Genomic DNA, 57,671 nt, shown 5'->3' with positions numbered 1-57,671 from the left:
GCGGGGCTGGTGGTGTTGGCGTTCGGGGTGCTGCTGCTCGCGCTGGGACTCAGGCGTCGCCCGCTTGAGTCATCGCCTGCCGGATCTGCTTGGGGAGCATGAACCGGACGTCCTCGCGCAGGACCTCGAATTCCGACACGTCGGTCGTGCCGCGGGCGCGGAAGAAGTCCACCAGCGCGGTGACGAGCTCCTCCGGCGCGGACGCGCCGGACGAGATCCCGACCACGCGGGCGCCCTCGAGCCACTCCTCCTGGACCTGATCGGCGCCGTCGATCAGGTAGGACGCCGTGCCGAGGTCGCGCGCGACGTCGACCAAGCGGTTCGAGTTCGAGGAGTTCTTGGAGCCGATCACGAGCACCAGGTCGCACTGCTCGGCCATCTGCCGCACGGCGGCCTGGCGGTTCGTCGTCGCGTAACAGATGTCGTCGGTGCGCGGGCCCGTGATATGCGGGAAGCGCTCGCGCAGGCGGGCGATGATCGTGCGCGTCTCGTCGACCGCGAGCGTGGTCTGGGAGATGTAGGCGAGCTTGCGCTCGTCCTCGACCTCCAGCGTGTCCACGTCAGCCTCGGACTCGATCAGCACGATGTGGTCGGGCGCCTCGCCCATCGTGCCCTCGACCTCCTCGTGGCCGGCATGACCGATCAACACGATCGTGTAGCCCTCGGCGGCGAACTTGAGCGCCTCGCGGTGGACCTTGGTCACCAGCGGGCACGTCGCGTCGATCGTCACGAGATTGCGGCGCTCGGCGTCCGCGTGCACCGCGGGTGAGACGCCGTGGGCGGAGAAGACGGTGATCGCGCCCTCGGGGATCGTGTCCTCGAGCTCGTCGACGAAGACCGCCCCGCGCTCGCGCAGCGTCTCGACGACGTGCTTGTTGTGCACGATCTCCTTGCGGACGTACACCGGAGCGCCGTGGAGCTCCAGCGCGCGCTCGACGGTCTGGACGGCGCGATCGACGCCGGCGCAGTAGCCGCGCGGCGCCGCCAACAGCAGTTTCTCTGGCGCGTGCACTGCCTCCGATGGTAGAAGCGGTTCATGCTCGAGCACGCCTTTCGTCACGCCGAGGCGTTTCTGGCCTCGCTCCCCGACCGCCCGGTCGGGCCGCCGGTCGACCCGGACGCGCTGCGCGCCGCGCTCGGGCGCGAGCTGCCCGACGAGGGCGTTCCCGCCGAGCAGGTGATCGACGACCTCGTCGCCGGCGCGGACCCCGGCATCGTGGCCAGCGCCGGCCCGCGCTACTTCGGGTTCGTCACCGGCGGCGCGCTGCCCGCCGCGCTGGCGGCGGACTGGCTCGCCTCGGCGTGGGACCAGAACGCGCACATGTGGGTCGGCTCGCCCGCCGCAGCCGTGGTCGAGGAGGTCGTCGAGGAGTGGGTGCTCTCGCTGCTCGGGCTGCCCGCGAGCGCGAGCGTCGGGCTCGTGACGGGCGCGCAGATGGCCAACGTCACCTGCCTCGCGGTCGCCCGCGACGCGGTGCTCAAGCGCGCCGGGTGGGACGCCGCCGGCCAGGGGCTGATCGGCGCGCCGCCGATCACCGTGATCGCGGGACAGGAGGCGCACGCGACGGTCTTCAGCGCGCTGCGGATGATCGGCCTCGGCCGCGACGCCGCGCACCTGGTCGCCACTGACGACCAGGGCGCGATGGACCCCGACGCGCTCGCCCGCGCGCTCAAGGACGCCGGCCCCGCGATCGTGTGCGCGCAGGCGGGCAACGTGAACACCGGCGCGTTCGACCCGCTGGAGCCGATCGAGTACCTCTGCGAGCAGTCGGGCGCGTGGCTGCACGTCGACGGCGCGTTCGGGCTCTGGGCCGCGGCGTCGCCCCGGTACGCGCATCTCACCCGCGGCCTCGAGCGCGCGGACTCCTGGGCCACCGACGCCCACAAGTGGCTCAACGTCCCCTACGACGGCGGCCTGGCGATCGTCAAGGACCGCGCCGCGCACCGCGCCGCGCTGCGCCTCAGCGCCGCCTACCTCGTCGCGGGCGAGCAGCGCGACAACTACGACTACACGCCCGAGGCCTCCAGGCGCGCCCGCGGCTTCACGGTCTACGCCGCGCTGCGCTCGCTCGGCCGCACCGGGGTGGCCGAGCTGGTCGAGCGCAACTGCGCGCAGGCGACCCGCTTCGCCGAGCGCTTGCGCGCCGGCGGCGCGGAGGTCCTCAACGACGTCGTGCTCAACCAGGTGCTCGTCGCCGCGCCGCCGAGCGCGGTCGCGCGCATCCAGGCGGACGGGACGTGCTGGGTGGGCGGGACCGTCTGGGGCGGCCGCGAGGCGATCCGCATCTCGACCTCCAATTGGGCGACCACCGACGAGGATGTGGACCGATCTGCGCGGGCGATTCTCACCGCGATCACATCCCCTTGACGACCTGATGCTCTAGATCCGGGAGAAGTCTGCGGCGATGCAGACGCTCCCCAGATTCATCGCGGCCGCCGCAGTGGCCGCCGCGCTGGTCGCCCCGTCCGCGGCGGCCGCGGCCTCAGATCAGCTCAACCTCACCGACAGCACCGAGCGGATCGGCCCGGGCGTGACGCTCCGGCACCTCGTGACGCTCTCCGACATCGGCTGGACCGACGCGCAGGTCATGACCGTCGACCTCCAGGCACAGGGCGTGAAGGCCGACCTGCTGACCGCGGGCGCCGTCGCGCGCGGCTCGGCCCTGTCCGAGCAGGTCCGCGCGGCGGGCGCCGTCGCCGGCGTGAACGCCGACTTCTTTGACATCAACAACTCCAACGCCGCGATCGGGCCCGAGGTCCAGGGCGGCCTCGTGCGCAAGTCGGGCTTCGGCTCGACGCAGGTCGCGGGCGTGACGAACGGGCGCCTCGGGCGGCTCGCCAAGCTCACGCTCGACGCGACCGCGACGCTGCCCAGCGGTCCGCGCGTGGTCAAGAGCCTCAACGACCCGACCGACGCCGGCGCCAACGCGATCATCGCCTACACGCCGCTGTGGGGTACGTACTCGCGCGCCCGCGGGGTCAGCGGCTCGACCGACCTCGCCGAGGCGATCGTCACCGACGGCAAGGTCAGCGCCGTCAACCTCACCGGCGCCGGCGCGGGTCAGCTGCCGGAGGGCAGCTTCGCGCTCGTCGGCCGTGAGCAGGGCGCCACGGCGCTGCGCGCGCTGAAGGTCGGCGACGCCGTCACGTTGTCCTACGCGCTCAAGAGCGACATCGCCGACACGCTCGACTTCGCCGTCGGCGGCCGCCAGATCCTGGTCAAGGACGGCGTCCCGCAGCCGGAGTCGATCGTCGGCACCGACGGCCAGGCGCCGCGCACGTCGATCGGCTTCAAGGACGGCGGCAAGACGATGCTGCTGGTCACCGCCGACGGCCGCCAGTCGCTCGTGCTCGGCCCGACCCGCGCGCAGATGGGCGTGCTGATGGCCGACCTCGGCGCCGAGACGGCGCTGAACCTCGACGGCGGCGGATCGACCACGATGATCGCCCGCCCGCTCGGCAACCCGCTCGCGACGGTCCGCAACGTCCCGTCCGACGGCTCCGAGCGCAGCGATCCCAACGGCGTCGGCGTCTTCATCGCCCCCGGCGACGGCGCCGTCCACGGCCTCGACGTCGCCCCGGCCGACGCTCGCGTCTTCCCCGGTCTGCACCGCACGCTGAGCGCAGCGGGCCTGGACGATCGCGACGCGCCGGTCCCCACCGGCACGGTCGCGTGGAGCAGCGACAAGGCCACGATGAGCGGCGCCACGCTGCGCGCGCCGGACACCGCCGGCACCGTGAAGGTGCGCGCGCAGGCCGGTGCCGCGGACGCCTCGACGAGTGTTCGCGTGCTCGGCGCGCCGCGGGTGCTCGAGCCCAGCACCGCGCGGCTGAGCTTCGCCGAGCCGGACTCGGCGGCCGGCACGCTGCGGATCAGCGGCCGCGACGCCGACGGCTTCGCGACCACGATCGACCCGTCCGACCTCCAGCTCGACTACGACCACGCGGTGCTCGAGATCACCCCCTCGGGCGACGGCCTGAAGATCGATCCCGCCGCCAACGGCGCGACGATCCTCACCGTCAAGGCCGCCGGCTTGACCGCGAAGGTCCCGGTCACGGTGGGTGCCCAGACCGTCCTGATCAACGGCTTCGACACCGACGGCGTCTGGAAGTTCCGTCACGACCGCTCCCCCACCGGCAAGATCACGGTCGTCGACGACGGCCACACCGGCAAGGGCATGAAGGTCGACTACGACTTCACCGAGTCCACCGCCACCCGCTCCGCCGGCGCGGTGCTCAACACGCAGATCACGCTCCCCGGCCAGCCGCTGCGCGCGTCGGTCTGGGTCAAGGGCGACGGCCAGGGCCAGTGGGTGACGATCTCGCTGCGCGACGCGGCCAACAAGACGATCGACCTGCGCCCCGGGTACGCGACCGGCACCGGGTGGACGAAGTTCAGCGCCAGCCTGCCCGCGAGCGGGGTCCAGTACCCGGTGCGGGTGGACAACGTGCGCCTGATCGAGACCGCCGCGGCGCGGCTCTACAAGGGCTCGTTCATCCTCGACGACCTCGAGGTCGACGTGCCGAGCGAGATCGCCACGCCCGCGCCGGACGCGTTGGTCCCGGACCGCCTGATCAGCGCCGACGGTTCGCTGGGCGGGGCCGACTGGACGTTCGCGGCGCTGTCCGACGTGCAGTTCACGGCGGCCGCACCGGAGCTGGCGAAGGTCGGGATCGCGGCGCTGGCGCGCATCCGCGCGCAGCACCCGGACTTCGTCGTCCTCAACGGCGACATCGTCGACACGGGCTTCCCGGCCGACATCGCGCTGGCCAAGCAGACGCTCGAGGCGGGTGGGTGCGCGCTCGTGGGCGACGGCGCCCCGCCGGCACCGTCCGGCGACACCGTGCCCTGCCTCTACGTCCCCGGCAACCACGAGTCCTACGGGACGGACAACCTCGACGCTTGGAAGGCCGTCTTCGGCGCGCCGTACCGGACGTTCGACCACAAGGGCGTGCGCTTCGTGCTGCTCAACAGCACCCGCGGCACGCTGCGCGGCTCCGACTGGGGCCAGCTCCCGATGCTGCAGGACGCGCTCGATGCCGCGCAGCAGGACCCGAGCGTCAAGCAGGTCATGGTCTTCGCCCACCACCCGACCAACGACCCCGACCCGGGTGACGCGTCGCAGCTCGGCGACCGCAAGGAGGGCGCGCTGATCGAGTCGCTGCTCAGCGGCTTCAGCGCGAAGTCCGGCAAGCGCGCCGCGATGGTCGGCTCGCACGCACAGATCGTCAACGTCGACCGTGTCGAGGGCGTGCCGTACATGGTGCTCCCGTCCTCGGGCAAGTCGCCCTACGGCACGCCGGATCGCGGCGGCTTCACCGGGTGGGTGCGCTACGGCATCCATGGCTCGGACGAGCCGCGGGCGGACGTCCGCGCCTTCGCGCAGTCGATCGCCCTCACCGGGCCGGATGCGCTCGCGGCAGGCTCGACCGCCGTGCTCGGCGGCGAGCTGGTGCAGCCCAACGGCGTCGCCGCCGGCACCCGCAAGGTCCCGCTGCGCTACCCGATGTCCGTGCGCTGGTCGGGCGACAGCGCGCTCGCCGTCGGCGGCAGCGTCGACGAGGCGCGCCGCGCCGGCAAGGTCGCGGTGCTCGATCCCTCCACGCGCGAGCTGACCGCGGTGCGCGCCGGAACGGTGACCGTCGCCGCCGAGGCCGACTCGATGCGCGAGGGCGATGACCTCTCGCCGATCCGCGCGGAGAAGACGATCGTGGTCGCCCCGTTCGTCGCGCCGCCGGTTCCCGGCAGCGTCGGCGGCACGGTTCCCGCGACGCTCGCCCTGACACTGGGGGCGCCTGCAAGCTTCGGCGCCTTCACGCCGGGCGTCGAGAAGGAGTACACGGCGACCACGACCGCGACGGTCATCTCGACCGCGGCCGACGCGACGCTCTCCGTGGACGGTGGAAGCCTCGCCAACGGCGCCTTCACGCTGCGCACGCCGCTGGAGGGCACGGGCGTCCTGAAGACGTGGGACGCCCCGGCGAGCAACGCGATCGTGCCGATCACGTTCCGCCAGAAGATCTCGGCGACCGAGCCGCTGCGCACCGGCAGCTACTCCAGGACGCTGACCTTCACGCTCGCGACTACCGCGCCCTGAGGAACTCCAGCACGGCCTCGCCGCTCTTGTCCAAGCTCGCCTTGGACACGGCGGTGAGGTCGTCGCAGGGCTTGTGCCAGCAGGGGAAGTTGAAGTCGATCAGATCGATCGCGGGGACGCCGGCCTGCAGGAACGGCGTGTGGTCGTCCTCGACGGTGCCCTGCTGGGTGTCGGGGAACGCCGAGTCGCTGCCCACCCGCTCGGCGGCCTCGCGCAGATCCGCCCACATCGACGCGTCCGAGCTCTGCTCATACGGGATCGCCAGGTTCTTGTTGGCGACGAAGTCGAGCAGGACGAGCTCCTTGATCCGCTTGGCGTACTTCTTGGCGAACGCCTTGGAGCCGCGCACGCCGGTGCCGAGGAAGTCGTTGTCGTCGGTGGCCTCCTCGCCGTCGAAGGCGACGAACCAGATCGGAGAGGCGTTCTTGGGGCGCTTCATCGTCTTCATCACCCGCGCGATCTCGAGCATCTGCGCGGTGCCGCCGGCGCCGTCGTTGGCGCCCACGAAGTCCGGGATGTCCTTCGTGTCGTAGTGGGCGGAGAGCACGATCGGCTTGCCCTTCCCGGGGATCTTGCCGACCACGTTCTGCAGGCCGCCCGCGACGGGCTCGATGTGGCTGTTGGGCAGGTGCGCCTTGATGTAGGCGGCGAGCTCCTTGGACTTCGCGCTGCCCGCGGGCCGCGGGCCGAGGTTGACCTGGTACTCGAGCGTCTTCCAGGCGCGGTCGCCGTCGAAGCGGTTGACCTTCGTGGCCGCGGTCGCCTCGGGCGTTGCCACGACCTGTTCGGCGGTCGGCGCGGAGGTCTGCGCGGCGGGCTGGGGATCGCTCGAGCCCCCGCAGGCACCGAGCACGAAGACGCAGGCGATGGCGGCCAGCATCCGGCTAGTCATTCGCGCTGACGGCGGCGAGCAACTCGGCGAAGCGCGCGCGGGCGTCTTCGCGGCGGGTGGGGACGTGCTCGGACGGCACGTCGTGGGCCTCGTAGCCGCGCAGGATCTGGCGGGCGACCGACTGCCGGTGCACCTCGTCGGCGCCGTCGTAGAGGCGCGCGGCGCGCGCATAGCGGTACATCGCTTCCAAGGGTAGATCGGTCGAGTACCCAAGTGCCCCATGAATCTGCAGCGCGCGGTCGACGACGTCGAAGAGCACGTTGGCGCCGAAGAACTTGATCAGCGAGATGTCGGTGCGGGCCGCGGCGGCGCCCTCGTTGTCCATCCGCCAGGCGGCGTGCAGCGTCATCAGCCGCGCCGCCTGCATCTGCGCCGCGGAGTCCGCGATCCAGTTCTGGATCGTCTGCTTGTCGGAGAGCTGGGAGCCGAACGCGTAGCGCGACAGCGCGCGCTCGCAGAGCATGTCGAACGCGCGCTTGGACACGCCGAGCCAGCGCATGCAGTGATGGATGCGGCCCGGGCCGAGCCGGTGCTGGGCGATCAGGAACCCTTCGCCCTCGCCGCCGAGCAGCGCGTCGGCGGGGATGCGGACGTTCTCGTAGACGATCTCGGCGTGCCCGCCGTAGCGGCCGAAGTGCTCGGCCGGATGCTCCATCGTCGCGATGTCGCGGACGATGTTCACGCCCGGCGTGTCGGCGTCGACGATGAACATCGACGCGCGCTGGTGCGGCCGCGCGTCGGGATCTGAGACGGCCATCACGATCAGGAAGTCGGCGACGCTGCCGTTGGTCGAGAACCACTTGTGGCCGTTGATGACCCAGTGGTCGCCGTCCTTGACCGCGCGGGTCTGCAGAAGCGTCGGATCGCTGCCCGCGGTCTCGGGCTCGGTCATGGAGAACGCTGACCGCAGGTCGCCCGCCAGCAGCGGGTGCAGATAGCGCTCCTTCTGATCCGGCGAGCCCGCGAGCGCGAGGATCTCGCTGTTGCCCGAGTCCGGCGCCGCGTTGCCGAACACGGCGGGCGCGTAGGGCGACGTGCCCAGGATCTCGTGCATCAGGCCGAGCTTGACCTGCCCGAACCCCTGGCCGCCGAGCTCAGGCGGCAGGTGCGCGGCCCACAGCCCGCGCGCCTTCACCTGGTCCTGCAGCGGCTTGATCGCGCGCCGGAAGCCCTCCTCGCCGAGCTCCTCGAAGACGGTCTCGATCGGCCACACCTCGCGCTTGACGAGGTCGCGCATCCAGTCCAGTTGCTCCTGGAACTCGGGGTCCGTGGAGAAGTCCCATGCCATTTGTCGATCATCGCACGGCTCGCTCAACGACCCACAGGATCAGCCCGAAGAGGAGAAGACCACCAGCCCACAGGACGAGCTTCGGATCTTCGACGACCTGCTGGACGGCGAGCCCCGCACAGGTGGCGGCGCCGAGCCACGGGAGCGCGGTCCAGGCCTTGAAGTGGTCGTGCTCGACGGGCTGGCGGCGCAGCACCAGCAGCGCCACATTGACGAAGATGAACACGAGGAGGAGCAGGAGGACGGTCGTATCCGCGAGGGTTTCGAGGTCGCCGAGCGTCACCAGCACCGCGGCTACCGCGGTGCTGAAGAGGATCGCCACCCATGGCGTTCGGCGGCCCTCGTGGACACGGCCGAGGACACGCGGCACGACCCCCTCGTTGGCCATCCCGTACAGCAGCCGCGAGGCCATCACGAGGTTCAGCAGGCAGCCGTTGACGAGGGCGAAGAGCGCGATCGCGCTGAAGAACTTGGAGTCGACGGCGAGTGGGCCCTGGGTGACGACCTCCAGCAACGGCCCGTCGGAGCCGGCGAGCGTGTCGGCGGGCACCGTCATGCCGGCGATGATCGCCACGACGAGATAGACGGCGCCGGCGATGCCGAGGCCCATGAACAGCGTGCGCGGGAACGCGTGGGTGGAGTCCTTGGTCTCCTCGGCGACGTTGACCGCGTCCTCGAAGCCGATCAGCGCGTAGAACGCGATCGAGGCGCCCGCGACGACGAGCAGCGCGGGCGTGGTGTCTGAGTCCTTGAACTCGAACGCGCGGGCGGCGTCGCCGCCGCCGTCGAACAGGAACGCGGCGCCGATCACGACGACCAGGAACAGGCCGCCGAGCTCGATGAGCGTGCAGCCAAGGTTGAACCCGGCGGACTCCTTGATGCCGCGGAAGTTGATCAGCGAGACGCCGGCGATCACCGCCAGCCCGACGAGGACGGTCGGCAGCTCGACGAACTCGCTCAGGTAGTCGCCGCCGAAGGCCGTGGCCAGTGCGGCGGCGCTGCTCACGCCGCTGCACATCACCGCGAACGCGACGATGAACGTCAGCAGCGGCCGTTTGAACGCCTTGTGGACGTAGAGCGCGGCGCCCGCGGCCTGCGGGTACTTGGCGACCAGCTCGGCGTAGGAGGCGGCCGTGAAGGCCGCGATCACGCCGGCCAGCGCGAAGCCGGTCCAGAGGGCTCCGCCCACCTCGCCCGCGACCTCGCCGGTGCGGGCGTAGATGCCGCCGCCGAGGATGTCACCGACGATGAAGAGCAGCAGCATCTTCTTGGTCAGCGTCGGGCTGAGCTTGCTCTCGCGCGGCGTGGTCGGCAGGGCTTCAGCGTGTGCGGCCATTCCCACGCCGGACCCATCGGAATCTCATGTCAAGCCGAGGGCGGCTGCTGCCGATATGGCCTGCATCATGTCGCGCGCGCTTTCTCTTCTTGCCGCTCTTGCAAGCCCCGTCTTCATGTGTGCCGCCATCGCCGGATGGCTGTTCGAGGTCTGGCCGGCCAACCCGCTCACGCTCGGCGTAGCCGGGCTGCTGGTCGTCGGCGGGCCGATCCTCGGCATCGTCCACGTCGCCACCGCCGGTGGCCACGAGGACGAGGACGAGGAAGAGGTCGTCGAGGAGGAGACGGTCGTGATGGCCCCGCCCGTGCTCGTCCGGCGCCCGATCCCCGAGCCCCTGCTGATGACGGAGAAGGCCGCGGCGGCCGCGCGGTTCGCCTCCTGGCGCGACACGCCGAACGCGGCGATCGAGCAGCGCGAACGCGCTCGCCGCGCCTCGCAATACATCCGAAGCTAGTGTCGTGCGGCGGTGCTGGTCGCCGCCGCATGTCTCGGAGTCGTCGCCGGCGCGATGCTGCAGGCCGCGACCGGCTTCGGTTTCTCGCTGCTCGCCGCGCCCCTGCTGTTCGCCGCGATCGACCCCGAACCGGCGGTCGTGTTGCTCCTTGTTCTAGGACTCGAGGTCAACGTGCTGACCTTGGCCGGCGAGCGACGACGCCCGCGACCGTTGCCGCGGACGACCGCGCTGCTGCTGGCCTGGGCGACGCCCGGTGCGCTGGCCGGGGTGGCCGTGCTGCGCGCGCTGCCGCCGGGGGCGCTGCAGGTCGCGGTGACGCTCGGGGTCGTCGGCACGCTCGCCGCGCGGCGGGTGACGACGGCGCACGTGCCGGCGTGGGCGGCGGGGCTCGCGGCGGGAGCGCTCACCACCACGACGTCGACGAACGGACCGCCGCTGCTCCTGCACCTGTTGGGCCGCGGCGTGACGCCCACGCAGGTGCGCGACACGCTCACGGTGTGCTTCGTCGGGCTCGCCGGGCTGGGTGCGCTGGCGCTGTTCGGCACCGGTGATCCCGCGCTGCCCGACGCCGGGCTCACGCTCGGTCTGCTGCCGGCCGTGGCCGCCGGTCACCTCGTCGGGCGGCGCGCGTTCAGGCGACTATCAGAAAGCGGGCGCTATGAGCTTGTCCTAACGGTCGCATTGGTCGCCGCCGTGGGCGTCGGCCTCATCGGCGCATTGGTGTAGACCCGTTACGCTTCGGCCGGAATGGCGCAGTCTCACGGAGACCGGCTTTCAGCCGTCGACGCCTCGTTTCTGGCGCAGGAGCGAGCGAACAGCCACATGCACGTCGGGGCGGTCCTGATCTTCGAGGGCCCGGCTCCGGCGTATGACGACTTCCTCAACCACATCCGGTCGCGGCTGCACCTCGTACCGCGCTACCGGCACAAGCTCGCGTTCCCGCCGCTTGAGACCGGCCGGCCGATCTGGGTCGACGATCGCAACTTCAACCTCGAGTACCACGTGCGCCACACGGCGTTGCCGCAGCCGGGGTCCGAGGAGCAGTTGCGGGCGCTCGCCGCGCGCATCCACTCGCAGCGGCTGGACCGCGCGAAGCCGCTGTGGGAGACGTGGCTCGTGCAGGGCCTGGAGCGCGGGCGCTTCGCGCTGATCTCCAAGTCGCACCACGCGCTCGTCGACGGGATCTCGGGCGTCGACCTGATGACCGTGCTCTTCGACGCGACGCCGATCCCGCAGGTCGCACCGCACGAGGGCGAGCCGTGGACCGCGGCGCGTGAGCCGGGGCCGCTGCAGCTCGCCGCGCGCGGCGTGAAGGGCCTCGCGCGCCTGCCCTTCGAGCTGGCCGGCGGGGCGCTGTCGGCGGCCACCCATCCGGCCGAGTCGCTCGACGTCGTCAAGGAGGCGCTGGAGGGCATCGGCGAGGTCGCGTGGGCGGGGCTGAACCCCGCGCCGGAGACGCCGTTGAACGTGCCGATCGGGCCGCACCGGCGGCTGTCGTTCGTGCGCAACGACCTCAACGACCTCAAGCTCGTCAAGAACACGCTGGGCGGGACCGTCAACGACGTCGTGCTGACCGTCGTGGCGGGCGGGCTGCGGCGCTGGTTGCGGGCGCGCGGCGTGCGTACCGAGGGCCTGGAACTGCGCGCGCTCGTGCCGGTCTCGGTGCGCGCGAAGGACCAGCATCACGAGCTCGGCAACCGGATCGTGGTGATGCGCGGGCCGCTGCCGGTCTACGTCGAGGACCCGGTCGCGCGGCTACGCGTGGTCCGGCAGGCGATGGACGGCCTGAAGGAGTCCAAGCAGGCCGTTGGGGCCGAGGTCATCACCGGGCTGGAAGCGCTGGCGCCGCCGACGATCCTCGCCCAGGCGTCACGGCTGCAGTTCTCCACGCGGCTGTTCAACCTGCTCGTGACCAACGTCCCGGGACCGCAGTTCCCGCTGTACGTGCTCGGGCGCGAGCTCGAGGACCTGTTCCCGGTCGCGTTCCTCCCCGAGAACCAGTCGCTGGCCGTCGCGATCATGTCCTACAACGGCCGGATGGACTTCGGCCTGCTCGGCGACTACGACGCGCTGCCTGACCTCGAGGAGCTGGGCGACGCGTTGAAGGACTCGCTCGAGGAACTGGTCGTCGCGGCGGGCGGGCGCAAGCCCAAGCGCCGGCGCGCGCGCAAGCTCGAACCCGCCTGATAACACGACGCGCCGGCGGCGCTCATAAGTTGCCGCCCGATGAGAGTCCGAACCTTCCTCGGCGCGCTGCTCGGCACCGCGCTGCTGACCCCCGCGGCGGCGCACGCGCAGCCCGCGCCGCTCGCGCAGACCGAGTTCACTGCCGCCTACGCCGGCGAGGCCAAGCTCGTCCTCAACGCCTCAGCGCCGGGCGCCGACTGGGGCGTCGCGGGCAAGGAGTCCGCGCTGCTGACGGTCTCCGTCGACGGCAAGCCGGTCACCGACGTCGTCACGTTCTTCGGCGCGGTGCCGCTGGACTACGACGTCGCGATCGGGCGCGTCAGCGCCGGCAAGCACGACATCACGGTCACGCTCGACGCCGAGAAGTCGCCGGTGCAGAACGCGGTGGTCACCAGCCTGAAGCCGTCGCTCGCCGCCGAGGGTGACCTCGTCGCCCGGTACGCGCCGATCCTCTACGGCCGCAACCTGCCGACGATCCCCGGCACGTACGAGAACGTCAACACCGACGTGCCGATCATCTCGTACCACACGACCGCCGTCGACGCCCAGGGCAACCGGACGATCGAATACACGATGGTCTGGTCCAACGAGGACGGCGGCACCAACACGCCGTCGCTGATGGCGCGCTGGGGCCGGACGACCGACATCGAGTGGCTCTACCGCGTCGTCGTCGACCCGCAGGGCAATCGCATCAGCGACGCCTACCAGTCCTCCGGCCATGGCACCGTCGCGTTCGACGGCATCCGCGAGGCCGATCACCCGCTCCTGCAGGTCGTCACGAGCAACAACAACATGGCCGCGGTGACCGACCTCGCGACGTCGTCCGGGTACCGCTTCTTCCTCGACACCGTCGACGAACTGCCCGCCGATCGCTCCCGTGAGGTCATGATGGACGCCCACCCGTGGACGTACCAGGTGATGGCGAAGGAGATGGCGCGCGAGGGCAAGATCGAGGCCGTCGCCAACCCGGACACGCAGGCGATGTCCGACCAGCGCAACTACCTCTACACCGACGTCAAGAAGAAGACGTCCTACCCGGTCGCGCCGCGCGCCGGCAGCTTCGCGGGCGTCGCGCTGGCCGCGAAGGTGGGCGACAAGTGGTACACGTCGCACCACGGCAGCACCAGCATCTCGATCGAGCGTGACGACCCGGCCGCGACCACGATCGAGCTCCCGGCCGGCACGACCGCGCACGACATCACCGCGCTGAAGGCGCTGTCCGTCAAGAACGGCACCGTCGGCGACTACAGCATCGACGTCCTGGCGATCCGCCGCGGCTTCCTGCTCGACGCCGACTACCTGCCGACGCCGTCGTTCCTCACCTGGTCCGGCAAGGAGACCCTGACGCAGGCGCGGACCGAGGCACTCTTGTGGTCGCGCACGAGCGCGGACGGGGGCGCCGGCGGCACCGTCCCGGCGACGCTCTCGCTGTCGATGGGCGCCGCCGCGTCCTTCGGCGCGTTCACGCCCGGCGTGGACAAGACCTACACGGCCTCGACGATCGCCGACGTCACCTCGACGGCGGGCGACGCCGCGCTGACGGTCAGCGAGCCCGGCCGTTTGGCCAACGGCACGTTCACGCTGCCCGAGCCGCTGCAGGTCGCGTTCTCGAAGTCCGCCTGGACCGGCCCGGTCTCCCACGACTCCGTCGCTGTGAACTTCAGCCAGCACATCGGCGCCACCGACGCGCTGCGCACGGGCGCCTACGCGAAGACGCTGACCTTCACTTTGTCGACGCAGACGCCCTAGTTGATGGGCGGCCGGCGGATCAGCGCCGGCAGCTTGAAGACGTCCTCGAACTCTTCGTGGAAGTTCGGGGACAGCGAGCCGGAGATCGGCGGGATCATCCATGACCACTCGGCTTCGACCGGGCAGCCCTTCTTCTCCTCGGACTTCGACCACTTGTGGAACTTCTGGGCCGCCGTGTGGTGGTCATCCATGCGGATGCCGGCCTTGTCGTAGGAGTACAGGACCGCGGCCGTGAGCTCGATCACGGCCCGGTCCTTCCACAGCGAGCGCACGTCGGTCGTGTCGATCCCGAGCGCCTCGGCGATCTCGGGCAGCAGGTTGTAGCGGTACGTGTCCGAGAAGTCGCGGGCGCTGATCTCAGGGGCCAGGTACCAGCCGGTGAACGGCGCGAGCGGGTAGTTGATGCCGCCGATCGAGAGCACGTTGTCGCAGATCGACGGGAAGCCCCACCAGCGCAGGCCCAGCTCGGCGAGGCCCTCGATCGTCGGATGCTCGATCTCGACCTCGTGGGCGAGGCCCTCAGGGATCTCGTGCACGGTGATCGTGCCGTCGCCGGTCTCGACGACCAGCGGCAGGACGTCGAAGCGACCCTCCTGCACGGGGTTCCAGCCGTTGGCCTTGGCGACGTCGGTCAGGTCGACCGTGTTCGGGTCGCCCACGATCGTCCCGTCCGCCTGGCGGTGGCCGGCGTAGGAGATCAGCTGGCTGTTGCGCACGATCGCGGCCTTCTGGCCCGGCCGCTCCGGCGCGAAGATGGTGATCGAGGGCTTGATCCGGCCCTTGTTGTGCACGAACTCGGTGTGATCCAGGCACCCGTCGGCGATCGCCTCGGCGTCGGTCACGTCGCGGAAGTCGCGCACCGTGAGCCCGCGCCAGTAGAGCTTGCCGATGCAGCGGGTGTTGTGGCGCCAAGCGAGGCGCGCACCGACCGTCAACTCCTCCTCCGTGTGGACGTAGGTGCCGGTCGCGGCGATCTCCGCGATCACGTCCTGGACGCGCAGCCGCCACTCGGCGTCCGTCAGCGTCATGTACTCCTTGTACTGCTCGAAGAACTCGCGAACCTCTTTCGGATTCGGCGCGCCTTCGACGTCGACGAAGGTCGGAGCGGCGGTCTCGGCGGAGGAGGCAAGATCAGCGACCCAATGCACCGGGCAGCCGGTGACCGCGGGGGTCTCGGTGGTGACGGCCGGAGCCGATGCGAGGTTCGTGGACACGATCCAGATATTCGGTCCGCAACCGCACAGCTTTAGCCCACTCGACGATCGACCTATCGGGGTCCGCGTACCTGGCTTCGTGAGCGCCGTGATCGGAAAGTAAGCCTCAGGCGTACTTTTCGATCACGGCAGCGCGCGGTGCCGGCGAAGGCCGCGCCGTTGCTACCGCCGACTGGCGAACTCCTAGTAACCGAGAGCGAACTTGGCGTCCTCGGACATCTTGTCCGGGGTCCACGCCGGGGTGAAGACCATGTTCGGGATCACCTGCTCGACGCCGGGGAGCTCGCCGACGAACTCCTGCATCTGCTCGGAGACCTGCGGGCCGATCGGACAGGCGGGGGTCGTGAGCGTGAAGGTCACGTTCACTGTGCCGCCGTCGATCTCGACCCCGTAGACCAGGCCAAGCTCGACGAAATCCAGGCCCAGCTCGGGGTCGATGACGTTGGAGAGCGCCTCGAGGACGTCGTCTTGATCGATCATCGTCACACGAGTGTAGGAAAGTCAGCGGTTGTGACCCTGTACGAACCGGGCGGTTCGTTGTACCGTCCGCGGATCGTTTCCTTCGACGCACAGCTGGCCATCCTCCGAATCGAGGGGGATGAGGACCGGACGACGAGCGGCCGCCGCCGCCGTCCGTTCTCCGCGGCCCTGACCGCCACGCGTGACGTGATCGTGGATCTGTCCGGGCTGACGTTCGCGGACCCGTCGCTGATGATCGACCTGGCGTGCCTCGCGCAGCGGCTGCGCGCACGCGGGGTGACGCTGTGGCTGGCGCACCCGCAGCCGAACATCCGCACGCTGATCGAGACCGTGGGCCTGCATCGCTTGCCGGCCGTACGCATCGACGGCGCAAAGCCGGCCTTCACGTAAGCGTCATATCGTGCCGAGCAGCCGATGCCGCTGCTTCTGATCCTCCTCTTCATCATCGTCCCCATCGCCGAGCTGGCGGTGCTCATCCAGGTGGGCCAGCTGATCGGCGTGTGGTGGACGATCGCGCTGCTGATCGCCGACGCGCTGCTCGGCTCGTATCTCCTGCGCACGCAGACCCGCTCCGCCTGGCGCCGCTTCAACGAGGCACTGGAGGGTGGCCGGATCCCGCACCGCGAGGTGATCGACGGCGTGCTGGTGATCTTCGGCGGCGTGCTGCTGCTCACGCCGGGCTTCATCACCGACATCTTCGGGCTCCTGTTCCTCTTCCCGCCCACGCGGGTCCTCCTGCGCGCGCTGCTGGTGCGCCGCGGCGCGCTGAAGCTGATGGGCTCGATGCCGGGCACCGCGACGCCGCCCAACGGGCGCTTCCGCCACCCCGACGACGTCGAGGGAACCGCGGTCGACATCGACCCCGACCGGCTGGACCCGCCGCGATGAGCGCGGCGTCGCTGGAGGCGCCGCGCCCCCTTCGCAAGCCGGGGGACACGGACGCCGTCACGTTCTCGTGGGCGGACACGTCGGTGGGGCTGTTCGGGCTCGCGCGCGTCGCGTCCGGCCTCGCGGCGGACGACAACGAGTCCTCGAGCGCGCTCGCGATCGCCTTCGCCGGGCGGGAGACGCTCGGCGCGATCGCCGAGGCCGGCGCCACGCCGCCCCCTGAGCTCACCGTCGAGACCGTCGAGCCGCTCGAGCGCTGGATCGTCCGTGGCTCCGGGGAGCTCGAGTTCGAGCTCACCTTCGAGGCGCTGACGCCCCCGGCGGAGTACGGCGGGCGCCAGGCCGTCGTCAAGGCGGGTGGGATGGAGGGCTACGAGCAGCTCTGCCGCGTTCGCGGGACGATGGGCGACCGCCCCGTCGACGGGCTCGGCCAGCGCGGGCACTCGTGGGGCAACCCGGACTGGGACAAGATCGTGCTGACGCGCGCGGTGAGCGCGTGGTTCGCGGACGGCACCGGCTCGGTGCTCGCCGCGGTGCGCTCGACCAAGGCATCCTCACACGCCGACGAAGGCTTGTGGGCGGCGCTGCTGGACGCCGATAAGACGCTGTCCGTCGAGGAGCCACGGCTGTCGACGACCACCGACGAGGCCGGCCGCCAGATCCGCGCGGGCCTCGAGTTCTGGGTCGACAAGGACGACGACTACCCGACGCGCGGACTCGGCGAGGTCGTCACCGGGTCGACCGTCCAGCTCGGCGCGCTGCGGCTGGACGTCGCGTTCTTCGTCTGGCACATCGAAGGACGCACCGCGGTCGGGCGCTACGACGTCATCCGCCACGCGTGATCAAGGCCGTCGTCAGCGACTTCGGCGGGGTCGTCACGCTGCCGTTGATGGACGCGTTCAAGCGCGCGCACACGGAGATCGGCATCCCGATCGAGGCGCTCGCCAAGGCGATGGCGCTCGTCGCGTCGCGGGCGGACGAACCGCCGCTGTGGACGCTCGAGCGCGGCCAGATGAGCGAGCCGGACTTCATCGCGGTGATCGCCGGAGGCCTGAGCGAGGTGCTCGGCCGCCCGGTCGACCTCGACGGCTACGGCGCCCGCCTGATGGCCTCCCTGGAGCCGAACGAGCCCCTGCTCGATCACTACCGGGCGTTGCGCGCCCGCGGCGTGCGGCTCGCGATCCTCACCAACAACGTGCGCGAGTGGCACGACGCGTGGCGACGGAAGATCCCGGTGGTCGACGAGCTCTTCGAGCTGATCGTGGACTCCGGGTTCGAAGGCACCCGCAAGCCCGAGCCGCAGATCTACGAGCTCACGCTGTCCCGGCTCGGCCTGAACGCCGACGCTTGCGCGTTCGTGGACGACGTCGAGGTCAACGTGACCGCCGCCCGCCAGCTGGGCATGCACGGCATCCACTTCCGCGAGACCTCCCAGGTCATCGCGGAGCTCGACGCGCTCTTCGCCTAGTTCTCCCCGCCGAGGCGGTCCCAGACGTAGAGCTCGAGGCATTCGGCCAGGAGCTCCGTCGCCCGTTCCCGGGACAGCCAGGGCAGCACGCTCTCCAGCGCCTGCTCCTCGGCGACACCCGCATTGAAGGCATCCTCGCCGCGCAGACCGGCGGCGATCTTCAGCGCCTCGCGCCGGTTCTCGCCCAGTGACTTGAACGCGCCGACGAGGAACTCCTTGTTCGCCACCGGCATGCCGACCTCCATCGAGGCGTGCCATGCGGCGAGCATCGAGAGGTCGTGCTCGTCGAGGTCCGCCACGGCTTTGGCGTAGTGCGACGCCAGCTCGGACTCCGGGATCTCGTCGACCCAGGCGCGCACCAGCTCGCCGAGCAGCTGTCGGCGGGCCTCCCGGCCGACCGATTCCGCGATCACGCGGATGGCGTCCTGCGGCTCAATGAAGCACAGTGGCATGACGGGGCTCACGGTACGGGGTGCGTCGGACGGCACAATGGGTCCGTGTCCGGCCGCTACGAGTCCTGGTTTCTCAGCGCACGGGACACGGAGCCCGGACGCCAGCCGAGAGCGCTCTGGATCAGGCACACCGCGCACCGCCCCGCGGGCGCCGCGCAGACGTCGGGAGCGCTCTGGTGCACGGTCTTCGACCCCGGCGCGGGCGCGCCCGCAGCCGTCAAACAGTCGCTCCCCGCGGGCCCGGCGAGCAACGCGGGCGCGAGCGGCTTCCGCGGCGAGGCGCGGGCGCGCGGGCGCATGTCCGAGTGGGACCTCACCGTCTCCGGCGAGGCCACGCCGCTGCGCCATCTGCGGCCGCGCACGCTGTACCGGCTCCCGGTCCCGCGCACCAAGCTCGAAGCGCCCGTGCCCGACGGAACCACCTCGGGCCGGCTCGTCTTCGACGGCGCCGAGCTCGACGTCGTCGCGTGGCGGGCAACGGTGGGCCACAACTGGGGCGCCGAGCATGCCGAGCGCTGGGTCTGGCTGCACGCGGCCGGCTTCGAGGACGAGCCCGAGGCGTGGCTGGAGCTCGCGATCGCCCGCATCCGCGTGGGCGGCGCGCTGAGCCCGTGGATCGCCAACGGCGCGGTGTCGATCGGCGGCCGGCGGCACCGGCTCGGCGGGCTCGGCCACGTCACCGGGGTGCGCGTGATCGCCGCCCCGGGTCGCCTGGAGGCGATGGTCCCCGGCCAGCGGGTGGCGATCCGCGTCGCCGTCCATGCCGACCTGGACCAGACGGTCGGCTTCAAGTACGCGGGCGTGACGGACGACGCCGTCCACGGCGAGCGCGAGGTCCTGCACGCGGGGATCGCCGAGGTCCGGCTCGGCGTCCGCCGCCCCGGGCGCAGCTCCGCCGAGCTGCTGACCAAGTGCGGCGGGGCGTACGAGCTCGGCGGCCGCCGCTTCACGCACGGCGTCCACCTCCAGCCCTACCCGGACCCGTGACCGTCAGCGCTTGAGCGTGACCTGCGCCGAGCGCGACACGGGCGCCGCCCCGGCGTAGTTCCCCGTCGCCTTGATGCGCGCGCGGTAGGTGCGGGTCTTCGGGCCCTTGAGCAGGGCCTTCTTCGCCTTGGTCTTGAGCTTGAGTGTCAGGTTGGACTTGCCGGCCTTGACGCCCTTGACGGTGAGCGAGCCGGCCGTCAGGTTCCGGCCCAGGCCGAGCTTCTTGGCGGTCGGGCGGTCGACCGTCAGCTTCGCGGTCACGTCGCAGATCGCGGCGCAGGTGACCTTGAACTTCACCGTGGTGCGGCCGTGCGCGGGGAAGGAGAACGCCGGCGGGGCGACGGTCGCGGGAGGGGTGGGGACGGGCGTCGGGGTCGGCGCCGGCGGCGGCTGCACGTCCGGGACGACCTGCGCGCCGTGCACCCCGAACTCCGAGAGGTCGACGAACGTACCGCCGCCCTGGGAGCTGCGCAGCGTGACGCGCACGTGGCGGACGCCGTCGGCGGCCGCGGGGATCGCGTTCAGGCGGTGGCGGTCGGCGTCGGCGAAGCGGCCCGACGCGGCGACGGCCCAGGGCCCGCCGGCCGACGCCGTCGAGGTCTCGATCAGGTAGCTTGCCGCGGCCGATGCGGCCCCGTCCCCGCACGCCTCGGCCGGATCGACGACGAACTCGTTGACGTCGACCTGGGCGGGCAGCGAGACGACCATCGACTTCCCGCCGGGCTTGGCCTCGGTGGACCAGCCGCTGCCCTGCGACTGATCGATCGCGGCGTCCGGCCCGCAGCCTTGGTCGGCGTAGTCGTCGCTCCCGGGCCCGGCGATGGCCGTCGCGCCGCCCGGGAAGGCCGCCCAATTGCGCCGGAGCGCCGCTCCGGCGACGGCGGTCGAGCCCGCCGGCACGCTCACCGGCTGGGCGACGCTGTCATATCCGGGGGCCGCGATCAGCAGGCTGGGGAATATACGGGCTGGAACGCTCTCGATCGCGTAGTTGCCGGCGCCGTCGGTCGTGCCGGCGAGCCGATCCGGGCCGGCGGCGAGGCCGCTGATCGCCACCGACGCGCCGCCGAGGCCGGCGCCGCTCGCGCTGTCGACGACGGTGCCGGCGATCCGGCCGCGCGGATCGGCGCCCGTGGGCGGGAGCGAGAAGTCCTGGCTCACGGCGTTGGTGACGGTGTCCGTCGAGGCGTAGTAGCCCATGCCGCGGGCCGCGAAGACGGACCAGATCGCGGCCCGCCGGCCGCCACCGGCCGCCTGGTCGGCGAGCAGGATCGCGTTGCGCTCGTCCAGGAAGGACGGCTCCGGCGGCGAGAGCCGCATGCCGTCGGTGATCAGCCGGCGCGCGTCGACCGAGCCGACCGCGCCGCGCAGGTCCCACAGCGTCTCGGCCCAGATCTCGCCGTCCGCGTGCACCTCCATTCCGCCCGCGATCTTCCCGAAGTCGCCGTACGTGTACCCGCCCGAGCCGGCGGCGCCGACCCCCGGGCAGGTAACGGCGACGACGTTGACCGGGCAGTCCAGGCCCTGCGTGCGCAGCGTGCGCGGCGACGCGTCGACGTAGGCGCCCATGTCCACGTCGCCGGCGGCGGCGCTGTCCAGGCCGGGGAACTGGGAGACGAGGAAGTCCTTCGCGTACCAGTCGCTCCAGCCCTCCCCCATCGCGCCCGCCTGCGGCGAGTAGAGCGCGCCGTGCCCGGCGGCGTCGGTGACGAGCCGATTCGAGAGCCCGTGCGTGTACTCGTGGTAGACGATCGAGGCGTCGTCGCCGCCGTTGACCGTCCGGTAGCCCGGGTCGCGCCACAGGTACATCTGCATCACCGGCGGCGTGCCGTCCGGGGGCGTGAACATGTTCGCGTTGTTGCTGTGCAGGGCGTCAGGGAGCCCGCCCGGCGGGTTGGCGCCGTCGTCGGTCTCCAGCTGCAGCGGGTCGCTTCCGGCGTCAAAGCTCCCGGACAGCGTCCCGAAATTCACGGGAGAAGCGGCGAGCCAATCGTGGAAGCGGTTGGCGAAATAGAACGCCTGGACCATGTTCTGGCGCCGATTGGTGTTCCAGCTGCCGCCGATGTTGTGGTTCCAGGTGCACTTGTTGGCGGCGGGGCAGCTGCCGCCGGCGGGTGAGAACCCGGTCTGGGGAAGCGTGAACGGCGGCGCGCCGATCTCCTCGGCGGCGTCGGCGAAGTCGTCGTCGTCGACGTCCGAGTAGGCGTGCACGTTGGGACCGAGCAGCTTCTGCGCGCCCGCGGCGAGCCACCCGTGCTGCTCGAGATTGACGGTGTTCGCCGTCCCGCCCAGCGCCGCCGTGGGCGTGTTCTCCCAGACGGTCGCGTTCGTGTCGGACTTGACCATGTTCACGCGCCGGCGGACCTTGCCACTGCGGGCGTCGACGAACGCGTCCCAGACCTCGGCAGAAGAGGACCGGTAGGTCACCCGCCAGACGAGCCGGCGCTGGTCGAGCGCGAGCTCGGCCGCCGTCCCGTCGCTGTAGGTCGTCGCGCGCGTCGCGCCTCTGGCGGCCTTGCTCTGCACCGTCGCGCGGAAGCTGCCGGTGGCGGCCTGCACGGCGCGCACCGCCTCGCCGGCGGTGACGGTCGGCGTCGTGTCGGCGTCCAGGGCGTGCTCCGGCGCGCCGATCACGTTGAGCACGCTGCCGTCGGGAGCGAGGTTGACCCGCACCTCGCCGTCGGCGGCGGGGATGCCGTCGACCGCCTGCCGGAAGCGCACGGTGGTGACGTTGCCGCCCTCGCTCACCGTGGGGGCCGCGAGCGCGGCGACGTCGGCGGCGTCGAGGCCGAGCGCGCCGCGGTGGTCGCGCACGTAGCGCATGGCGACGTCCTCCGGGGCGGCGGAGGCGGCGGCCGGAAAGGCGAGGATCGCGAGCGCGACGGCGGCGAAGGTGCGGCGGCGGGTCAACGGCGAATGGTCACACGGCGGCGTTCGACGACGCTACCGGACCGCACGGTCAGCGTGGCTTTGATCGCCGCGCCCGTCTTGAAGTGCGCCCGCGTGCCGAGCTTGACCGTGAACGTCGTCGCCCCTGCCTTGAGGGTGCGCTTGAGCGAGCCGGCGGTGCGCGACTTGCCGAGCGCGAGCCGGCGGGCGGTCGAGGCGTCGACGGTCAGCGTCGCGGTGACGGCGCAGCCGCGCGGGCAGGTCGCCTTGACGCGGATCGCGCGCTTGCCGGACGCGCCGAGGGAGAACTTGGGGTGCGCGGCGGGCGTCGCGGTGGGTGTGGGGAGCGCGGTCGGGGTGGGCTCGGCGGTGGGTGCGACCGTCGCCGCGGAGGTGACCGGGGTGGGTTCGGCGGTCGCCGTCGCGGTCGCCGTGGCCGTCGCCGTCGCCGTCGCCGTCGCGGTTGCCGAGGGCGTGGCGGTCGCGGTACCCGTCGGCGTCGCCGTCGCAGTTCCCGTCGGCGTCGCGGTGGCCGTCGCGGTCGGCGTCGGGGTCACGACCGCCCCACCCGAGTAGACCGCGAACTCGGTCATGTCCATGTACGACGACGTCCCGCGCGTGTTCACGATCGTCACCCGCACGTAGCGGACGTTCGTGCCCGCACCCGCCGCCACGCCGACGACGTTGAGCTGATGGCGCTCGGCGTTGGTGAAGGTGCGCGTCGCCGCCACCGTCCAGCTCGAAGCGTCCGCCGACGTCTCGATCCGCACGTCCTTGGCCGCGGCGCTCGAGAGGTCCCCGCAGCCCTCGCCCGGATCGACCTCGAAGTGATCGACCGTGATCGTCGCCGGCAACGTCACGACCATCGCCTTGCCGGCCGCCGACGTGGGCGTCGACCACGCCGTCCCCGGATGCTGGTCGATCGCCGCGAGCGACCCGCAGCCCTGAGCGGCGAGCTCGTCCCCGCCGGTCGCCATCGCCCCGCCCGACTGCGCGGCCCAGTTGCGCCGCAGCGTCACGTCCAACGTGGTCGTCGCGTCCGCCGCGACGGTCGCCGGCAACAGCACGCGGTCATATCCCGGAGCCGAGACGGTCACGTTGGCGTAGGCGCGCGCGGGCACACCCACCAGCGTGTAACGCCCGTCGGCACCCGCCACCGCGACCAACGGTCCGAGCGTGACCTTCGCACCCGCCAGCGGCGTACCCGCCGGATCGATCACACGCCCGGCGAGCGTCCCGCGCGGGTCGTTGAGACCCGGAGGCGGCGAGAAGTCCTCGACGGGTGCGATGTCGTCGGAGCTCGTCGTCGACGCGTAATAGCCCATCCCGCGCTTCGCGAACACCGTCCAGATCGCGTTCGCGAACGTCCCGCCCGCGGCCTCGTCGGCGGCGAGGATCGCGTTGCGCTCGTCCAGGAAGGACGGCTCGGCGGGTGACAGCCGCATCGCCTGCGTGATCAGCCGCTCGGCGTCGCTTGAGCCGATCGCGGTCCGCAGGTCCCACAGCGTCTCGGCCCAGATCTCCCCGTCGGCGTGCACCTCGGGCCCGCCGCCGTAGACCTTCCCGAAGTCGCCGTACGTGTAGCCGCCGGGGCCGGCCTGGCCCGCGCCCGGGCACGCGGGGGCCGTCGCGCCGACCGGGCAGTCGAGCCCCTGCGAGCGGATCGAGTTCGGGATGAGGTCGGTGTAGGTGCCCATGTGCACGTCGCCGTTGACCGCAGGATCGTCGAGCCCCGGGTACTGGTTGACGAGGAAGTCCTTGGCGTACCAGTCGCTCCACGCCTCGCCCATCGCGCCCGCCTGCGCCGAGTTCAGCGCGCCCGCCCCACCCGCGTCGCGGATCAACCGGTTCGAGAGCCCGTGCGTGTACTCGTGGTAGAGGATCGACGCGTCGTCGCCGCCGTTGACCGCTCGATAGCTCGGCCCGCGCCACAGGTACATCTGCATGATCGGCGACGTGCCGTCGGGCGGCGTGTACATGTTCGCGTTGTTGACGTGGTTGCTGTCCGGCCCCGTCGCGGCGCCGTCGTCGGTCTCCAGCCGCAGCCGGTCCCCGTTCTCGAAGGCGCGATCGGTGAAGTTGATCGGCGGCGCCGCGAGGTGATCGTGGAAGCGGTTGGCGAGATAGAACGCCTGGACGGCGTTCTGCGACCGGTTCACGGTCCAGCTCGAGCTCAGCCCCGGGTCCCACGAGCACTGCTTGGCGTCGGTGCAGCCGCTGACGGTCGTGACCTTGGTCAAGTCGTACGGTCCCGGCACGACTTCCGTGCCCGACCCGATGTCGCTGGTATCGGCGTACGCGTGGACGTTCGGCCCGAGCAGCTGCGTCGTGCTCGTCAGCCACGGCGTGAGGTCGACGCTCGTGGCCGTCCCGCCGAAGGCCGAGCCCGGGTAGTTCTCCCACACCTTCGCCGGCGCCGCCGACTTGACCAGGTTCGCGCGCTTGAGGATCTTGCCGCCGGCGGCGTCGACGAACATGTCCCACACCTCGTCCGAGGACGCGCGGTAGGTCACGCGCCACGTGAGGCGATCGTGCAGCAGCGCCAGCGCGGCGCTGGTCCCGTCGGCGAACTTCGTCGCCCGCGTCGCACCGACAGGGCCGCTGGCGCGGGGCAGCGAGCGATACGCGCGGACGTCGTCCTGCACCGCGCGCACGGCCCCGCCGGCGCTCAGGGCCGGGGTCGTGTTCGCCGACAGCCCCGAGGCGGGCGAGCCGAGGACGGACAGCACGCGGCCGTCGCGGGTGACGTTCACGCGCAGCTCGCTGTCGGCGGCGGGGATGCCGTCGACGGCCTGGCGCCAGCGCAGCATCGTCACGCCGCCCACGGTCGTCGAGGTCGGCGCCTGCAATGTGTCCAGGTCGCGCTCGGAGAGTCCGAGCGAGGACAGGTGCGCGCGGACGTAGCGCAGGGCGATCGTCTCCGCGTCGCCGCTCGCCGGCGCCGTCAGCGTCCCGCCCAGGCGCTGCAGCACCTGCTCGGCGCGTGCGGAAGCGGGCAGCGCGAAGGCGGCGAGGAGCGCGAGCGCAAGGATGACCCGGGTCCGAGCGATCCGCCGAATCTAGTCGGGATCCGTAAGAACTTGCCCTAGCTGTGTAGCCAGTCGTCGCTCCATGACGTCGATGTACGCGTCCATGGCGGCGTCGACGGCCTCGCGATTGCCGGTGGCGAGGAGGTCGAGCAGCAGGCCGCGGCTGACCGCGACGCCCAGCCGCGCGTGGGCGAATGACTCCTCGCGTGAGAGCCCGTAGGCCATGAAGCTCTGCGCGGCGGGCTCCAGCCACGCGTCGACGATCCCGTCGAGCAGCTCGACCGTTCCCGGCCGCCCCTGGAGCGCCTGGCCGTAGAGCTCGAAGAAGAGCCGCTCGTTCGGCCACAGCGACGGGTCGGAGATGTGCCGCCACCACTGCCGCATGACGTCGCCACCGCTCGCGCCCGGCTCGGGGAGCACCTCGGCGAGCGCCGCCCGCTGGCGTTCCTCGACGGTGCGGATGACCTCCACCCAGAGCCCTTCGCGGCCGCCGAAGTGGTGGATCAGCATCCGGTGGCTGGTGCCGATCGCGGCGGCCAGCTCACGCAGGCTGAGATCGCTCACGCCGCGTGCTGCGATGTGCTCGATCGCCGCCTCGAGCAAGCGCCCCTTTGGGTCCTTGCCAGCCATCGCTCAGAAGTGTACCGTGTGGTACATCATGACTCCTCCCCAGCCTGTCACGGTCTTCATCGACGTTCCCCAACCCCGCGACGCCGTCTACGACTACCTCGACGTGATGGCCAACCACGAGGCCTTCACCGACCACATGCTCACGAACTGGCGCGTGTCCGGTCCCCCGACCGGCATCGGCTCCAAGGCCAACGTGACCACCAAGGCCGGCGGCATGACCGACGAGGCCGAGATCGAGGTCTTCGAAGTCGAGCCGGGCCGCATGATCCGCGAGCGCAGCATCGCCGCGAAGGGCAAGCGGATCGCCCACGGCACGTACACGCTCAGCGATCTTCCCGACGGCGGTACCCACATCGAGTTCGAGTTCGCGCTGCAGAAGGTGCCGGCGATGGAGCGGCCGTTGCTGCCGCTGATGCGCAAGCTGCTGCGCACCGGCAACGAGAAGGCGATGCAGCGCCTGGCCGCTCTCCTGGAGAGCGGCCAGACGGCAAAGGCCGCTTAGAGGTACTTGCGGATCTCGGCGAGCGCCGGGCGCGGCTGGCCGTTGGCCACCAGTCCGGCGTCGAACCGCGGCGTGACGGCGCCGAACCACGTGTACACGTACAGGCGCTTGATCTTCTTGTTCTTCTTGGCCAGCGTGAACATGTACTTCGTCGCCTTCAGCTGGCACGACGAGGCCTTCGAGCAGCCCTTGTAGGTCTTCTTGGACCAGAACGAGCCGAAGTTGTAGAGGCCGCCGGTCTCGGTCAGCCAGTACTCCTTGCACCCGAGGGCGTTCATCAGCGCCGTGGTGCCGGTCGAGCGGAAACGGTTGACGTCGGAGTAGTTGTGGATGCCGCAGATCGTGCGCGGAACCTTCAGCGCCTTGCGGAAGTCCGCGATGTACTTGGCCGTCTTGGTGAACTTCGGGTTCTTGGCCGCGGGATCGTCAGCCTGGTCGAGGACGTCCGCCACGACGATCTTGCACGTCTTGCAGAGCTTGGCCACCGTGTTGGTGAACTTCGCCGCCGAGGCGGGGCTGCGCGACGTCGGCTGCGTGAAGTGGTTGATCTCGTTCCACGGCGAGACGACCTTCACCGTCGGGAAGTTCTTGAAGAACGCCTTCATCGCGGTCTCGTAGGCCTTCTGGCTCGGGAGCTTGCAGATGCCCTTGCTGAAGTTCTTCTTCTGGTCGCACTTCGAGGAGTCGCCGCGCGTGTGCTGGAAGGAGACCAGCGGCTCGACGCCCGACGCCGTCGCCCCGGCGATGTACGCCTGCAGGCGGGTGAACTCGGCGCTGCCCGGCTGGAGCGCGACGTCATAGCCCACGATCACCCGAGCCTGCTTGAAGCCCACCCCCTGGAAGAGCGGGTCGGCGAACATCGAAGCTTCGTTCTCGGAGATTCCGACCGTGAAGGCGGCCGAGGCGGTGGACGGCAGCGCCAGCGCGAGCGCGCAGGCGACAAGAATTGTGAAACGGGAACGCATCGCGCAGCCAGGCTAGCGGCTCACCCGGGCGGACTTTCCGGCGCCGCGCCTGCGCTCGCGTCGCACCTCGAAGAGGTAGTCGTCGTAGTCGACCTGCATCGTGTGGCGCTTGCTCGCGACGTAGCGGCGACGGATCGCCGCGCGCTCGCGCGCGATGTCTTCGAGCACCTCGCGCCGACCCGGGAGCACGTACCGACCGGTCAGGTGATCGCAGATCCACTCCGATTGCGCCTCGGCGAGCGGCATCGTCGCGCCGAGCGGCTGCAGCAGCGCGAGGAAGTAGAGGCCCGGCAGGTCGGGGTGGAAGACGCGCTTGTAGAGCGGCAGCTCGTTGTCGGGCGCGGCGACGACGCTCGGGTCGAAGAACGGGAAGCTGACCTTGTAGCCGGTGCCGTAGATCACCACGTCGGCGCGCTCCTCGCTGCCGTCGGCGAAGACCACGGTCTCTTCGGTAAGGCGCGCGATGTTGGGCTTGGGCGTGATGTCGCCGTGGGTGAGGCTGGTGAGGATCGAGTCCGAGATCGTCGGGTGCGCCTCGAGCACGCGGTGGTCGGGCTTGGGCAGGCCGTAGCGCTCCATGTCTCCGATCGCCGCGCGCAGCGTCGTCGCCATGAAGCGCTGGCGAATCTTCAGCGGGACGCGCGGGGCGGTGACGAACTGGTCGAGCGGGCGGCCGAAGACGTACTTGGGCACGATCCAGGCACCGCGGCGGGCGGCGAGGAAGACGCGCTCGGCGACCTGCGTGGCCTCGACCGCGATGTCCATCGCCGAGTTGCCCATCCCGAGCACCACCACCCGCTTGCCCGTGAGCAGCTCGGGGTCGTCGCCCGTGTAGTGGTGCGAGTGCATCTGGACGCCGTTGAAGTCGTCCGCCCCCGGGAACGCCGGCTCGGGCCAGCGTGGGTCCCAGTGGTGGCCGTTGGCGATCAGCAGCGCGCGATATTCCCGCTCCTCACCGGTGTCGAGCGTCACCCGCCAGCCGCCGGCTTGGGGCTGCGCCCGCTCGACCCCGGTCTCGAACGTGATCCGCTCGCGCAGGCCGAAGTGGTCGACGTAGGCGTCGAAGTACGCGGCGACCTGCGTGTGGTGCGGGAAGTCCGGATAGTCGGACGGCATCGGGAAGTCCGAGTACGCCATCCGGTCGCGCGAGGTGTTGATGTGCAGCGACCAGTAAGCCGACGACATCCCGTTGGTGTTGCGGAAGACCCAGTTGCCGCCCACGCGGTCGGACTTCTCGAAGCAGTCGAACGGGATCCCGCGTTGCGCGAGCGCTTTGACCGCCGCGATCCCCGAGGATCCGGCCCCGATCACGCAGACGGGAAGTGACACCGTCCGTCAGATTACGGTTTCTCATCTCCGCCCTCGCCGGATTGGGCTACGGGCGACGTTAGAGTGCGGCGCCGATGAACCCCGAGGACGCAGAAGTCAAGGCCGCGGGCGGCGTGGTCCGCCGTGAGGACGGCAACATCGCGATCGTGCATCGTCCGCGCTATGACGACTGGTCGCTGCCGAAGGGCAAGCTCGACCCCGGCGAGAGCTGGGAGGACTGCGCGCTGCGCGAGGTGTGGGAGGAGACCGGGCTGCGCTGCGAGCTGGGCGAGGAGCTCTCGCCGACGTTCTACGACGACCGCAAGGGCCGCCCGAAGGCCGTTCGCTACTGGCTGATGGAGCCGACCGAGGACGGCGACGCGTTCGAGCCCAACGAGGAGGTCGACGAGATCCGCTGGCTCCCGCCCTCCGAAGCCACCGAGCTGCTGACCTACGAACACGACATCGACCTTGCCCAGGAGGTCTCCGACCTATGAATCGCGATCGTTTCCCGGCGCTGCGCGAGGGCTGGGCACGCCTCGACGGGCCCGCGGGCTCGCAGGTGGTCGACAGCGCCATCGAGGCGATGGCGGACTGGATGCGCTCGGGCTCCAACGCCAACCACGGCGGCCAGTTCAAGCAGGCGCACGAGACCGACGAGCTGGTCGAGTCCACGCGCGTGGCGTGCGCGACACTGCTGGGCGGCTCGCCCGAGGGCGTCGTCTTCGGGCCGTCGTTCACCGCGCTGACGATGCGCTTCGCCGCGACCGTCCTGCGGTCTTTGTCGGCCGGGGACGAGGTCGTCTGCACCCGCCTCGATCACGACTCCAACGTGCGCCCGTGGGTGATCGCGGCCGAGCGGGCGGGTGCGACGGTGCGCTTCGCCGAGCCGGTCGAGGGGACGCTCGAGCTGCCGGCGTCGGCGGTCGAGGCGGTGCTTTCCGAGCGCACGAAGTGGGTGGCCGTGACCGCCGCGTCCAACGCCATTGGCACGGTGCCGGATCTGGTCGGGATCGTCGCCGCCGCGCACGCCGTCGGCGCGCGGGTCTACGTCGACGCCGTCCACGCCACGCCGCATCGCCGCAACGACCTCGCGGCCCTGGGCGCCGACGTCATCGGCTGCAGCGCCTACAAGTGGTTCGGCCCGCACGTGGCGATGCTCTGCGGCCGGCCGGAGATCATGGCGGAGTACCACCCGGACAAGCTCAACCCGTCGCCCGACGAGTCGCCGGACCGGTGGGAGCTGGGAACGCTCCCGTTCGAGGCGCTCGCGGGTGTGCGCGCCGCCGCGGAGTACATGCTGGACCTCGACTTCGAGGCCGTCCACGCCCACGAGCAGTCGCTGCTGGACAGCGCGCTGGCAGGCCTCGGCGCGATGGACCACGTCACGCTCTACGGCGCCGCCGCCGAGCGCGCCCCGACGCTGATGTTCACCGTCGCCGGCCACCACCCGACCGAGGTCGCCAAGTACCTCAACGAGCGCGAGATCGCGGTCTGGGACGGCAACTACTACGCCTGGGAGCTCGAGCGCACCCTCGGCCTCGCCCCCCACGGCGGCATCCGCGCCGGCTTCCTGCACTACAACGACGCGTCCGACGCCGAGCGCCTCCTCTCCGCCGTCGCCGACCTAAAGCCCACCTAAGGGGTCTGGCCCCTTAGGCTACGTTTATGTTCGCCGAGGCCGTCAACGCAATCGATTCGGGCGACCTCGGCGCGCTGCAAGCGCTGCTCTCCGCGCACCCGCAACTGCTGCGCCAGCGCCTCGAGAACGGCCGTGACGACTACTTCGCGCGGCCGTATCTGCTCTGGTTCGTCGCCGAGAACCCGATCCGCACCGGGACGCTGCCGGCGAACATCGTCGAGCTCACGCGGGTGCTGCTCGACGCGGGCGCCGAGGGGCGGGACTACGCCCTCGGCCTCATCGTCTCCGGCCAGGTGCCGCGGGAATGCGGGGTTCAGCTCTCGCTGATCGATGTGCTGGTCGACGCGGGCGCCGGCCCCGACTGCCTCGATTCCGCCCTTGCCCACAGCGAAAACGCCGCCGCGGAGCGGTTGCTCGAGCGCGGCGCGCGCGAGACGCTCGTCGCCTCGGTCTGCCTGGGACGCCCCTACGACCTCGCCGCATCCACGGCCGACGAACGCCAGACCGCGCTGGCCGGAGCCGCCCTGCACGGCCGCGCCGGCGCGATCCGCGACCTCATCGCCGCGGGCGTCGACATCGACGCGTTCAACCCGCCCGGCTGGCACTCCCACTCGACCGCGCTGCACAGCGCCGTCGTCTCGCGCTCGGCCGAAGCCGTACAGGCGCTGATCGACGCCGGCGCCGATCGCACGATCAAAGACACCCTCTTCGACGGTACCCCCGACGACTGGGCGGCGTACTTAAGCCCCACCTAAGGGGCCAGACCCCTTAGGTGGGGTTTAGCTTTCGGCGGCGTAACGGGTGAGGACGTCGCGGAAGAGTGGGTCGTCCGGGGCGGCCTCGGCGAAGAGGGTCATCGAGGACCGGAGCTTCAGCGCGTCGATGCCGCCGAAGATGTCGAACGCGGTGTAGCCGGAGAGGTCGAGGAGGATCTGGGCGCACTCGCGCAGGCGGGGGCCGAGGATCGGGTGGGCGAGGTAGGCGCGGGCCTCGTCGACGTCGGCGATCGCGTACTTGATCGACATCGGGCTGCGGCCGAGACCCGTGAGCTGCGGGAAGACGAACCACATCCAGTGCGAGGTCTTGCGGCCGGCGCGCAGCTCGGCGAGCACGGACGGCCAGACGGGGTCCTGCGCCTCGACGAAGCGCTCGAGGCTCACTTGAACGACTGGCCGACGACCTTGTCCCACGCCCGGTCGGGCAGCACGCGGCGCAGCCCCATCAGCACCCGCGCGGATGGGGTGACCGGCACGCGGGTCGGCGCGCGCGACTTCCCGAGCGCCTTCTCGATCGCCTGCGCGACGTCGTCGGCGTCCCCGCCGAGCCGCGACAGCGGGCCTTCGTAGACGTCGCGGGTGGACTTCGCGACCGACGCGTTGAACTCGGCGTAGGGGTCGTCGGCGGCCGCCGTGGACGTCACGCCGCCCGCCGCCGTCGCGCCGAACTCGGTGCGGATCAGGCCCGGCTCGACGCAGATCACGTCGATCCCGAAGCGCGCGACCTCCATCCGCAGCGCGTCGCTCAACGCCTCGACCGCGTACTTGGTCGCGTGGTAGGCGCCGCCGCCCGGGAACGTCAGCCGCCCGCCCATCGAGGACACGTTGACGATCTTCCCCGCTCCCGCCGCCCGCATCCCCGGCAGGACGAGCTGCGTCAGCCGCAGCAGGCCGAAGACGTTGGTCTCGAACTGCCGCCGCACGGACGCCAGCGGCAGCGTCTCCAGCGCGCCCGACTGCGAGTAGCCGGCGTTGTTGATCAGCACGTCGACGGACCCGTCGATCTCCGCCAGCGCGGCGACCATCGAGTCCTCGGACGTGACGTCGAGCGCCAGCACGCGACAGCCCGCCGCCTCCAACTCGTCCAGCGTCGCGGGCTGGCGCGCGGTGGCGTAGACCGTCCACCCACCGCGAGCCAGCCGAAGTGCCGTCGCGCGCCCGATCCCGGTCGAGCAGCCCGTGATCAGGACGTTGCGCATGTGGCGGAGCGTACCCCGTTACCGCCCTGACGCCTCCAGCGGCGCCGGGGCGGGCAGGCCGAGCGAGTGCGCGGAGCCGGCGCGCCGCTGAACCGAGGGCGTCGACGGCGGACGGTTCGGGATCTTGCTCTGCGCGATCGTGATCAGCGCGTGCGCCGCGGCGTCGGAGTTGACGTCGAGCGCCTTGTTGGACAGGTTGAAGAAGTCGTCGCAGCCGAGGTGGTAGCACCCGTCGTACTGCTCCCCCGCGACGCCGCCGAAGAGCGCGGCCTCCTCCGGGGTCTTGAGCTCCTCGGCGCCCGTGAACAACCCGCCCGCCGGGATGCCCGCGGCGATGAACGGGCCATAGTCGGAACGGCCGTCGAACGCCGTCGGCCGGTTCGGGATCCGGTTCGCCTTGAAGTAGTCCAGGAAGATCTGCTCGATCGTCGCCGAGTACGGGCGCGCGGACGGCGCGAACGTCTCCTCGTCGATCGGCGGCGAGTCCGACAGGTTGCCGTCATAGATCATGTTCACGAAGTTCGGCGAGCCGATCATGTCGAAGTTCAGCATCGCGGCGATCTTCGAACGCTCCGCCTCGGGCAGGCTGTCGATGTAGGCCTGCGAGCCGAGCAGGCCGGACTCCTCGGCGCTGAACCAGATGAAGCGGATCTTGTTCTTCGGGTTCACGCCGCGCAGCCCCTGCGCGAACTCGACCAGCGCGGCCGAGCCGGAGCCGTTGTCGTTGATGCCCGGCCCGGGGCCGACGCTGTCCAGATGCGCGCCCACCACGACGACCTTGTTCGGGTCTCCGCCGCGCGTCTCGGCGATCACGTTCTCGGTCGGCGTGGCACCGATCCGGTATTCGACCCGCAGCCGCGCCGTCTTGCCGACCAGGCCCTGCGCCACACCGCCGGCCAGGTCCTGGACCGTCGCGACCTGGGCGGCCACGATCGGGACATTGACCCCGGCGCCGGTCATGTCGAACCAGCGCGGGTCCTCACGGCCCGGGACGCCCACGTTGCCTTCGTTGATGTAGACGATCGCGCCCGCACCGGCGGTCTGAGCATTGAGCATCTTCGCGAGCTCACCGCAGAAGCCGCGCTGGAGCAGCACGATCGCGCCGGCCGGCATGCCGGCGAAGTCGGCGGCTTCGCACCCGGAGTCCGAGGTGTTCGGGGTGGGCGAGGGAATCGTCAGATCGGCAGCCCACACCGGTGCCGTGATGTCGCCCGATGCGGAGTTGACCATCGAGCCGAAGTCGCCACCCGGGATCGAGCCGGCGATGCCCGGGATGTAGTGCTTGCCGCGCCTGACGTCGAGCACGGGCGGCTTCCAGTCGCCCAGCGCGAACAGGTCGTACTCGAAGTCGTGGCGGCGCACGTTCAGCCCCGCGAGGCGCGCCTGCAGCGCGACGTAGTCGGCGGAGAGCGAATGTCCTTTCGTCCCCGCCAGCCGGTTCCCGCCCGTGCCGAGCGCGATCAGGTTGAAGGCCGCCTCGTGGAGCTTGATGCCGTCCACGGTGACGGCCTTGCGCAGCTTGGCCGACGTGTCGTTCCCACCTCCGCCGGTGGCCTGCACCGGAGCCGCGGCAACGAGAAGGGCGCCGGCAGCGAGCGCGGCGGCGCCGAGGAATCGCTTCTGCATAATGAGCAGCCTTCTACTCATCATGCGTTCATGTCAAGCCCTTAGCGACGCCTCCGCGGGTCACGCCCGGGGTGCGTCAGGTCCCCGCCCCTGCGGCGCCGGATGATGTAGACGATGACCACCGAGCAGGTGAAGCCCGCGAGGTAGCCGACGCCGCGCGCCTGTCCGTCGGTGGCGACGTAATAGATCAGGCCGGCGATGAAGAAGCCGCCGATGCCGACGAACATCGTCTGCAGCAGCGACATCGGGTCGGGGCCCGGCAGCGCCAGCCGCGCGAGCCCTCCCGTTATGAGCCCCCCGATCGCGAGGGCGATCAGGTAGGCGAGCATCAGCTGATCGACGCCTCGTTGGGCGGGTCGGCGCCGAGATCCGGCGAGCCGAAGCGCTCCGACGTACCCGCCGACTCCTCGTCGCGCGGATCGCGCGCCGGCAGATTGCGCAGGTAGCGATCGGCGACGCGGGCGGCCTGGCGGCCCTCGTTGATCGCCCAGACGATCAGCGACTGGCCGCGCCGCGCGTCACCCGCGGCAAACACCCCGGGAGCGGACGTCGCGTACGCGCCCGCCTTGGCGTTGCCGCGCGCGTCGCGCTCGACGCCCAGCGCCTCCAGCAACGACTGCTCCGGCGACAGGAACCCCATCGCGAGCAGCACGAGCTGCGCGGGGCGGGTCTCCTCGGTGCCGGCGACCGCCTCGAACGGCGGCTTGCCGCTGTTCTGGACCCAGTGGACCTCCTCCACGCTCCCGTTGCCGGTGAGCTTGGTGGTGGAGATCGCGAAGTCGCGCACCCCGCCTTCCTTGAGCGCGTACGACGTGCGCAGCTTCACGGGCCAGCGCGGCCACGGCGTCAGGTCGTCCGGGCGGCGCTCGGGCGGCTCGCCGAGCAGCTCGATCTGCGTGACCGACGCGGCGCCCTCGCGGTGCGAGTGCCCGACGCAGTCCGCGCCGGTGTCGCCGCCGCCGACCACGAGCACGTGCTTGCCCGCGGCGGTGATCGGCGCTGCCGGCGGGTTGCCCTCGAGGCAGCGCGCGCGGTCGTAGAGGTACTCCATCGCGTAGTGGACACCGTCCAGCTCGCGACCGGGGACCGGGAGGTCGCGCGGAACCCGGGAGCCGGTGGCGATGACGACCGCGTCGTGCGCCGCGCGCAACGCTTCGGCCGAGATGTCGACGCCCACATCGACGCCGTACTCGAAACGCACGCCTTCGGCCTTCAATTGATCGAGCCGGCGCTCGACCACCCACTTCTCGATCTTGAAGTGCGGCACGCCGAAGCGGATCAGCCCGCCGCCGGACTCGTCACGCTCGTACACCGTGACCGTGTGCCCCGCGCGGCGCAGCTGCTGCGCGGCCGCCAGGCCGGCGGGACCCGCGCCGATGACCGCGACCGTGCGACCGGTCTCCACCCGCGGCGGCTGCGGCTGGATCCAGCCCTCGTCCCACGCGCGGTTGACGATCGAGACCTCGATCTGCTTGATCGAGACCGCGTCGCCCTCGCGGATCTCCAGCACGCACGCGGCCTCGCACGGCGCCGGGCACAGCCGCCCGGTGAACTCCGGGAAGTTGTTGGTCGCGTGCAGCTGCACGATCGCCTCTTGCCAGCGATCGCGGTAGACCAGGTCGTTCCAATCCGGGATCAGGTTCCCGAGCGGGCAGCCGTTGTGGCAGAACGGCACGCCGCACTCCATGCAGCGCGCGCCCTGGTCGCGCAGCTCGGCGACCTCGACGGTCTCGACGAACTCCTGGAAGTCCGCGACGCGCGCCTTGGGGTCGCGTTCGGGAGCCTCGACCCTGCTGATCTCGAGGAAGCCTCCGATCTTGCCCATCAGGCGCTCCGCTCCGTCGTGACGAATCCTTCGCCGCCGGTCGATTCCGCCGGCTCGATCCCGCGCTGCTCCTCGGCTTCCAGTTCGGCCAGCGCGCGCTTGTAGTCGTGCGGCATGACCTTCTTGAACCGCGGCAGGTACTCGGCCCAGTCGTCGAGGACGCGCGCGGCGACCGCCGATCCGGTGCGCTCCCCGTGCTCCTCGATCAGCCCGTGCAGCTCGATCGCGTCCGCTTCGGAGATCGCGTCGAAGCCGACCAGACCCATGTTGCAGCGCTGCTCGAACGTCCCGTCCTCGTCGAGCACGTAGGCGACGCCGCCGCTCATGCCCGCGGCGAAGTTGCGCCCCGTGCGGCCGAGGATGACCACGCGCCCGCCGGTCATGTACTCGGCGCCGTGGTCGCCGACGCCTTCGACGACCGCCGACGCGCCGGAGTTGCGCACCGCGAAGCGCTCACCCGCGAGCCCGCGGAAGAACGCGCGGCCGCCGGTCGCTCCGTACAACACGGTGTTGCCGATCAGGACGTTCTCCTCGGCCTTGAAGGTCGCGCCCTCCGGCGGGCGGACCGACAGGACGCCGCCGCTCAACCCCTTGCCGGTGTAATCGTTGGCATCGCCGAACAGGGACAGCTCGACGCCCGGCGCGAGCCACGCGCCGAACGACTGCCCGGCCGAGCCGTGCAGCGTGTAGCGGATCGTCCCGGGCGGGAGCCCCGCCGCGCCGTGCACCTTCGTGACGGCGGAGGAGAGCAGGCCGCCGACCGTCCGGTTGACGTTGCGCACGTCGAACGAGCCGGTGATCGGCATCCGGTGGTCGATCGCGTCCTTGGCCGCCTCGATCAGCGTCCAGTCCAGCGCGCCGGGCAGCGGCGAGTCCTGCGGGCGCAGGCGCCGGCGCGGCGCGTCGTCGGTGACGGGCGGCGCGGCCAGCACGTGGGTGAGATCGACGCCGCGGCCCTTCCAGTGCTCGATCGCGCCGTCGGCCTCGAGCAGGTCCACGCGACCGACGAGGTCCTCGTACTTCGAGATGCCGAGGCGGCGCATCAGCTCGCGCGCTTCCTCGGCGACGAAGAAGAAGAAGTTCACGACGTGCTCGGGCTGGCCCTTGAAGCGCTTGCGCAGCTCCGGGTCCTGCGTCGCGATGCCCACCGGGCAGGTGTTCAGGTGGCAGGCGCGCATCATGATGCAGCCCGTCGCGATCAGCGGAGCGGTCGAGAAGCCGCACTCGTCGGCGCCCAGCAGCGCGGCGACGACGACGTCGCGGCCGGTCTTGAGCTGGCCGTCGGTCTGGACCCAGATGCGCGAGCGCAGGTCGTTGAGCACCAGCGTCTGCTGCGTCTCGGCGAGCCCGATCTCCCACGGGATGCCCGCGGCCTGAATCGACGACAACGGCGAAGCGCCCGTGCCGCCGTCGTGGCCCGCGATCAGCACGTGATCCGCGTTGGCCTTGGCCACGCCCGCCGCGACCGTCCCGACCCCGACCTCGGACACGAGCTTGACCGAGATCCGCGCGCCGGGGTTGGCGCAGCGCAGGTCGTAGATCAGCTGCTTGAGGTCCTCGATCGAGTAGATGTCGTGGTGCGGCGGCGGCGAGATCAGACCCACGCCGGGCGTGGTGAAGCGGATCGAGCCGATGTAGCGATCGACCTTGTGGCCGGGCAGCTGACCGCCCTCGCCGGGCTTGGCGCCCTGGGCCATCTTGATCTGCAACTCGTCGGCGTTGACGAGGTAGTTGATGTTGACGCCGAAGCGGCCGGAGGCGACCTGCTTGATCGCCGACCGGCGCCGGTCGCCGTTCGGGTCCGGCTTGAAGCGGACCGGGTCCTCCCCGCCCTCGCCCGTGTTGGACTTGCCGCCGAGGCGGTTCATCGCGATCGCGAGCGTCTCGTGCGTCTCGCGGCTGATCGACCCGAGCGACATCGCGCCGGTGACGAAGCGCTTGACGATCTCCGACGCCGGCTCGACGTCGTCGATGTCCAGCCACTGATCCTCGGGCAGCTCGCGGAACTTCAGCAGCCCGCGCAGCGTCGCGCGGCGCGCGGCGTCCTCATTGACCAGCTTCGAGTACTCGTCGTAGGTCGGCTGGCCGCCGTGGCGGACGGAGTGCTGCAGGAGCGCGATCGTCTCCGGGTTCCACATGTGGTGCTCGCCCTCGCGGCGCCACGCGTAGACGCCGCCGACCGGCAGCAGGTCGTCGCTGGAATGCAGGCCGAACCCGCGCGCATGGCGGTCCAGCGTCTCCCGCGCGAGGATGCCGGCGTCGATGCCGCCGATCCGCGACGCGGTGCCGACGAAGTACTTCGAGATCAGGTCCGGCGCGAGCCCGACGGCCTCGAAGATCTGCGCCCCGTTGTAGGACTGGATCGTCGAGATCCCCATCTTGGAGATCGTCTTGAGCAGGCCCTTGGCGATGCCCTTGACGACGTTCCACTGCGCGGTCTCGAAGTCGGTCACGCCGGGGACGCGGCCCTCGGCGACGAGCGTCTCGAGCGACTCGAACATCAGGTACGGGTTGATCGCCGAAGCGCCGTACCCGATCAGCGTCGCGAAGTGGTGGACCTCGCGCGGCTCGCCGGACTCGAGCACGAGCCCGGTCTGCAGGCGCGTGCCCTCGCGCACGAGATGGTGATGGACGCCGGCGACCGCGAGCAGCGCCGGGATCGGCGCCCGCTCCGGGCTGACCGCACGGTCGGAGAGGATCAGGATGTTGACGCCGCGGACGAGCGCCTCGTCGGCCTCCTTGCAGGCCCGCTCGAGCGCGGTGACCATGCCCTCGGGACCTTCAGCGATCGGCCACGTGATGTCGACCGTGTGGGCCTTGAAGATCGAGCTGTCGACGTGGCGCAGCTGCTGCAGCTCGCGGTCGAACAGGATCGGCGTCTGCATCGCCAGCTGATGGGCATGCTCGGACGTCTCGTCGAGCAGGTTGCGCTCGGACCCGACGCCGGTGCCGTAGCTCATCACGATCGCCTCGCGGGTCGAGTCGATCGGCGGGTTCGTGACCTGCGCGAAGAGCTGCTTGAAGTAGCTGAAGAGCGAGGGCTCACGGTCCGATAGGACGGCGAGCGCGGCGTCGTTGCCCATCGAGCCGATCGGCTCCTCGGCCTTGGCCGCGGTCGGCGCGAGCAGGACCCGCAGGTCCTCCTGCGTGAAGCCGAACGCGCGCTGGCGCTCGTGCAGGGGCTCTTCGGGCTTGGGAAGCGGCGGAGCGGGCGGGAGGTCGGCGAGGTGCACGATGCCCTCGTCGAACCACTGCTTGTACGGCTTGGCGCCCGCGACCTCGCGCTTGACGTCGCCGTCGTCGACGATCAGGCCGCGCTCGAGGTCGACGAGGAAGAGCTTGCCGGGCTGCAGGCGGCCCTTGCGCTTGACGTTGGCCGCCGGCTCGTCCATGACCCCGGCTTCCGAGCCGAGCACCACCCAGCCGTCCTCGGTCTCCAGCCAGCGGCCGGGGCGCAGGCCGTTGCGGTCCAGCGTCGCGCCGATCACGCGGCCGTCGGTGAACGCGACGGCGGCGGGGCCGTCCCACGGCTCCATCAGGCAGGAGTGGAACGCGTAGAAGCCGAGCAGGTCCTCGGGCAGGTCGTCCCGGTCCTGGTAGGCCTCCGGGATCATCATCATCACCGCGTGCGGGAGGCTGCGACCGGCCAGCACGAGCAGCTCGAGCACGTTGTCGAACGTCGCGCTGTCGGAGCCGCCGGGGCGCACGATCGGCAGGACCTTCTGGAGGTCGTCGCCGAAGAGCTCGGAGGCGAGCTGGGACTCCCGCGCGCGCATCCAGTTGACGTTCCCGCGCAGCGTGTTGATCTCGCCGTTGTGGGCGATCATCCGGTACGGGTGCGCGAGCTCCCAGGACGGGAAGGTGTTCGTCGAGAAGCGGCTGTGCACGAGCGCCATCGCGGACTTCGTGCGCGGGTCGGCGAGGTCCGGGAAGTAGCCCAGGACCTGCGGGCTCGTGAGCATGCCCTTGTAGACGATCGTGCGGCTGGAGAAGCTCGGAACCACGAGCTCCGGGCCGGCGGCGATCTCGGCCACGCGGCGGATCACGTAGAGCTTGCGCTCGAAGGCGTCCTGGTCGGTCGACAGCTCGTCCGACGCCGCCACCACGAGGTGCTTGATGTACGGCGCGTAGAGGTTGGCCGTGATGCCGACGTAGTCCTTGTCGACGGGCACGTCGCGCCAGCCGACGACGCGCTGCCCCTCGGCGCGCACCGTGTCCTCGAGCAGCTGCTCGAGCTCCACGCGGCGCTCCTCCTCGCGCGGCAGGAAGCACACGCAGACGCCGTAGGCGCCCGGCGGCGGCAGCTCCGCGTCGATGACCCCGCGAATGAACTCGTCGGGCATCTGGAGCAGGATCCCGGCGCCGTCGCCGGTGTTCGGATCGGCGCCCGCGGCACCACGGTGCTCGAGGTTCTCGAGCGCGACGATCGCTCGCTCTACGGTCTCATGCGACGGCTTGCCATCCAGCTTGGCAACCATCGCGACGCCGCAGGCGTCGTGCTCGTAGGACGGATCGTAGAGGCCGACGGGGCCACTTGGACGTTGAGGCATAAGCGGGCGACGGGTGGGGGGACGCGAAGCCCCATCCGAGGGCTCGGAAGGGAGCGAAAACGGTAGCAGTGGGTCCGGCATGAGCAAAATGCCCGACCCTCGTTGTCATGCGTCCGACGCAGTGATCAGCCGCTCAAAGCGGCATTCTCACGCAACGATGTTGCGTCGACGGCGTCTTCGTAGATCTCGGCGACCTGCCGGGCGAGCGCCGGCCAGGCGTAGCGCGCATGCGCTTCCCGGGCGGCATTGGCGCCCCTGCGCCGACGCTCCGCCGGGCGATTGACGGCCTCGACGAGCGCATTGGTCATCGATGTGAGGTCATCGGGCTCGACCAGCCAGCCGGTTTCGCCGTGGTCGACAATCTCCGCGGGGCCGTACGCGTCGACCGCGATCGCGGGCAGCCCGCAGGCCATCGCCTCGACGATCACCTGGCCGAACTGCTCTTTGACCGACGGCAGCACGAGCACGTCGCTGGCGGCGAGGATGTCGGGCAGCTCTGAGTGGTCGTGCCAGCCGGCGAGGTGGACGTCCTGCGCGTGCGTGCGCGCGATGGCGTCCTGCGGGCGCTCGCCCTCGAACTCGTTCGGGAACCCTCCGACGATCACGAGCGGCGCCCGCTGTTTGAAGCCCGGGCGGGCCCGCTCGTAGGCCTCGATCAGCAGCGGGATGCGCTTGACCTCGGTGAACCGGCCGACATAGAGCAGGACGGGCGTGTCCGCGTCGAGCTCGACCCCGAGCCCGCGATGCAGCGCCACGCGGTCGACCGAGCGCGGCCCGAACTGCTCGGGGTTGAAGCCGTTGGAGACCGGGATGCAGACGTCGGGATCGACGCCGAGCAGCCGCGCCGCGCGGTCGCGGGCGGTCTCGGTGAGGACGATCAGCCGGTGCGCCTGGGCCGCCCAGCGGCGCAGGCGCTCGGCCCAGGCCTCGCCGTGCGGCCAGCGGAACGGGTCATGCTCGATCGCCTCGAGCATCAGCAGCTCGGTCCCGTGCAGGTGGCCGATGATCGGCACGTCGGGCGCCACGCGCAGCGCGGCCTCATAGAGCGGCGTCAGGTGGTGCAGGTGCAGGACGTCGGCATGGATCGCCCCGGCCGACTGCAGCGCCCGCGCCCAGGCGGCGACCTGGTGCTCGGCCTGCTCGTCGTCGAGCCTGGCGAAGAGCGTGTCCGGCGCGTCCACGCGGTCCTCGTAGGAGGGATGGAGCGGCGGATCGGCCGCCATCGGGTCGGCGGCGTGCAGCGCGCGGGTCATGTCGACCGGGCGGACGTCGAGGCCCCGGTAGAAGCGGCCGGCGTCGCCGAAACCGTCCGGGAGCGTGATCGAGCCGCTGACGATGCTCGCGGCCCACCCGGCCGGCGGCAGCGACGAGGCCAGGTTGCGGGCGACGTGGGCGGAGCCGCCCCGTGGATAGAAGATCAGGCCCATCAGGACCCGCGACGGCTGTAAACGATTTGTGGACAGGGTGTGAACATACCCAAGCCGGGTGTCTCATCATTGATGGCGTGAGCCATCACCACCACGACCACGCCCCCGGGCATTCCCACGCTCCGGCGGACGCCTCGGCGAGCCGCCTGCGGATCGCGCTGGGCCTGCTGCTCGGGCTGATGGCGGTCGAGGTCGTCTTCGGCGTGGTGGCGCACTCGCTCGCCTTGCTCAGCGACGCGGCGCACATGCTCACCGACGCGGCGGCGCTGGCGCTGGCGCTGGTGGCGCTGCGGCTTGCCGCCCGGCCCGCCAAGGGCGCGCTGACCTACGGCTTGAAGCGCACCGAGATCCTCTCGGCCCAGTTCAACGGCGCGACACTGCTCGTGTTGGGCCTGCTGATCGTCTACGAGGGCGTGCGCCGGCTGATCGATCCGCCGGAGGTCGAGGGCGGGATCGTGCTCGTCGTCGCCCTCATCGGCGTGGTCGTCAACATCGCCGCGACCGTCGTGCTGCACGGCGCGGACCGCACGTCACTGAACGTCGAAGGCGCGTTCCAACACGTCCTGACGGACCTGGTGGCGTTCATCGCCACCGCGATCGCGGGCGCCGTGGTCCTGCTGACCGGCTTCGACCGCGCGGACGGCATCGCCTCGCTGTTCGTCGCCGCGGTGATGCTGCGGGCGGCGTGGGCGCTGCTGCGCGACTCCGGCCGGATCTTCCTCGAGGCGGCACCGAAGAACATCGACGTCGGCGCGGTGGGTGACGCGATGGTGGGCGTGGGCGGCGTCCACGAGGTCCACGACCTGCACGTCTGGGAGGTCACCTCCGGCTTCCCCGCGCTGTCCGCCCACGTGCTCGTCGGCACCGAGGACGACTGCCACCGGGCGCGGATGGACCTGGAGGCCGTGCTGCACGATCGCTTCGGGATCGAGCACACGACGCTCCAGGTCGATCACGAGGGCGGAGATCTCCTCGAGATCGAGATCCGCGACGGAGCTAGTGCTCCGCCCCCTCCAGCAGCGAGTTGAACAGCAGCTTGTAGGTGCCGTGCGACTCGGCACGGTGCTGGACGCTGATGCCGAGCATCGCCACGTGACCGTCGCCGTAGGACACGTCGGCGACCGCGGTCTTGCCCGCGATCACGTTCTCACCCAGCAGCCAGCCGCTGCGCAGGACGTTGGACGTCGGGTACGTGACCGGCGCGGTGACGCCCGTCGCGCCGGCGGTCACCGAGAACGCGGGGCTGCCGTCGGAGTACAGGTCGGCGGTGTCGCCCATGCCCCAGGTCAGCGGGTTCTTGTTGTCGACCACGCCCGCCAGGATCGAGCCCGGCGAGTAGTAGCCGGTGCTCGGCACGCCCGCCGTGACGTCGGTCATCGGGAAGCCCGAGAACGCGCGGATCGGCAGCTGCGTCGCGTCATTGATCGCGACCAGCGTCCCGCCCGCCTGGACGAACGCCTTCAGGTTGTTCACCCCCGCCTGGGTCATGCCGCCGGTGTACTTCGCCGGCAGCGAGCCCGCCCGGGCGCCGTTGAGCATGCTGTTGTAGGACGCGTCCGGGAGGATGATCGTGTCGTAGCTGTCCTTCAGGTTGCCGGCACGGATCTCGTCGTCGTGCAGCTGCTTGTAGGGGATCTTGGACGTGTCGAACACGTAGCGGGTCCAGCCCTCGTCGGAGTTGCCCGGATAGCCGTGGTAGAGGCCGACGCGCGGGAGCGTGACCGCCACCGTGCCGGTCGGCATGGTCGCCACCGAGGCGACGGTGAGCCCGAGCTGCTTGGCCTGCGCCTTGATGCGCTGGTCGGCGCCGGCGCGCGGGGTGACGAGGAACGTGCCGGCCGGCCACGAGCCCTTGTCGGTCGTGACGGCGGCGGTCGTGCGGGTGACGGTCTCGCCCGCCTTCAGCAGCGCGAGCACGGCGGTGTAGCTGTCGTTGACGCGCGCGTCGATCGCGTAGGCCGCGGCGGGCGCCGTGACCGGGACGTTGAAGGCCGGGACCGGCGCGGTGTCGACGGGCTTGGTGTTGGCGATGAAGGACTGCGTGACCTTGTCGACCTTGACGCCCATCTGGTACGGCAGCGTCCAGCCGGCCATGTCGTACGGCCGCTCGGGCGTGCCGTCCGGGTTGCGCCGGTCCGGATAGGTCTGCGGGTTCATCAGATCGACCACGTCGGCGCGGAACGGCTGCGCCTCGCGGACGACGAAGCTCCCGGACGGGTAGGTCTTGTCGCCCACCTTGAAGGCGGACTGGGCCTGCTCGACGTCGAGGTCGGCCTGGCGTAGGACGTTGACCATCTTGGTCGCGGTCTGGAAGTCCGGCTGGTCGGACGGGATCACGTAGGCGGTGTTGCCGCCGGCGTCGATCGCCTGCTTGCCCATGCGGTATTGGCCGTAGAGCCAATTCTCGCGGCCGACGTCGGCGGTGTGCAGGAGCTCCCAGCCGGTCGACTCGATGTAGGAGCAGCTGTCGGACAGGTGCCACATGCCGCCCTTGTACGGGCTCGGGTAGAACGCCGACGGCTCGGAGGTCGAGACCTCCTGGTACGGGAACGTCTTGGGAAACTTGGTCGGGTCCTCGTAGACCGGCGTCGCCGACGCGTGCGAGGTCTCGGACAGGATCCCGATCTGGTTGTGGAAGGCGGGAGCGCTGCGCAGGCCGCCGTTCCACCACTGGTCGTACTGCTGGCGCGAGACGGCGCCGACCTTGCCCTCGCGATCCAGGCGCTGCGTCATCGCGTCGCCGAGGAAGTTGATCCCGCGCGTGACCTCGGGCGGGATGTTCGGGTTCATCGGGTCCTTGAACGGCGGCAGGAAGATGCGCGCCGGGTAGGCCGCGGTCTGGTGGGTGTTGTAGACCAGTTGCGGATACCACGAGTGCCACAGCACGTTGCCCAGATTGCGCGTCTCGGGCAGGTTGAACATGAACCAGTCGCGGTTGTCGTCGTGCCCCGAGTACTTCTGGTAGAGCTCGGGATAGTCGGAGTCCTGGAACTGCGTCCCGACGTACTTCATGTACCAGTCGGGGATGTGCTCGCCGCCGTCCGGGTTGATGTTCGGGACGAAGAGCGTGATCACGTTCTTGAGGATCGACTTCGTCTCGGGCGTGTTGGACGTCAGCAGGTCATAGGCGAACTGCGGCGCGGTCTGCGGCGGGCCGACCTCGGTCGAGTGGATGCCGAAGTCGATCCACGCGATCGCCTTGCCCTGCTTGGAGAGGTCGTGCGCCTGATCGTCGGTGAGGCCGCGCGCGTGGGCGAGGCGGTTGGCGATGTCCTGGTACTTCGCCAGGTTGGCGGGCGTCAGGTTCTCCGGCGCGGAGACGATGCCCATCACCTGGTCGCGACCCTCGGACGTCTGCCCGAGGCTGACCACCTGCATGCGGTCGCTGGCGTTGTCGAGCTGATGGAAATACGAGCTGATCTGCGTGTAGTTCGCCAGCTTGTAGTCCTGACACGGCGTGAACCCGAACGCCGACTCCGGCGTCGGGATCGTCACCGCGGCGTTGCTCGCCACCGTGGTGTCCGCCGATAGCGATACGACGACCGCGGCGGCCGCGACAGCAGCCACCGGAGCGGCCATCGCCGCCCTCAATCTTGACCTCATACCCCACCTCAGGTCGTTAGATAAAACCGCGGGCGACACTACGCTCGCGCCGCCCGCAGGCCGAGCCGATTTGAGGAAGATTTGACGTTGCCCGATGGTTAGATGACCGGGTGCTCCGCGCCGTGGTCACAGGGGTGTTGGCGGCGCTCGCGCTGGCCGGGTGCGTGCAGCTGACGGCGCACGGCGCGAGCACCCCGCGGGGACGGGTGGTGATCGCGGCGGGCGGCACCACCGGCGTCTACTACGCGTACGCGCAGGCCCTCGCGCACGAGCTCGAGGCGCGCGCGCCCGACCTGCGGGTCGACGTCGTGGCGACCAGCGGCTCGATGGAGAACTTGCGCAAGGTCGACGACGGCGAGGCGACGCTGGCCTTCACCGCCGCCGACGCCGCCGCGGTGGCGACCGAGGGCGCCGCGCCGTTCGCGCGCCGGGTCCCGATCACCGCGCTCGCCCGCGTCTACGACGACTACCTGCACGTCGTGGTACCCGCGTCGAGCGGGGTCCGTTCGATCGCCCAGCTCTCCGGTCGCACGGTCTCGATCGGGCCGTCGGCTTCAGGCACGCGGTTGATCGCGGAGCGCCTGCTCGGCGAGCGCGAGGGGAAGCTGCACGACGTCGGCCTCAGCCTCGACGCGTCCGTCGCCGCGCTGCGCGACGGAAGCATCGCCGCCTTCTTCTGGTCCGGCGGCCTGCCGACTCCAGGTGTGGAGGCGCTGTCGCGCGAGGAGCCGGTGCGCCTGCTCGCCCTCGACCGCCTGGTCGACCGCCTGCAGGCGCGCTACGGCGCGTCCTACCGGGCCGCCGCGATCCCGAGCGGGACCTACGGCCTCGCGCGCCAGGTGTCGACGCTCGCGGTCCCGAACCTGATCGTCGCTCCAGCCGGCGCCGACGCGGCGCTGATCCGGCTCGTCGTCGCGACGCTGTTCGAACGGCGCGCCGCGATCGCCCGCGCCGTCCCGGCCGCCGTCGCGCTGGACCGCCGCGCCGCGATCGAGACCGCGCCCGTACCGCTACACGCCGCCGCGCTGCGCTGGTTCCGCGACACCAAACCGTAGGCTCGCCTCCAGCCCGCGCGGCTGCAACGTGCGCAGCTCCAGCCGCGCGCCGCTCTGCTCGAGCAGCGTGCGCGCGATCGCGAGGCCGAGGCCCGAGCCGTCGACGTTCTGGTGGCGGCGGCCGCGCCAGAACCGGTCGCTGGCGCGGCAGAGCTCGTCGGGTCCCAGCCCCGGGCCTTCGTCGCGCACGGCGACGAGCGCGCCGTCGGCGGCGTGCTCGACCGACACGCGCACGGTCGAGCCCGCCGGCCCGAACTTGACCGCGTTGTCGAGGACCACGTCGAGCGCACTCGAGAGCGCGACGGGGTCGGCGATCGCCTCGACGTGCGCGTCGCCGCTGCGGCCGATCGTCATCCCCTTCGCGTGCGCGGCCGGCCACCACGCCTCGATCCGCCGCTCGACGATCGGCGCGAGGTCGATGCGCTCGGGCAGCGGATCCGCCTCCTCGGCCTGCGCCAGGTGCAGCAACCGCTCGAGGATCCCGGCGAGGTGCCGGCCCTCGCTCGCGGCGGCGTCCACTTCAGCCTCGCAACCGTCGGGCGCGCGCAGCGAGAGCGAGTCCAGCCGCAGCAGCAGCGCGCTCAGGGGGTTGCGCAGCTGGTGCGAGGCGTCGGCGAGGAAGTTGCGCTGGCGCTCGACGATCCGCTCGACGTTGGCCGCCATGACGTTGAACGAGCCGGTCAGGCGCCGCAGCTCCGGCGGCCCGCTGCCGTCCAGCGCGCGCGCCGCCATCCGGCCGGTCGCGATCTCGTGTGCGGTGAGGTCGAGGTCGAGGACCGGGCGCAGGATCCAGCGGGTGAGCCGCGAGGCGAGCAGTGCGCAGCCGATCACCGCGATCAGCTCGCCGAGGATGACCACGAGCCACGCCCGCGCGACCGAGCGGCGCAGGCGGTCCGTCGGCGAGAGCGTGACGACGGCGCCGACGACGTCGCCGCCGTTGATCACCGGCTGCGCCACCACCAGCGGCGCGCCCGTCCAGGGCCAGATCGCGTGCGGCGGCTCGCCGTGATGGCCGCTCAGCGCGACCGTGGCGAGCCGCTGGGCCGGCGCCGTCAGGCTCTGCGCGCGCAGGCCGGGGCGCGAGGCGGCGCGGACGCGGCCGCTGTGGTCGAGCACCGCGACGACGATCCCGTAGACCTCCTCGTAGCGGGCGAGCTTGGCCGCCAGAACCGAACGATCGCCCTGCTGCTGGGCGACCTGGACGAAGCGGTTGGCATCGTTGAGCCGGTCGAGGAACACGCGCTGGGTGCGCACGGACGCGAGGTCGATGCCCAGCGGGACGCCGAGCGCGAGCAGCACGACCGCCATCAACCCGCCGACGAGACCGAGCAGCCGCGTGCGCACCGCGCGTCAGCCCGTGCCGAGCCGGTACCCGACGCCGCGTACGGTCTCGATCACGCTGCGCACGCCGGTCTTGGAGCGCACCGCGGCGACGTGCACGTCCAACGTGTGCGCGTCGAACTCGTGCGCCGAGCGCCACACGCGCGAGAGCAACCGCTCCCGCCGCACCACCAGCCCGGGATGCTCGGCGAGCACCTCGAGCAGCGCCAGTTCCTTGCGGGTCAGCGCCACGGGCCGGTCGGCGACCGTCACCTCGCGGCGGCCGAGGTCGATCCGCACGCCGCCCACGTCGAGGACGCGCACATCGTCGGCGGGCGCCGGCGGGCGGGCGGCGCGCGCGCCCGACGCGACACGGCGGTGCACCGCGAGCATCCGGGCGATCAGCTCGCGCGCGTCGTAGGGCTTGACGAGGTAGTCGTCGGCGCCGAGGTGCAGGCCGTGCACGCGCCAGCGCAGGTCCGAGCGCGCCGTGGTCATGACGATCGGCACGTCGCGGCTCGCGCGAATCCGCGCGCACAGGTCGAAGCCGTCGCCGTCGGGGAGCATGAGGTCGAGCAGGACGAGATCCACAGCGTCATCCAGCTGTGCCAGCGCCTGCGTCACGCCCGCCGCGCGCGCAGTCGCAAATCCATGCCGACCGAGTAGATCACACAGGGCCCCCGCCACTCGGTCGTCATCTTCGACGACCAGCACCCTCACGTGGCAAACGCTACCACTCGCCTTCGCAGACGGACCGCCCGGTCCGCCGAACCGTGAGGGAGTTCTGACCAAAGCTGGTAGACACTCGCCATGCGCCCGTTTCTGGTCCTTGCCCTCTTCGCGTTGCTGGCCGCTCCCGCTGCGGCCCAGCAGCAGCCGATCGACACCACGCCCACCATCGCCGCCGATGGGCAGGGCACCGCCACTTTGACGCCCGACGTCGCCGACTTCTCGGCAGGTGTGGAGCGCGTGGCGCCGACCTCCCGCGGCGCCCGCAACGCGACCAACCGCCGGATCGACGCCGTGCTGAAGGCCGTCAAGGCCGGCGGTGTGGCGGACGCCGACATCCGCACCGTCGGGCTGACGATCCAGCGCGAGCGCGTCGGCAAGCGCAAGCGCGTCCGCTACCGCGCGCAGCAGACGATCGTGATCCACGTCCGCGCCGTCGCGGGGCTCGCGCCGCTGATCGACGCCGTCGCCTCCGCGGGCGCGGACTCGATCGGCGATCCGGAGTTCGGCTTCGCCGATCCGTCGCTCGGCCGGACGCTCGCCACGCGGGCGGCGCTGGCCGACGCGCGCCGGCGTGCCGACGACGCCGCGGCCGTCGCGGGTCTGCGGATCACGGGCGTGCGGAGCGTCGACCTGGACCCGAGTGGCGATTCCGGCTTCAGCGACTCCAGCGGGGCCAGCGGCGGCGCTCAGAAGAGCCCGGGGAACACGCCGACGACGGTGTTGCCGGGTACGCAGGACTTCGTCGAGAGCGTGCGGGTGGTCTACACCGCCGCGCCCGCGGTTTAGCGCGGGAGGAAGAGCAGCGCCGTGGAGACGGGGCGGCCGCCGGGCTCGGGTCGCTCCCACGCCGACCGCGGCCGGTTGCGCAGCCGGCCGCCGCTGACCAGCGACGTCGAGCCGCCGCCGTCGAGGTTCATCGCCGCGCCGCAGCCGAGCGAGACCATCAACTCGGCCAGCTCTTCCAGGGTCAGCCCGGAGTCGTGGCGCGAGCGTCCGTCGCAGGCGACGGCGAACATCCGGCCGTCGGCGAGGCCGAGCGCCGCGCGCGGGTGCCGGCCGTCCGTGATGTCGGAGTCGAACTGCGATTCGCCCGCGCTGAAGCCCTCGGTGTCGTCGGCGCGCGCGAAGACGACGGCGCCGTCGCGCACCAGCAGCGGCCCCGCCTGCAGCAGGTCGCCCGCCGGCTGTGCGGCGATCTCGCTGCGCGGGCGGATCGACGCGACGCCGCCGCGCACGTGGACGCACGCGCGCACGCCGTCCCACGGTGCGTGGAACGGCACGAAACGGCGTGCGACACCGCGGGTGCGCACCTCACCGAGAGGGAGCGCGTCCGGCCGCACGAAGAAGCCGCCGACGAGCGCCTCGTCGTAGCCGCGGGCGGCGCACCACGGCTCCAGGCGCGCCTGCGAGCGCAGCACCGCGACGCGCAGCTCGGTCGTCGCGGTGTCGTAGCGGGCGACGTGCACCATCGTCCGGGCGCCGTCGGCCAACTCGACGCGCGCGCTGCGCACCCGGCCCAGGCGGGGCAGCTTGAGCGGTTCAACCGAAGCGAACGCCATGGGTCACAGGATCGTGGCCATCCACGCAAAGGTTGTGAATAGGCCGTTGGCATAGGTTCGCCCGACTTGCGGTCCCACCTGCGCCGACCTGTCAGCGCGAAGTGATCTGCGGCGCCTTGGCGGTCCGGGTCTTCAGGGTCCGGACCGCGGAGGTCGCGCCGGTCTTGGACACGGTCACGGTGATCGTCGCGGTCGTCGGGATGCGCTGCTTGATGTACGTGGCGAGGTTGACGGAGCTCGGCGCGTTGCGCTTGACGTAGCCCTTCTTCGTCAGCCCCTTGGGGCAGCCCTTGCCCTTGCAGGTGACCGTCACGGTCGCGCCCGCCGGGACCTTGGTGAGGCGCAGCTTCGTGAGCTTGGTGCCCTTGCCGGAGGCCGAGAGCGTGAACGTCAGCCGCTTCGCCGCGCCGACGACGGCAGGCCCATCCGCCCCGTCGCAGTTCTCGTCGACGCCGTTGCCGGGGATCTCGGCCGCGCCCGGGTGGATCGCGGGGTTCGCGTCGTTGCAGTCCGCGCGGAGATCGGAGCCGTCACCGTCGCCGTCGCGCGCGGCGACCGACCAGCTGCGCGTGGCGGGTCCGCCGACGTTGCCGGCCAGGTCGGTGCCGCGGACGCTGAACGTGTGCGCGCCGGGGGCGAGGCCACTGAACGACGCGGGGCTCGCGCAGCCCGTGAACGGCGCGCCGTCGAGGCTGCACTCGATCGCACCCGCCTCGTTGAGGCTGAACGCGAACGTCTCCGCGTCGACCGCCTGCAACGCGCCCTGGCCGGGGCCGGAGAACGGGTCGAGGGTCGTGACCGGCGGCGTGGTGTCCACGGTCCAGGTGCGGGTCGCGGGGACATGATCGAACGCGCTGCCGGACTTGGCCCGCACGCTGAACGTGTGCTGCCCCTCGGAGAGCGGCCCGAGGTGCGTGCCGTTGGTCGCGCACGCCGAGTACGCGGCGCCGTCGAGCGAGCAGTCGAACGCCGAGCCGGTGAGTGATGCGTAGGTGAACGTCGGCCGCGGGTCAGAGGACGACCCGCTCGGCCCGCCCACCAGCGCGGTGTCGACGATCTGGAACGTGGTCGTCGTACTCGGACTGGTGTTGCCCGACGGATCCGTGACGGTCGCCGAGAACGAGTAGGTGCCCTCGGGCAGCACGTAGGCGTTGCCCGGCGGACACGCGCCGAACGGCGTCCCGCCGAGCGCACACGACGTGCTCGCGATCGTGTCGTTGGCGCTCACCCCGAACGAGACCTGGCGGTCGACCGTCGTGCTGTACGTGGGCGTGATCAGCGGCTTGGCCGGCGCGGTGGTGTCGGAGAAGTTGGCGGTGACCGTGATCGAGTACTTGCCGTCCGTCAGCGGAGAGAAGAAGTGGCAGTTCGCGGCGCTCACGCAGTCGGTGCAGCTCACGCCGTTGTCCGCCTGGCAGGTCCAGTTGGTGAAGGTCGACTGGTTCGGCTGCGAGGCTTTCGCCACCGCGCTGAAGCCCGCTTCGAACGACGCGACCCGGTCGGCGTCGCCCACGGTGACCAGGCCGCACAGCTTCTTGACGCCCGTCGCCCCCGTCGACACGCACGGCGCGGGCAGCCCGTTGCTCGTGATCGTGCCCGGACCCTGCACGTAGACGCCGATGACGAGTTCGGACGCGTGGGCGGAGGCGGGGATGGCGACGATGGCGAACAGGCAGGCGAGCAGGGCGACGATACGCATGGCGCGCGACGCTACATGGCGCGCGTGAGGAAGTGGACCTCCCGGTCCTCACTCACCGACCATTGGCCGCGCCGGAAGCGCACGACTGTTCCATCGACCAGTCGGGCGGCCGCCCGTCCGCAGGGCGGCTCGCCCCACAGCGTCGCCTCCAGCGGCCGCTCGGACTCCGGCGTGTCGCCCAGCCCGCGCGCGACATGGGCCGCCGGATAGGTGACGACGATCGCTCCGCGCCGCACCCACACCGGGATGCGATCGAGCGGTGCCGGGGCGACCACGGTCCCGCCGCCGGCGTGTTCGGACAGATCCCAGGTGGCGATCCAGTCGCCCTTGGGCAGGTCGACCTCGACCTCGCGCGCGCCGTTCTCCAACACGGGCGCCACCCACAGCGCCGGCCCGTAGCCGTAGGCATCGGCGACCGCCCAGTCGCGATGGCCGATCAGCGCTCCCGGTCGCACGATCGGGAGCCCGGTGCGGGCCGCCGTGGCGGCCGCGGCGCGCACGTACGGGACGAGGCGCTCGTGCAGCAACACGTGCGCGCGGTAGACCTCGAGCGTCTCTTCGTCGTACGTCCACGCCTCCTGCTCGAAGCGCCCGTGCGCGTGCATCAGCGGCGTGAAGCAGCCGAACTGCACCCACCGCAGCAGCAGCTCCTTCGGGCAGCGCGCGACGAGCTTCTCGCCGAGGTAGCCGCCGACGTCGTGCGACCAGTTGCTGAACCCGGACGCGGCCGCGGTGAGCGTGGCCGCGACGAGCGTGCGCAGCGACCAGAAGTCCGAGGGCTGATCGCCGCCCCAGGTCACCCCGACCGCCTGCTGTCCGGTCCACCCCGGGCGGCCGAAAAGGACGCCCTCGCCGGGGTGCACCTCGTCCAGCGCGCGCTGCATCGAGCGGCGGTACTTCAGGCCGTGTCCCCAAGCGGACTGCGCGCCGATGGTCCCGTCGGCGAACTGCGCGTCGTCGGGGATGTACCAGCCTTCGCCGTCGTCGGCCTTGATCCCCTGGACGCCGAGCTTGAGCACGTTCTTGGCCTGCTCGCGCCACCATTCCTCCGCGCGCGGCGAGGTGAAGTCCACGGGCGAGCCCGTCCCCATCCACCATTTGGCGACCAGCGGTTCTCCCTCGCCGTCGCGCACGAACATCTCGGGCTCGTAGTTGGGGGCGGGCGCGCGGTGCAGGCGGGCGGACTCGGCGTCGGGCGGGTACTGGCCGTCGTCGGAGTCCAGGTTCACCCACGGCGCGACCCACACCACGGTGCGCACGCCGTCCGCCCGCCAGCGCTCGATCATGCCCGCGGCGTCGGGGAACTGGTGCGGGTTGAACTCCCACGTGTTGTATTGCGTCGCCCACGGGGAGTCGAGGACGATCGCGTCGAGCGGGAGGTCGTGCTCGCGATAGCCGTCGAAGTCCGCCTGCGCCTCGGTCTCGTGGTTGTAGACGTCGCGGCTCTTCCAGTGCCCGTACGCCCACTCGGGGAGGACCGGCGGCAGCCCCGTGAGCTTCAGGAACGCGCGCAGGCGGGCGTGCGGGGTGGCGTGGGTGAACAGGTGGACCTTCAGCGGGCCGGCGTCGCGGCGGGTGGAGAGGACGACCTCGTCGCCGAGCTCGAACCGCGCGCCGTGACCCTCGGTCTCGACCCACGCCCCCCACCCGCGCGAGCTGAGCAGCCACGGCACCGGCGCGTAGTCGCCTTGCGGGATGCCGCCGAGCTCGAGCATGTCGGGCGGGCAGTCGGGCCCCGTGTACGCCCGGTCGGCGCCGAGCTGCAGGCTGCGGCCGGACTGGTCGACGTGCAGGCCGTGGCGCGCGCCGAGGCCGATGAACTGCTGCTGCGGGTGACCGGGCAGCACGAGCCCGATGCGGTGCACGCCGGCGGGTGCGGCGACCGTCACGATCTCGTGGTGGGGGGAGATCCGCTCGACCTTCGACCGGACCGCCCCGTCGACCGGATCGTCGAGATCCTCGGCCGCCATGACGCCCTCGGTGAGCTGGATGAACTCGTCCCGCGCGGTACCCGCCCAGGTGCGTACGCCGAGCTTCATGACGACCCACCTTCGCCGGGGATCGCGTCTGCCCCCAGACCGTTCACAGGACAGTCACTCCGTGTTGCCCGCCTGATTACAAAGGACCTGCTAACGCGCTCGATTCTCCAGAGACATGAAGACCAGCCGCGCGGACCTCCACTGCCACTCCACGGCGTCGGAGGAGTCGAAGCTCGGCGTCCAGCGCGCCCTCGGCCTGCCCGAGTGCGCCACGCCGCCGGAGGAGGTCTATTCCCTCGCCAAGCGCCGGGGGATGGACTTCGTGACGATCACCGATCACGACACGATCGACGGCGTGCTGACGATCGCCGACCGGCCCGACGTCTTCGTGTCCGAGGAGCTCACCGCGTTCTTCAAGGGCGAACCCCAGGCGGTGCACATCCTCTGCCTCGGCATCACGCCCGGCGACCACGAGTGGCTGCAGGCGCACTCCGACGACGTCGAGGTCGTCGCCAACTACCTGCACGAGCAGGAGATCACCTGCGCGCTCGCGCATCCCTTCTACGCGGTCGAGGCGCCGCTGCTCCCGCGTCACCGCCGCCGGCTCGCCCAGCTCTTCGACATCTGGGAGGTCCGCAACGGCTCGCGGGCGCGTGAGCTCAACCATCCGGCCGCGATCTACGTCGAGACGCACGGCGGGACCGGCGTGGGTGGGTCCGACGATCACGCGGGCGTGGACATCGGGCGCACCTGGTCGATGACGCCTTCGGCGGCCACGCCGCAGGAGTTCCTCGCCCACATCCGCGGCGGGCGGGTGAGCGCGCACGGCGAGCAGGGTTCCGCCGCCAAGTGGGCGCACGCGGCGATGGCGCTCGCGATCCGCGCTCTGGGGCGCGGCGACGGCACCGCCGCTCCCGATCCCGCCGCCGTGTTGCGGATGGTCGAGCGGGTGATGACGGAGGGCGACGCGCGCAGCGGCGCCATCGGCTGCGACCTCGGGCCGGAGGACGCGCGCGCTCTGCTGCGTGCCTGGCTGGACGCGGTCGACCTCCGCATGAGCGAGGCGGAGCTCTTGGCCTTGCTGCAGTCCGACGGGTTCTCGCATGCCGATCTGGAGCGCCGCGCGCGCCGGCACCACGAGCGCAAGCTCAAGCACGCCGTGGAGACCGCGGTCAGCGATCCGTCTCGCATCGCTGCGGCCGCCTCGGAGCTCTTCACCGCGTGCTTCGCCGCGATCCCGTACGCGCCCGCCACGGCGTTCCTCGGGCGCGAGAAGGGCAAGCTCGCCACCCGCGAGGGTGAGCCGGTGCGGGTCGCGCTGGTCGCCGACGGCATCGGCGGCATGCACGGCGTCACGCACACGATCGACGAGATCCGCGAGCGCGGCGTGCCCGGCTTCGACGTCGAGGTGATCGGCACCGACCAGCACGTCGACCGCCGCCTGAGCTCGGTCGCCGAGGTCGAGATCCCCTTCTACCAAGGGCTGAAGATCGGCGTGCCGTCGCTGCCGGCGGTCGTCGAGGCGCTGGCCGAGGGCCGCTACGACGTCCTGCACCTCTGCTCGCCCGGGCCGGCGGGTGTGGCCGCGGCGATGATCGGCCGCGTCATGGGCCTGCCGATCACCGGCAGCTACCACACCGAGCTGACCGCCTACACGGCGCTGCGGTCGGGCGACGACGCGCTAGCGGCGGGCGTCGAGGTCGCGCTGGGCGCGTTCTACGGCGGCTGCGACACGGTGTTGTCACCGTCGGAGGTCTCCGACGGGCGCCTTCGCGCTTTGGGGATCGACGACGCGAAGATCGGCCGCTGGGACCGCGGCGTCGACCTCAGCCGTTTCTCCCCCACACTGCGCACCCGCGCGGCCGACGGTCGCGTCCGCGTGTTGTACGCGGGCCGCTTGACCAAGGAGAAGGGCGTCGACCTCTTGGCCGACGCCTTCCTGGCCGCGCGGGCGCGCGACCCGCGCCTGGAGCTGGTGCTCGCCGGCGGCGGGCCCGAGCAGGAGGCGCTGCGCTTGCGGCTGGGTTCGGCCGCGACCTTCCTCGGCTGGCTCGAAGGCGACGCGCTCGCCCGCGCCTACGCCGACGCCGACCTCTTCCTCTTCTGCTCGCAGACCGACACGTTCGGGCAGGTGCTCCTGGAGGCGCAGGCGTCGGGCCTGCCGGTCGTCGCCGTCGACGCGGGCGGCCCGTCGGAGCTGATCGCCTCCGGCCGCTCCGGCGTGCTGTGCCCGCCGCGCGCCAGCGCCCTCGCCGACGCCGTCGCGGGCCTCGCCGCCCACCCCTCGTCGAGGCGCCGCTTGGCGACAGGAGGCATCGCGGCCGTCCGCGAACGCACCTGGGACGCCTCGCTCGCTGCACTGGGCGCCGGCTGGCGCCGCGCACTCGCCGCTCACGAGGGCGGCGCCGCGGGGGTCCGCGCGGCATGAACCTCGCCGGCGGTGAGCGCAGCCCAAGCGGCGCCCTCGCCGCCGAGAGCAGCACCCACCCACACATGCATACAACGCGTATACCGGGGTCAGACCCCAGTATCCACGCGGTATCCACGTTGGATACATCTCGTACACCGGGGTCAGACCCCGGTATGCATGTGGTATCCAAGCGGCCGGCGCTGCGGCTGGTCACCGCCCGCCCGCTGCGGGTGGTGGATGTGGCCATGTGGTACGGGGAGCGTTCGGGCGGCATCCGGACCTACCTCGACGCCAAGTCGGCTTTCGCCCGGCGCACAGGCGCGTTCGAGCACCGACTGGTGGTGCCCGGTGCCGCGCGCGACGTGACCGGCCAAACGTGCTCGCTGCCCGCGATCCGCGTCGCGCACTCCAACGGCTACCGCTGGCCGATCGGAACGCGACCTCTGGTCGACCTTCTGCGCGAGCTCGAACCTGACGTCGTGCTGCTGCACGATCCGTTCTGGGCGCCGCGCGCGGTACAGTCGATCGACGTGCCGGTGGTGATGGTCCACCACGGCTCGCTCGACCTCGACGCCAACGCGCTCCCCGGCCCCACCCGCCTCTATCGCGCCGGGCTGGGCGGGTGGCTGCGGCGGGCGTACGCCCGCGCCGACGGCGTGATGTCCGCGTGCGACCCGCGCGGCGACACCGGGCGCGCAGCGACGCTGCCACTGCGCTTCGGGCTGGACTCCGCGTTCTATCCCGAGGGCGACGAGCGGCGCGGCGACCACGTGCTCTATGCGGGCCGGATCGGGCGCGAGAAGGGCGTGCTCGAGCTGCTCGAGGCGGCCGCTCGGTCAGCTGACCCATGGCCGCTGTGGCTGATGGGCAGCGGCAGCGCCGAGGGTGCCGTCGACACGCGGATCCGCAAACTTGGGCTCACCGACCGCGTCCGGCTGGTCCCGCACGAGCGCGACCGCGACGCCCTCGCCTCGGCCTACCGCAGCGCGCGCTGCGTCGTCATGCCGGGCGAGCTCGAGACGTTCGGGCTCGTCGCTTTCGAGGCCGCCGCCTCCGGCGCCTCGACCGTCGCCTGCACCACCGCTCCGTCCGCGCAGCTGCTCGGCGAGCTCGTCAACACCTTCCCCCCGGGTGACCCACGCGCGCTCCTGGACGCCATCGAGCGTGCGCGTGCCGCCACCCCCGATCGCCTCGCCGCGGCGCGTTTCGCCGCGGCCAACCGCTGGGAGCGAGCGTTCGCCGCCGAGCTCGCTGACCTGGAACACCTCGTCGCGCAGAGGAGAGCTGTGTGACCGCATCACCGACACCCGAACCCCCCTGGCGCGAGACGCGCACCCCGTCCGAGCGCGCGCTCCGCGACGTCTTAGGAGCGCCGCCGGCGCGAGACGGGACGGGCGCACCGGCGCCGCGTGACGGCGCGACTCGCCCCGGCGCACCGGCGCCGCGTGACGGCGCG

General features: G+C 71.4%; 46 protein-coding genes (1 of these 46 running past the window's edge). 21 read left to right on the top strand and 25 right to left on the bottom strand.

From position 1 onward, the window contains the following. On the top strand, positions 1-102 hold the 3' end of the coding sequence (locus OM076_RS32960) for a hypothetical protein (RefSeq protein WP_270044404.1). The gene continues 621 nt to the left of window position 1, outside the view; the window shows 102 of its 723 coding nt (coding positions 622-723); its start codon lies beyond the left edge, outside the window; its stop codon occupies positions 100-102. Here OM076_RS32960 and OM076_RS32955 read toward each other — a convergent pair. Further along, positions 50-1,012, bottom strand: a complete 963-nt coding sequence (locus tag OM076_RS32955; RefSeq protein WP_270044403.1) for a 4-hydroxy-3-methylbut-2-enyl diphosphate reductase — start codon at positions 1,010-1,012, stop codon at positions 50-52. The genes OM076_RS32960 and OM076_RS32955 overlap by 53 nt on opposite strands. A gap of 24 nt (positions 1,013-1,036) precedes the next feature. Here OM076_RS32955 and OM076_RS32950 point away from each other — a divergent pair, with 24 nt between their 5' ends. Next, positions 1,037-2,368: a pyridoxal phosphate-dependent decarboxylase family protein gene (locus OM076_RS32950; protein WP_270044402.1), complete on the top strand. Its 1,332-nt coding sequence runs from the start codon at positions 1,037-1,039 to the stop codon at positions 2,366-2,368. Between the two features lie 37 nt (positions 2,369-2,405). Beyond that, a complete protein-coding gene (locus tag OM076_RS32945) occupies positions 2,406-6,098 on the top strand; it encodes a phosphodiester glycosidase family protein (RefSeq protein WP_270044401.1) in 3,693 nt (1,230 codons plus the stop codon). On the opposite strand, the gene OM076_RS32940 is transcribed toward OM076_RS32945, so the two are convergent. From OM076_RS32940 to OM076_RS32930, 3 genes are read right to left on the bottom strand one after another with little or no spacing between them, the layout of a single operon-like run. Continuing rightward, on the bottom strand, positions 6,085-6,978 hold the full coding sequence (locus OM076_RS32940) for a M28 family metallopeptidase (protein WP_270044400.1): 894 nt from the start codon (positions 6,976-6,978) through the stop codon (positions 6,085-6,087). The two genes, OM076_RS32945 and OM076_RS32940, sit on opposite strands and share 14 nt — an antisense overlap. A 4-nt stretch (positions 6,979-6,982) precedes the next feature. Further along, positions 6,983-8,278, bottom strand: coding sequence for an acyl-CoA dehydrogenase family protein (locus tag OM076_RS32935; RefSeq protein ID WP_270044399.1), 1,296 nt, complete (start codon positions 8,276-8,278; stop codon positions 6,983-6,985). Between the two features lie 7 nt (positions 8,279-8,285). After that, the gene (locus OM076_RS32930; RefSeq protein WP_270044398.1) at positions 8,286-9,614 is read right to left on the bottom strand and encodes an APC family permease; all 1,329 of its coding nucleotides are present in this window, start codon (positions 9,612-9,614) and stop codon (positions 8,286-8,288) included. Positions 9,615-9,729: 115 nt separating this feature from the next. On the opposite strand from OM076_RS32930, the gene OM076_RS32925 reads away from it, so the two are divergent. The 4 genes from OM076_RS32925 to OM076_RS32910 are packed head-to-tail and all read left to right on the top strand — an operon-like array spanning position 9,730 to position 14,004. Continuing rightward, entirely contained in the window at positions 9,730-10,068 is a 339-nt protein-coding gene (locus OM076_RS32925; RefSeq protein ID WP_270044397.1) for a hypothetical protein, read from the top strand. Between the two features lie 12 nt (positions 10,069-10,080). Then, a complete protein-coding gene (locus OM076_RS32920; RefSeq protein ID WP_270044396.1) occupies positions 10,081-10,794 on the top strand; it encodes a TSUP family transporter in 714 nt (237 codons plus the stop codon). A gap of 21 nt (positions 10,795-10,815) precedes the next feature. Continuing rightward, positions 10,816-12,255, top strand: a complete 1,440-nt coding sequence (locus OM076_RS32915; protein ID WP_270044395.1) for a WS/DGAT/MGAT family O-acyltransferase — start codon at positions 10,816-10,818, stop codon at positions 12,253-12,255. Positions 12,256-12,294: 39 nt separating this feature from the next. Next, on the top strand, positions 12,295-14,004 hold the full coding sequence (locus tag OM076_RS32910) for a hypothetical protein (protein ID WP_270044394.1): 1,710 nt from the start codon (positions 12,295-12,297) through the stop codon (positions 14,002-14,004). On the opposite strand, the gene OM076_RS32905 is transcribed toward OM076_RS32910, so the two are convergent. After that, positions 14,001-15,218: a nitric oxide synthase oxygenase gene (locus tag OM076_RS32905; RefSeq protein WP_270044393.1), complete on the bottom strand. Its 1,218-nt coding sequence runs from the start codon at positions 15,216-15,218 to the stop codon at positions 14,001-14,003. The two genes, OM076_RS32910 and OM076_RS32905, sit on opposite strands and share 4 nt — an antisense overlap. Before the next feature lie 183 nt (positions 15,219-15,401). After that, the gene (locus OM076_RS32900) at positions 15,402-15,698 is read right to left on the bottom strand and encodes a metal-sulfur cluster assembly factor (protein ID WP_270044392.1); all 297 of its coding nucleotides are present in this window, start codon (positions 15,696-15,698) and stop codon (positions 15,402-15,404) included. Here OM076_RS32900 and OM076_RS32895 point away from each other — a divergent pair. Genes OM076_RS32895 through OM076_RS32880 form a run of 4 tightly spaced genes read left to right on the top strand, consistent with a single transcriptional unit; the run spans position 15,687 to position 18,054 of the window. After that, positions 15,687-16,088, top strand: coding sequence for an STAS domain-containing protein (locus OM076_RS32895; protein ID WP_270044391.1), 402 nt, complete (start codon positions 15,687-15,689; stop codon positions 16,086-16,088). The genes OM076_RS32900 and OM076_RS32895 overlap by 12 nt on opposite strands. Positions 16,089-16,112: 24 nt before the next feature. Further along, complete coding sequence (locus OM076_RS32890; RefSeq protein WP_270044390.1) at positions 16,113-16,586, top strand: FxsA family protein; 474 nt, start codon at positions 16,113-16,115, stop codon at positions 16,584-16,586. Continuing rightward, positions 16,583-17,428: a DUF7064 domain-containing protein gene (locus tag OM076_RS32885; protein ID WP_270044389.1), complete on the top strand. Its 846-nt coding sequence runs from the start codon at positions 16,583-16,585 to the stop codon at positions 17,426-17,428. The genes OM076_RS32890 and OM076_RS32885 overlap by 4 nt, the downstream gene beginning before the upstream one ends. After that, positions 17,425-18,054, top strand: coding sequence for an HAD family hydrolase (locus OM076_RS32880; RefSeq protein ID WP_270044388.1), 630 nt, complete (start codon positions 17,425-17,427; stop codon positions 18,052-18,054). Before OM076_RS32885 ends, OM076_RS32880 begins: the two co-directional genes overlap by 4 nt. Here the strand turns inward: OM076_RS32880 and OM076_RS32875 are convergent. Beyond that, positions 18,051-18,506: a hypothetical protein gene (locus OM076_RS32875; protein WP_270044387.1), complete on the bottom strand. Its 456-nt coding sequence runs from the start codon at positions 18,504-18,506 to the stop codon at positions 18,051-18,053. The genes OM076_RS32880 and OM076_RS32875 overlap by 4 nt on opposite strands. Before the next feature lie 45 nt (positions 18,507-18,551). Here OM076_RS32875 and OM076_RS32870 point away from each other — a divergent pair, with 45 nt between their 5' ends. After that, positions 18,552-19,493, top strand: coding sequence for a hypothetical protein (locus tag OM076_RS32870; protein WP_270044386.1), 942 nt, complete (start codon positions 18,552-18,554; stop codon positions 19,491-19,493). A 3-nt stretch (positions 19,494-19,496) separates the two neighbouring features. Here the strand turns inward: OM076_RS32870 and OM076_RS32865 are convergent, their stop codons facing one another. The 3 genes from OM076_RS32865 to OM076_RS32855 form a co-directional block, all read right to left on the bottom strand. Then, positions 19,497-22,400: a M36 family metallopeptidase gene (locus tag OM076_RS32865; protein WP_270044385.1), complete on the bottom strand. Its 2,904-nt coding sequence runs from the start codon at positions 22,398-22,400 to the stop codon at positions 19,497-19,499. Then, positions 22,397-25,351 (bottom strand): M36 family metallopeptidase, encoded by a 2,955-nt coding sequence (locus tag OM076_RS32860; protein WP_270044384.1) that lies wholly within the window; start codon positions 25,349-25,351, stop codon positions 22,397-22,399. Before OM076_RS32860 ends, OM076_RS32865 begins: the two co-directional genes overlap by 4 nt. A gap of 87 nt (positions 25,352-25,438) precedes the next feature. Continuing rightward, positions 25,439-26,038: a TetR/AcrR family transcriptional regulator gene (locus tag OM076_RS32855; protein ID WP_270044383.1), complete on the bottom strand. Its 600-nt coding sequence runs from the start codon at positions 26,036-26,038 to the stop codon at positions 25,439-25,441. Between the two features lie 28 nt (positions 26,039-26,066). Between OM076_RS32855 and OM076_RS32850 the strand changes: the two genes are divergently transcribed. Then, complete coding sequence (locus OM076_RS32850) at positions 26,067-26,540, top strand: SRPBCC family protein (protein ID WP_270044382.1); 474 nt, start codon at positions 26,067-26,069, stop codon at positions 26,538-26,540. Here OM076_RS32850 and OM076_RS32845 read toward each other — a convergent pair. Next, positions 26,537-27,505, bottom strand: a complete 969-nt coding sequence (locus OM076_RS32845; RefSeq protein WP_270044381.1) for a hypothetical protein — start codon at positions 27,503-27,505, stop codon at positions 26,537-26,539. The two genes, OM076_RS32850 and OM076_RS32845, sit on opposite strands and share 4 nt — an antisense overlap. A gap of 12 nt (positions 27,506-27,517) precedes the next feature. Beyond that, complete coding sequence (locus OM076_RS32840) at positions 27,518-28,834, bottom strand: flavin-containing monooxygenase (RefSeq protein WP_270044380.1); 1,317 nt, start codon at positions 28,832-28,834, stop codon at positions 27,518-27,520. Positions 28,835-28,908: 74 nt separating this feature from the next. On the opposite strand from OM076_RS32840, the gene OM076_RS32835 reads away from it, so the two are divergent. Genes OM076_RS32835 through OM076_RS32825 form a run of 3 tightly spaced genes read left to right on the top strand, consistent with a single transcriptional unit; the run spans position 28,909 to position 31,210 of the window. Then, a complete protein-coding gene (locus OM076_RS32835; RefSeq protein WP_270044379.1) occupies positions 28,909-29,310 on the top strand; it encodes an NUDIX hydrolase in 402 nt (133 codons plus the stop codon). After that, positions 29,307-30,455, top strand: a complete 1,149-nt coding sequence (locus tag OM076_RS32830; RefSeq protein ID WP_270044378.1) for a cysteine desulfurase-like protein — start codon at positions 29,307-29,309, stop codon at positions 30,453-30,455. The genes OM076_RS32835 and OM076_RS32830 overlap by 4 nt, the downstream gene beginning before the upstream one ends. Positions 30,456-30,481: 26 nt before the next feature. Further along, the gene (locus OM076_RS32825) at positions 30,482-31,210 is read left to right on the top strand and encodes an ankyrin repeat domain-containing protein (RefSeq protein WP_270044377.1); all 729 of its coding nucleotides are present in this window, start codon (positions 30,482-30,484) and stop codon (positions 31,208-31,210) included. A gap of 24 nt (positions 31,211-31,234) precedes the next feature. Here the strand turns inward: OM076_RS32825 and OM076_RS32820 are convergent, their stop codons facing one another. The 7 genes from OM076_RS32820 to OM076_RS32790 all read right to left on the bottom strand — a co-directional run bounded on the left by OM076_RS32820 (position 31,235) and on the right by OM076_RS32790 (position 41,858). Continuing rightward, entirely contained in the window at positions 31,235-31,615 is a 381-nt protein-coding gene (locus OM076_RS32820; RefSeq protein WP_270044376.1) for a DUF1810 domain-containing protein, read from the bottom strand. After that, positions 31,612-32,430 carry an SDR family NAD(P)-dependent oxidoreductase gene (locus OM076_RS32815; protein ID WP_270044375.1) on the bottom strand — a complete coding sequence of 273 codons (819 nt, stop codon included), beginning with the start codon at positions 32,428-32,430 and terminating at the stop codon, positions 31,612-31,614. The genes OM076_RS32820 and OM076_RS32815 overlap by 4 nt, the downstream gene beginning before the upstream one ends. A gap of 18 nt (positions 32,431-32,448) precedes the next feature. Then, on the bottom strand, positions 32,449-34,056 hold the full coding sequence (locus OM076_RS32810; RefSeq protein ID WP_270044374.1) for a M28 family peptidase: 1,608 nt from the start codon (positions 34,054-34,056) through the stop codon (positions 32,449-32,451). A gap of 41 nt (positions 34,057-34,097) precedes the next feature. Next, complete coding sequence (locus OM076_RS32805; RefSeq protein WP_270044373.1) at positions 34,098-34,385, bottom strand: GlsB/YeaQ/YmgE family stress response membrane protein; 288 nt, start codon at positions 34,383-34,385, stop codon at positions 34,098-34,100. Then, a complete protein-coding gene (locus OM076_RS32800; protein ID WP_270044372.1) occupies positions 34,385-35,881 on the bottom strand; it encodes a glutamate synthase subunit beta in 1,497 nt (498 codons plus the stop codon). Before OM076_RS32800 ends, OM076_RS32805 begins: the two co-directional genes overlap by 1 nt. Continuing rightward, entirely contained in the window at positions 35,881-40,431 is a 4,551-nt protein-coding gene (gene gltB, locus OM076_RS32795) for a glutamate synthase large subunit (protein ID WP_270044371.1), read from the bottom strand. Before gltB ends, OM076_RS32800 begins: the two co-directional genes overlap by 1 nt. Before the next feature lie 125 nt (positions 40,432-40,556). After that, positions 40,557-41,858 (bottom strand): glycosyltransferase family 4 protein, encoded by a 1,302-nt coding sequence (locus tag OM076_RS32790; protein WP_270044370.1) that lies wholly within the window; start codon positions 41,856-41,858, stop codon positions 40,557-40,559. 77 nt (positions 41,859-41,935) lie between these two features. Between OM076_RS32790 and OM076_RS32785 the strand changes: the two genes are divergently transcribed. Next, positions 41,936-42,886 carry a cation diffusion facilitator family transporter gene (locus OM076_RS32785; protein ID WP_270044369.1) on the top strand — a complete coding sequence of 317 codons (951 nt, stop codon included), beginning with the start codon at positions 41,936-41,938 and terminating at the stop codon, positions 42,884-42,886. Here the strand turns inward: OM076_RS32785 and OM076_RS32780 are convergent. Continuing rightward, complete coding sequence (locus tag OM076_RS32780; RefSeq protein ID WP_270044368.1) at positions 42,855-45,437, bottom strand: M14 family metallopeptidase; 2,583 nt, start codon at positions 45,435-45,437, stop codon at positions 42,855-42,857. The genes OM076_RS32785 and OM076_RS32780 overlap by 32 nt on opposite strands. A gap of 134 nt (positions 45,438-45,571) precedes the next feature. On the opposite strand from OM076_RS32780, the gene OM076_RS32775 reads away from it, so the two are divergent. Beyond that, positions 45,572-46,516, top strand: coding sequence for a TAXI family TRAP transporter solute-binding subunit (locus OM076_RS32775; RefSeq protein WP_270044367.1), 945 nt, complete (start codon positions 45,572-45,574; stop codon positions 46,514-46,516). Here OM076_RS32775 and OM076_RS32770 read toward each other — a convergent pair. Both OM076_RS32770 and OM076_RS32765 read right to left on the bottom strand, forming a co-directional pair. Beyond that, positions 46,472-47,860 carry a sensor histidine kinase gene (locus OM076_RS32770; RefSeq protein ID WP_270044366.1) on the bottom strand — a complete coding sequence of 463 codons (1,389 nt, stop codon included), beginning with the start codon at positions 47,858-47,860 and terminating at the stop codon, positions 46,472-46,474. The genes OM076_RS32775 and OM076_RS32770 overlap by 45 nt on opposite strands. A gap of 6 nt (positions 47,861-47,866) precedes the next feature. Then, complete coding sequence (locus tag OM076_RS32765) at positions 47,867-48,556, bottom strand: response regulator transcription factor (RefSeq protein WP_270044365.1); 690 nt, start codon at positions 48,554-48,556, stop codon at positions 47,867-47,869. 90 nt (positions 48,557-48,646) lie between these two features. On the opposite strand from OM076_RS32765, the gene OM076_RS32760 reads away from it, so the two are divergent. Then, entirely contained in the window at positions 48,647-49,354 is a 708-nt protein-coding gene (locus OM076_RS32760; protein WP_270044364.1) for an SIMPL domain-containing protein, read from the top strand. Here the strand turns inward: OM076_RS32760 and OM076_RS32755 are convergent. From OM076_RS32755 to OM076_RS32745, 3 genes are all read right to left on the bottom strand, one after another. Then, positions 49,351-50,127 carry a phosphodiester glycosidase family protein gene (locus OM076_RS32755; RefSeq protein WP_270044363.1) on the bottom strand — a complete coding sequence of 259 codons (777 nt, stop codon included), beginning with the start codon at positions 50,125-50,127 and terminating at the stop codon, positions 49,351-49,353. The two genes, OM076_RS32760 and OM076_RS32755, sit on opposite strands and share 4 nt — an antisense overlap. 91 nt (positions 50,128-50,218) lie before the next feature. Next, the gene (locus tag OM076_RS32750) at positions 50,219-51,826 is read right to left on the bottom strand and encodes a MopE-related protein (protein WP_270044362.1); all 1,608 of its coding nucleotides are present in this window, start codon (positions 51,824-51,826) and stop codon (positions 50,219-50,221) included. 11 nt (positions 51,827-51,837) lie between these two features. Further along, a complete protein-coding gene (locus OM076_RS32745) occupies positions 51,838-53,865 on the bottom strand; it encodes a glycoside hydrolase family 31 protein (protein ID WP_270044361.1) in 2,028 nt (675 codons plus the stop codon). 115 nt (positions 53,866-53,980) lie between these two features. On the opposite strand from OM076_RS32745, the gene OM076_RS32740 reads away from it, so the two are divergent. Continuing rightward, positions 53,981-56,233 carry a glycosyltransferase gene (locus OM076_RS32740; protein ID WP_270044360.1) on the top strand — a complete coding sequence of 751 codons (2,253 nt, stop codon included), beginning with the start codon at positions 53,981-53,983 and terminating at the stop codon, positions 56,231-56,233. Positions 56,234-56,394: 161 nt separating this feature from the next. Then, the gene (locus OM076_RS46455) at positions 56,395-57,507 is read left to right on the top strand and encodes a glycosyltransferase (RefSeq protein ID WP_270044359.1); all 1,113 of its coding nucleotides are present in this window, start codon (positions 56,395-56,397) and stop codon (positions 57,505-57,507) included. Positions 57,508-57,671 lie beyond the last annotated feature (164 nt).

Source organism: Solirubrobacter ginsenosidimutans (assembly GCF_027587205.1).
This window is presented reverse-complemented; position numbering and strand designations above follow the sequence as displayed.

Excerpts from the sequence above, each read along its gene's own strand:
- OM076_RS32950 (WP_270044402.1), top strand. The coding sequence starts at position 1,037 with ATGCTCGAGCACGCCTTTCGTCACGCCGAGGCGTTTCTGGCCTCGCTC.
- OM076_RS32945 (WP_270044401.1), top strand. The coding sequence starts at position 2,406 with ATGCAGACGCTCCCCAGATTCATCGCGGCCGCCGCAGTGGCCGCCGCG.
- OM076_RS32940 (WP_270044400.1), bottom strand. The coding sequence starts at position 6,978 with ATGCTGGCCGCCATCGCCTGCGTCTTCGTGCTCGGTGCCTGCGGGGGC.
- OM076_RS32935 (WP_270044399.1), bottom strand. The coding sequence starts at position 8,278 with ATGGCATGGGACTTCTCCACGGACCCCGAGTTCCAGGAGCAACTGGAC.
- OM076_RS32930 (WP_270044398.1), bottom strand. The coding sequence starts at position 9,614 with ATGGCCGCACACGCTGAAGCCCTGCCGACCACGCCGCGCGAGAGCAAG.
- OM076_RS32925 (WP_270044397.1), top strand. The coding sequence starts at position 9,730 with ATGTGTGCCGCCATCGCCGGATGGCTGTTCGAGGTCTGGCCGGCCAAC.
- OM076_RS32915 (WP_270044395.1), top strand. The coding sequence starts at position 10,816 with ATGGCGCAGTCTCACGGAGACCGGCTTTCAGCCGTCGACGCCTCGTTT.
- OM076_RS32910 (WP_270044394.1), top strand. The coding sequence starts at position 12,295 with ATGAGAGTCCGAACCTTCCTCGGCGCGCTGCTCGGCACCGCGCTGCTG.
- OM076_RS32900 (WP_270044392.1), bottom strand. The coding sequence starts at position 15,698 with ATGATCGATCAAGACGACGTCCTCGAGGCGCTCTCCAACGTCATCGAC.
- OM076_RS32890 (WP_270044390.1), top strand. The coding sequence starts at position 16,113 with ATGCCGCTGCTTCTGATCCTCCTCTTCATCATCGTCCCCATCGCCGAG.
- OM076_RS32885 (WP_270044389.1), top strand. The coding sequence starts at position 16,583 with ATGAGCGCGGCGTCGCTGGAGGCGCCGCGCCCCCTTCGCAAGCCGGGG.
- OM076_RS32875 (WP_270044387.1), bottom strand. The coding sequence starts at position 18,506 with ATGCCACTGTGCTTCATTGAGCCGCAGGACGCCATCCGCGTGATCGCG.
- OM076_RS32855 (WP_270044383.1), bottom strand. The coding sequence starts at position 26,038 with ATGGCTGGCAAGGACCCAAAGGGGCGCTTGCTCGAGGCGGCGATCGAG.
- OM076_RS32850 (WP_270044382.1), top strand. The coding sequence starts at position 26,067 with ATGACTCCTCCCCAGCCTGTCACGGTCTTCATCGACGTTCCCCAACCC.
- OM076_RS32845 (WP_270044381.1), bottom strand. The coding sequence starts at position 27,505 with ATGCGTTCCCGTTTCACAATTCTTGTCGCCTGCGCGCTCGCGCTGGCG.
- OM076_RS32835 (WP_270044379.1), top strand. The coding sequence starts at position 28,909 with ATGAACCCCGAGGACGCAGAAGTCAAGGCCGCGGGCGGCGTGGTCCGC.
- OM076_RS32830 (WP_270044378.1), top strand. The coding sequence starts at position 29,307 with ATGAATCGCGATCGTTTCCCGGCGCTGCGCGAGGGCTGGGCACGCCTC.
- OM076_RS32825 (WP_270044377.1), top strand. The coding sequence starts at position 30,482 with ATGTTCGCCGAGGCCGTCAACGCAATCGATTCGGGCGACCTCGGCGCG.
- OM076_RS32815 (WP_270044375.1), bottom strand. The coding sequence starts at position 32,430 with ATGCGCAACGTCCTGATCACGGGCTGCTCGACCGGGATCGGGCGCGCG.
- OM076_RS32810 (WP_270044374.1), bottom strand. The coding sequence starts at position 34,056 with ATGCAGAAGCGATTCCTCGGCGCCGCCGCGCTCGCTGCCGGCGCCCTT.
- OM076_RS32805 (WP_270044373.1), bottom strand. The coding sequence starts at position 34,385 with ATGCTCGCCTACCTGATCGCCCTCGCGATCGGGGGGCTCATAACGGGA.
- OM076_RS32800 (WP_270044372.1), bottom strand. The coding sequence starts at position 35,881 with ATGGGCAAGATCGGAGGCTTCCTCGAGATCAGCAGGGTCGAGGCTCCC.
- gltB (WP_270044371.1), bottom strand. The coding sequence starts at position 40,431 with ATGCCTCAACGTCCAAGTGGCCCCGTCGGCCTCTACGATCCGTCCTAC.
- OM076_RS32790 (WP_270044370.1), bottom strand. The coding sequence starts at position 41,858 with ATGGGCCTGATCTTCTATCCACGGGGCGGCTCCGCCCACGTCGCCCGC.
- OM076_RS32780 (WP_270044368.1), bottom strand. The coding sequence starts at position 45,437 with ATGGCCGCTCCGGTGGCTGCTGTCGCGGCCGCCGCGGTCGTCGTATCG.
- OM076_RS32760 (WP_270044364.1), top strand. The coding sequence starts at position 48,647 with ATGCGCCCGTTTCTGGTCCTTGCCCTCTTCGCGTTGCTGGCCGCTCCC.
- OM076_RS32755 (WP_270044363.1), bottom strand. The coding sequence starts at position 50,127 with ATGGCGTTCGCTTCGGTTGAACCGCTCAAGCTGCCCCGCCTGGGCCGG.
- OM076_RS32750 (WP_270044362.1), bottom strand. The coding sequence starts at position 51,826 with ATGCGTATCGTCGCCCTGCTCGCCTGCCTGTTCGCCATCGTCGCCATC.
- OM076_RS32745 (WP_270044361.1), bottom strand. The coding sequence starts at position 53,865 with ATGAAGCTCGGCGTACGCACCTGGGCGGGTACCGCGCGGGACGAGTTC.
- OM076_RS32740 (WP_270044360.1), top strand. The coding sequence starts at position 53,981 with ATGAAGACCAGCCGCGCGGACCTCCACTGCCACTCCACGGCGTCGGAG.